Genomic DNA, 55366 nt, shown 5'->3' on the forward strand with positions numbered 1-55366 from the left:
GACTGGTCGATCTTCAGCTTGTCAACCTGGAAGCGCTGCAGGTAGGCCAGGTTGGAGTAGCCGGTACCAAAGTCGTCGATCGACAGCTTCACCCCCAGCTCCTTCAACTGGCGCAGCTGCTCGCAGTCCTGCAGCAGGATGGACTCGGTCAGCTCCAGTTCGAGCCCGGACGGTGACAGGCCGTAGCGCGTCAGCGCCGCCTGTACCACCTCGCCCAGGTTGCCTCGGCGAAACTGCACCGCAGACAGATTCACCGACATCACGAAACGCGGCAAACCGCCCGCCTGCCACAGCATGGCTTGGCGGCAGGCCTCGCCCAGCACCCATTCGCCGATCTCGACGATCAGGCCCGAGCGCTCGGCCGCACCGATGAAGCGATCCGGCCCCAGCAGGCCGAACTCGGGGTGGCGCCAGCGCAACAGTGCCTCGGCAGCCAGCAGCCTGCCGCTGCGCAGGTCGACGATCGGCTGGTAATGCAGCACGAATTCGTCGCGGCTAAGCGCCTGGCGCAGGTCCAGCTCCAGGGCCAGGCGCTCGCGGTTGTCGGCGTTCATCCGCTCATCGAAGAAACAGTAGGCATTGCGTCCAGCCGATTTGGCCTGGTACATGGCCATGTCGGCATGCCGGAGCAACGTATCGAAGTCCTCGCCATCCCCGGGGAACAGCGCGATGCCGATCGAGATGGACGTGACCAGCTGCATGCCCTTGAGGGTAAAGGGCTGCGCCAGACGGCGCTGCATCCTGCCCGCCAGCGAGGACACCATAGCCAGGTCATCGACATCGGCCAGCGCCACCAGGAACTCGTCGCCGCCCTGGCGACTCACCGTATCGATGTCGCTGAGCGTCTCGCGCAGGCGCCGCGCCACCTCCTGCAACAGCTCGTCGCCGGCGGCATGGCCGAGGGAATCGTTGATGGTCTTGAAGTTGTCCAGATCGAGAAACAGCAGCGCCACCTGGCGTCCGTCACGACGGGCATGGCCGATGGCCTGGTCCACGCGGTCGCGCAGCAGCAGGCGGTTGGGCAGGTTGGTCAGGGCGTCGTGCTGGGCCAGGTGGGTGAAGCTGGCCTCGGAATCCTTTACCCGCGCTATTTCCTGCTGCAGGCGCAGCAGCGTCTTGCGCAGATCGCTGGCCAGCAGCCAGACCGCGGCGGCGCACATCAGCAGGATGCTGCTGACATTGATCATGCGCCCGACGCCCATCGGCAGCGGTTCGAAGTGCTGCAGGCCGCTGAGTGCCGCGTAGGTCAACACCGCCACGGCCGCCAGCATGCTCAGCAGCAGGCCGAGAAACAGGCGCAGCGGCGCCACCATGCCCGCGACGATGAGGATGCCCGGGTACGCCAGCAGCGCGCCGCTGTACAGGCCCTGACTGAACCACAGGGAAATGGTCACCAGCGCCGTGAGAATGAATAGCACCAGGCGAATCGAGGCATCTACCAGGCCGCACTGGTTGAGCCGTCGACCGATCAGCACGGCCACCAGCGCCAGCCCGACCAGTGCGGTGTCCAGCCACAGATGGGCCAGCACCGTCTGTGTGCCGATCAACAGCAATACCAGGCACAACACGTTGGCGATCTGCATCAGGCGCCGGGCTTGCAGGCGGCGTTCGAGCAGGTTGCCCGTCAGGGGGTGCGCACGCGTCATAACGACTCCACTTCCATGATGCGACTGCTGCGGTGAGGGCGAACGCTAACGAATCTCTCTTGCCATGGGCAAGTAGAAATAAGTCGCATACTTGCCAGCGCCGCCCTAGCCGGCTAAAACGCCAGCCCCGACCACAGCACGACAATCATTGGCATGAACGGCGAACTGAAAATCGAAGACCTGGTACTCGGCAGCGGCAAGGCCGCCGTCAAGGGCGCGCTGATCACCACCCAGTACCGCGGCTGGCTGGAGGATGGTACTGAGTTCGACTCCTCCTACTCGCGCGGCAAGCCGTTCCAGTGCGTGATCGGCACGCGCCGGGTAATTCAGGGCTGGGACCAGGGCCTGATGGGCATGCAGGTCGGCGGCAAGCGCAAGCTCTGGGTGCCGGCGCACCTGGCTTATGGCGAGCGCCAGGTCGGCTCGATCCCGCCGAACTCCAATCTGGTGTTCGAGATCGAGCTGCTGGAAGTGCTGACCCGCGACGACTGATCCTCAGGCCGCAGCCAGACGCCGCCGACGTAGGCTCCAGCCCTGCTGCATGCCGGCCGCGGCCAGCAGGATGGCCGCCACGCCCAGCCACTGCAGCGGGCTGAGGCGATGACCGAAGGCCAGCCAGTCGACGAAGATCGCCGCGATCGGGTAGACGAACGACAGCGCCCCGGTCAGCGCCGTCGGCAGTTTCTGGATCGCGCTGTACAGCAGCATGTACATCACCCCGGTATGCAGGATGCCCAGGGCCGCCAGGCTGGCCCACGCCGGCGGCTGCTCGGGCAGCTGGTAACTGGCCAGCGGCGCCAGCATGAAGATGCCGGTGAGCAGCTGGATCAGCGCGATCAGGTGCGGCGGCGTGCCGGAGAGGCGTTTGACGATCAGCGCCGCCACCGCATAGAGCAGCGCCGCACCCAGGGCCAGGGCGATGCCCAGCAAGTAGTTCTCGCCCGAGGTGCCGCTATCGCCGTGGGCGCTGACGATGGCCAGCATGCCGAGGAAGGCCAGGCCCAGCCAGGCCAGCTTGGCCAGGGTGATGCGCTCGCCGAGGAACAGCGCAGCCAGGCCCACCAGCATGAACGGCTGCACGTTGTACACCGCCGTGCTGATGGCGATGGACGCCTTGGAGTAGGAGGCGAACAGCAGCAGCCAGTTACCAACGATGGCCACGCCGCTGACCAGCGCCAGGACCAGGACTCGCCGGCTCAGCAGCTCGCGGCCCAACAGGCCGAGCGCGGCGCACACTAGCAGCAACATGGCGCCGCCGATCACGCAGCGCCAGAACACCACGTCGATCACGGACTGGCCGGACACCAGGACGAACCAGCCGATGGTGCCGGAAATAAGCATCGCCGCGATCATTTCCAGCGAGCCGCGCTTGAGGGTCTTGTCCATGGTCGGAGTCTCCGGTCGGGGTGCGCTCATTATTCGGCTACCCGCACGCCCACCTCCAGGGCTAATCTAAGGCGAAACAGGAGCATCGCCTTTATTACGAAGGCGAACTCACTAAAAAACCTAACAGGCACGCCATGACCGACGAAATCGACCAGCTGCTACTCAACGCCCTGATGGAAGACTCGCGCCGCTCGCTCAAGGCGCTGGCGCAGATCAGCGGCCTGTCCTCGCCCAGCGTGGCCGAGCGCCTGCGTCGCCTAGAGGAGCGTGGTGTGATCAAGGGCTACACCGTGGAGGTGGACCCGCGCCATTTCGGCTACCAGCTGCAGGCCATCGTTCGCGTGCGCCCGCTGCCCGGCAAGCTGCAGGAGGTGGAGCGGCAGATCCAGTCGATCCCCGAGTTCACCGAGTGCGACAAGATCACCGGCGAGGACTGTTTCGTCGCCCGCCTGCACGTGCGCTCCATGGAGCAGCTCGATGAACTGCTGGACCGCATCAACGTCTATGCCGAGACCAACACCGCCATCGTCAAGAAAACCTCGGTGCCGCGCCGGCTGCCGCCGATGAGCTGAAGGAAGACTCATGCGACTCACCATCACCGCCCTGGCCCTGCTGCTGATTGGCCAGACGGCCCTGGCGCAGCCGAATAAGCTGCGCGCCACCGTCGATGCCGCCGTGCAGCCGGCCATCGAGCAGTACCGGATTCCCGGCCTGGCCGTGGCCATCGTGCACAAGGGCGAACGGCATTTCTTCAATTACGGCGTCGCCTCCCGCGAGAGCAGCCAGGCGGTGAACGAGCACAGCCTGTTCGAGCTGGGCTCGGTGAGCAAGCTGTTCACCGCCACCCTCGGCGCCTACGCCCAGGCCGAGGGCAAGTTGAGCCTGGACGACCCGGCCAGCCAGCACCTGCCGGCGCTGCGCGGCAGCGCCTTCGACCGCATCAGCCTGCTCGACCTGGCGACCTACACGCCCGGCGGCCTACCGCTGCAGTTCCCAGATGCCGTACGCAGCGAGCGGCAGATGCTCGACTACTACCGCGCCTGGCAACCCGCCTACGCCGCCGGCAGCCAGCGCCTGTACTCCAACCCCAGCATCGGCCTGTTCGGCCACCTGGCCGCCGCCAGCCTGGGCAAACCCTTCGACCAGTTGCTGGAGGGCCAACTGTTCCCGCAGCTGGGCATGACAGAGAGTCATGTGCACGTACCGCAGAGCAAGATGGCGCGCTATGCCTGGGGCTACCGCGACGACCAGGCGATCCGCGTACAGCCGGGCCCGCTGGATGCCGAGGCCTACGGGGTGAAGTCCACAGCCACCGACATGCTGCGCTTCGTCGAGGCCAACCTCGATCCGTCACAACTGCCGGTGCCGCTGCGCCAGGCCATCGCCACCACCCACCAGGGTTATTACCGGGTCGGCGACATGACCCAGGGCCTGGGCTGGGAGCGCTACGCCTACCCCATCACCCTGCAGCGTCTGCAGGCCGACAACTCGTCGCAGATGGCCCTTGAGCCACATGCGGTGGAGCGCTTCGCCACGCCGCAACCTGCCGAGGGTGACCTGCTGCTGAACAAGACCGGCTCGACTAATGGCTTCGGCGCCTACGTGGCGCTGGTGCCGGCCCGCGACACCGGCCTGGTGATCCTGGCCAACCGCAACTACCCGAATGCCGAGCGGGTACGCATTGCCCTGGAGATACTCGCCACGCTGGAGCCCTGAACCGCTGGCCCATTGCCGGGGCAAAGCCCGTATGATGGCGGACCGCATCTGCTTTCCGAGTTGCCATGCTGTCCGCCGTCAAACGCTACCAGGCACTGCTCTCCAGCACCCTGGCGCGCTACTTCCCCCGCACCACCGAATACCTGCGCGCCGAACGCGAAGCCGCGGCCAAGCTGCGCCAACCGCAACCGCGCGCCAAGCGCCCCGCTAGCAGCGGCAAGACCAAGGCCGGCGGGCGCAAGAAGAAGGCCAGCGACGGCCCTGCCCCTGCCCCTACCGGCATCTATTCCAGCGCCCGCCTGAAGATCAGTGACGCCCAGATCGCTGCCATGCGTGCCCGCGTCGCCGAGGCGGTGACAGCCGGGCTGATCGGCGCGCCGTCCGACGAGCAGTGGGCGATGATCCTCTGCCGCGCCCCACTGGCGCGCATCTTCGCCGGCGCCGGCTCGGGCAAGTCCACCACCCTGCTCCTGCGCGTGGTGTTCATGCTCTGCCACCTGCAGACCCCTACAAGCAGCCTCACGGTGATCTCCTTCACCAACGCCTCCTGCGCCGAGCTGCGCGGCCAGCTGCTGCGCCTGCTGGCCTTCTGGCAGTTCCCCTTCGACGAGGCCCATGCGCGCCAGTGCGTGCGCACCTTCCATTCGGCCATGGCGCAGCAGGCCAAGGTGCTGCTGGGCGCACCGAACTGGTTCGAGCAGCTCGGTAGCGGCGCCAGCGAGGAGCCCGACGCCCCCGCCGGTGGCCGCCTGCCGCCCGCGCAACAGCGCCTGCTACGCCAGGCTTATGATGAGCTCTACACCAGCGACGCCGCCTTCCGCCAGCGGGTGCATGAGCTGCTCGGTGTGGCCCTGCCCGAAGCCGTCGGCAAGCCGCCGCAGGAGGGCCTGCGCCTGGCCGGCGAACTGCGCGCCGCACCACTGTTCGAGGTGTTCTACCAGCAGGGCTGCTTCGCCGAGAGCCTCGGCCTGCGCCCGGACCGACTCGATGCGGCCACGCTGGACTGCGCGCCGCGCGAGCGCCTGTTTCTGCAGGCACTCGCCAGTTTCTGGGCGCGCTTGCAGGCGCTGTTGCAGGCGCAGGGCGTCACCACCTTCGATACCGCGTTCCGCCAGCTTGGCGAGTGCCTGACCGGCGCCGAGGAGCTGCCGGCGGAGGCTATCGAGCCGCTGCGCCATCTGCTGATCGACGAGTTCCAGGATATCTCGCCACAAATCGTCCACTGGCTGCAGGCCGTGCACCGCGCCCTGGCCGGCCGCGGCAAGGCGGTCAGCCTGATGGCTATCGGTGACGACTGGCAGTCGATCTACGGCTGGCGCGGCAGCTCGCCAGAGCTGTTCCTCGACTTCGACCGCCACTTCCCCAGCCGCGGCAAGGCCAAGAGCCAGGTGCTGATGTTGACCGCCAACTTCCGTAGCATCGAACCGATCCTGCGCGATGCCGAGGCGCTGCTGGCGGGCGTCGCCTGCAAACAGGCCAAGCGCAGCCAGGCGATCAAGGCCGCGCAGCCGGGCGATCACGGCGTGCGCAAAATCGAGAACTTCGACCTCAAGCGTCAGCTGCCCGAGCTGCTGCAGGAAATCACCGCGCAGTGTGCACACGTCGCTCAGCGCGGCAGCCGCGAGCGCAACCCGGTGCTACTGCTGGGTCGGCGCAACGACGCGCTGAAACAGGTGCAGGCCCAGCTGGACCCAAGCCTGCCGGTGCGCGCCTACAGCATCCACCGCGCCAAGGGTCTGCAGGGCGAGGTGGCGATCATCCTCGACGACGGTGGCAGCCCCGAGTCGCATCCGCTGCGCAACGCGCTCTATGCCCATTGCGGTCTGTTCCGCAACAGCTACGACCAGGCCATGTGCGACGAGAACCTGCGCCTGGCCTATGTGGCGGTCACCCGTGGCGTCAGCCGGGTAATCTGGTACAGCGGCAAACGCTAGAACTGCAGAAATGAAAAAGGCCGCCCGAGGGCGGCCTTTTTCATGCAGCGCAATCGCTTACTCGGCCAGGCGCCAGGTGGTGCCGCCCTTGCCGTCTTCCAGCACCACGCCCATGGCGGTGAGCTGGTCGCGGATGCGGTCGCTTTCGGCCCAGTTCTTGTCGGCACGGGCCTGCAGGCGCGCGGCGATCAGGGCTTCGACTTCGGCGGCATCGACCTTGCCGGCGGCGCCGGCCTGAAGGAAGGCCTCCGGCTCCAGCTGCAGCACGCCGAGCACGGCGGCCAGCTGCTTGAGCTGGGCGGCCAGGCCGGCGGCGGCCTGTTCATCCGACTCACGCAGGCGGTTGACCTCGCGGATCATCTCGAACAGCACGGCGCAGGCTTCCGGCGAGTTGAAGTCGTCGTCCATGGCCGCGCCGAAGCGCTCGACGAAGGCTTCGCCGCCAGCCGGCGCCACTTCCGGCAGGCCTTTCAGGCCGTTGTAGAAGCGCTCCAGAGCGCCCTTGGCTTCCTTCAGGCTGTCTTCGGAGTAGTTGATCGGGCTACGGTAGTGGCTGGACACCAGCAGGTAGCGCACCACTTCCGGGTGGTACTTCTCCAGCACCTCACGGATGGTGAAGAAGTTGCCCAGGCTCTTGGACATCTTCTCACCGTCCACGCGCACCGCGCCGGCGTGCATCCAGGCCTTGGCGTAGAGTTTGCCGGTGGCCGCCTCGCTCTGCGCGATCTCGTTCTCGTGGTGCGGGAATACCAGGTCCGGGCCGCCGCCGTGGATGTCGAAGGTTTCGCCCAGGCAGCAGGTGGACATCACCGAGCACTCGATGTGCCAGCCCGGCCGACCCTTGCCCCAGGGCGAGTCCCAGCTCGGCTCGTCCGGCTTGGCGCCTTTCCACAGGACGAAGTCCAGCGGGTCTTCCTTGATCTCGTCGACCTCGATGCGCGCGCCGATCTTCAGCTCGTCGATCTTGCGCCGCGACAGCTTGCCGTAGGTCTCGAACTTGGTGACGCGGTAGTACACGTCACCATTGCCCGGCGCGTAGGCAAAGCCCTTGTCGATCAGGGTCTGGATCATCTGGTGCATGCCGGCGATATGGCCGGTGGCGCGCGGCTCGATGTCCGGGCGCAGCACATTCAGGCGCGCCTCGTCCTCGTGCATGGCGGCGATCATGCGCTCCACCAGCGCTTCGAACGGCTCGCCGTTCTCGTTGGCGCGCTTGATGATCTTGTCGTCGATGTCGGTGATGTTGCGCACGTAGGTCACGTCATAGCCGCGCGCGCGCAGCCAGCGGGTGACCACGTCGAAGGCCACCATCACACGGGCATGGCCGATATGGCAGAAGTCGTACACGGTCATGCCGCACACGTACATGCGCACGCTGTTGCCTTCCAGCGGCTGGAAAATGTCCTTGGTCTTGCTCAGGGTGTTGTAAATGCTCAGAGCCATTTACTGCCCCCAGGTGTCGCGCAGGGTGACGGTACGGTTGAACACCGGCTTGCCCGGCTGGGTGTCCTTCAGGTCGGCGACGAAGTAACCCTCGCGCTCGAACTGGAAACGCTCTTCGGCAGCTGCGTTGGCCAGCGACGGCTCGACGCGGCAGCCGGTGAGGACCACCAGCGAGTCCGGGTTGATGTTGTCGAGGAAGCTGCCGCCCTCCTCGCTCTTCTCCGGGTTGGCGGAGCGGAACAGGCGGTCGTACAGGCGCACTTCGCATTCCACGCTCTCGGCGGCCGGCACCCAGTGGATCACGCCCTTGACCTTGCGGCCTTCCGGGTTCTTGCCCAGGGTGTTCTCGTCGTAGGAGCAGCGCAGCTCGACGATATTGCCTTGCGCGTCCTTCACGGCTTCATCCGCGCGGATCACGTAGCTGCCGCGCAGACGCACTTCGCCGCCCGGGATCAGGCGCTTGAAGCCGTCCGGCGGGGTTTCCTCGAAGTCGCTGGCGTCGATGTAGATCTCGCGGCTGAACGGCAGCACGCGCACGCCCATGTCCTGCTTCGGATGGCGCGGCAGTTCGAGGTTTTCGACCTGGCCTTGCGGGTAGTTGGTGATCACCACTTTCAGCGGCTTGAGCACGCACATGGCACGCGCGGCGTTGGCGTCCAGGTCCTCGCGGATGGCGAATTCCAGCATGCCGATATCGACCACGCCGCCGGCGCGGTTGACGCCGATCATGTCGCAGAAGGTGCGGATCGAGGCCGGGGTGTAGCCACGGCGGCGATAGCCGGACAGGGTCGACATGCGCGGGTCATCCCAGCCCTGTACGTGTTTCTCGTCGACCAGCTGCTTGAGCTTGCGCTTGCTGGTGACGGTGTAGTTCAGGTTGAGACGGGCGAACTCATACTGGCGCGGCTGCGCCGGCACCGACAGGTTGGCCAGGAACCACTCGTACAGCGGGCGGTGATCCTCGAACTCCAGGGTGCAGATGGAGTGGGTGATGCCTTCCAGGGCGTCCGACTGACCGTGGGTGAAGTCGTAGCTCGGGTAGATGCACCACTTGTCGCCGGTCTGGTGGTGATGGGCGTGGCGGATGCGGTAGAGGATCGGGTCGCGCAGGTTGATGTTCGGCGAGGCCATGTCGATCTTGGCGCGCAGCGAACGGGCACCGTCCGGGAACTCGCCGGCCTTCATGCGGGCGAACAGATCGAGGTTCTCTTCCACGGAGCGATCGCGGAACGGGCTGTTCTTGCCCGGCTCGGTCAGACTGCCGCGGTATTCGCGCATTTCCTCGGCGTTCAGATCGCAGACGAAGGCCTTGCCGGCCTTGATCAGCTCGATGGCCCAGTCATGCAGCTGGTCGAAGTAATTGGAGGCGTAGCGCTCCTCGCCGGCCCACTGGAAGCCCAGCCACTCGACGTCGGCTTTGATCGCGTCGATATATTCCTGGTCTTCCTTGGCCGGGTTGGTGTCGTCGAAACGCAGGTTGCACTCGCCGCCGAATTCCTGGGCCAGGCCGAAGTTGAGGCAGATGCTCTTGGCGTGGCCGATATGCAGGTAGCCGTTGGGCTCCGGCGGGAAGCGGGTGATGATCTTGCTGTGCTTGCCGCTGTCCAGGTCAGCCTGGACGATGGGACGCAGGAAGTTGGCGGCTTTTTCGACGGTGGGCTTGCTCATGGTGTCCTTAGATGCGGTGCGGCCTCCGCGCGGGAGGTAGGCCGGTCGAGACAAAGCCCGTATGATACTCAACCCGCTATATCCCTGACAGCCGCAAAGCGACCGGGAGTGGCCTTTTGGCGCGAACGCGCCGCCGCCCTGCCCGCCTTGCCCGAATTCGAGAGCGCATCTCCATGATCAAGCTGCACACCAACCACGGCGTCATCACCCTGGAACTGTTCGCCGACAAGGCCCCGGAAACCGCCGCCAACTTCGAGCAGTACGTGCGCGACGGCCACTACAACGGCACCGTGTTCCACCGCGTGATCAGCAACTTCATGATCCAGGGCGGTGGTTTCGAGCCGGGCATGAAGCAGAAGCCGACCCGCGCGCCGATCAAGAACGAAGCCAACAACGGCCTCTCCAACAAGGTCGGCACCGTCGCCATGGCCCGCACCATGGACCCGCACTCGGCCTCCGCGCAGTTCTTCATTAACGTCGCCGACAACGGCTTCCTCGACCACACCGCACCGACCATGCAGGGCTGGGGCTATGCAGTGTTCGGCCAGGTGACCGAGGGCATGGACGTGGTCGAGAAGATCAAGGGCGTGGCCACCACCATGAAGTCCGGCCATCAGGACGTACCGGTGGAAGACGTGATCATCGAGAAAGCCGAAGTCGTCTGACAGACCGCCAAAAACTACTGCGCTAGGCTACGCGTCGTTGCGGCCAGCTTCGGAATGCTCATTTACCCTTTGTAAACTGCGCTTCCTCAACTGTCCGCGCCTAGCCTAGCCGTCGCTCGCTACGTTTTTATCGGTCTGCTGAATGACATGATCCTGCTGATCTCCGATCTGCACCTGGAAGAGCAACGCCCGGACATCACCCGGGCGTTTCTGCATTTCCTGCAGACCCGCGCCCGCGGGGCCGAGGCCCTGTACATCCTTGGCGACTTCTTCGAGGTGTGGGTCGGCGATGACGGCATGTCGCCGTTCCAGCACGACATCGCCCGCGCCCTGCGCGAACTGAGCGATGCCGGTACGCGCCTCTACCTGATGCACGGCAACCGTGACTTCCTGATCGGCCGCGCCTTCTGCCGCGAAGCCGGCTGCACCCTGCTGAAAGACCCGAGCATCGTGCACTTCAATGGCGAGCCGGTGCTGCTGATGCACGGCGACAGCCTGTGCACCCTGGATGTCGGCTATATGAAGCTGCGTCGCCTGCTGCGCAACCCGCTCTCCTTGTTCATCCTGCGCAACCTGCCGCTCGGCACCCGCCACAAGCTGGCGCGCAAGCTGCGCAGCGAGAGCCGCGCGCAGACGCGCATGAAGGCCCGCGAGATCATCGACGTGACCCCGGAAGAGGTGCCACGAATCATGGCCGAGCATGGCGTGCGCACCCTGATCCACGGCCATACCCATCGCCCCGCCGAACATGCACTCGAAGTGAACGGCCAAAGCGCCCGACGCATCGTCCTCGGCGACTGGGACCAGCAGGGCTGGGCCCTGCAGATCGACGAAGAGGGTCTGCACCAGGCGCCCTTCGCCCTCGCCTGACAGATCGGCGAGAGCCAGCCCACATACCGGCACAGTGCCACTTGACGCCCTCTTCGCGGCTGCGCAGCATGCGCGCACCTTTCCCGCAGTCAAGGAACGATCATGGAAATCCCCAGCGGCACTCCCTCGAAACTCTCCCTGTTCAAGTACGTTGGTGTCCCGGCGCTGGTCGCCGCCATCGGCTTCGTCGGCTTCAACGGCGTGTTCTTCTATAACGAGGCAGGCTTCGTCACTCACGTGCGGACCATCTTCGGCGAAGAGAAGATCGTCGACGACGTGGGCTACGCCACCAAGTGGTTCGGCCGCGCCACGCCCTGGAAAAAGGCCCTCAGCGTGCAGTCGGTGCTCACCGAAGCCCTGGAGATCGACGACACCAGCGACAACGACAGCCTGGGCGCCACCATCGAGGCCTTCCCGATCGTGTTCCTCGGCAACGTCGACGCCAAGGTCGAATCCTCGGCGCGCTTCCGCCTGCCTGGCGGCGACCAGTTCCTCAAGATCGCCCAGGAATACCGCAACCCGGAAAACTTCATCAAGACCGCCCTGGTCCCGGCCATCAAGGAAACCCTGCAGGCCACCGCCTCGCTGATGAGCGCCGACGACTACTACGCCGGCGCGCGCAGCGAGTTCGCCGCCGAGTTCGAGAACCAGCTCAATGACGGCCTGTACCTGATCAAGCGCAAGGAAATCCGCGGCCCGCGCGGCCACCTGCCGAGCCAGACCGCGATCCTCCAGGCCGGCACCGAGCAGGGCAACTTCGGCGACAACAACGCCAGCCAGTTCATCACCGAAAAAGTGGTGGACGACAAGGGCATCCCGGTGCGCAAGCAGCAGCAGTTCCGCAAGTACGGCGTGGAAGTGGTCGAGGCGCGCATCACCAACGTCGACCCCAACCCGCAGTACAAGCAGCGCATGGTCAAGGTCCAGCAGGCCCTGGCCGAACTGGCCGTGGCCCGGCAGAACCGCCTGAAGGAAGAGGAAGAGAAGCTCCTGGTCACCGCCCGCGGTGAGAAGGAAGTCGAAGCCCGCCGCCAGGAAACCCTGCGCGACCAGATCGAACAGACCACCCAGGCCGAAACCGAGAAGCAGCTGGCCGTGATCAACGCCGAGCGCGAGAAGCAGCGTGCCGAGATCGAGAAGCAGACGGCCGAGCTGCTGCGTGACAAGGCCAGCATCACCGCCCAGGCCACCAAGATCACCGCCGACGCCGAGGCCTATGCGCGCAAGGCGGTGATCGAGGCGGACGGCGCCCTGCAACCCAAGCTGGATGCCCTGGTGCAGATCAACAAGGTGTGGGCCGAAGCCGCCTCCCAGGCGCCGGTGCCCGGCGTGATGATGGGCGGTTCCGGCAACGGCGCCAGCGCCAGCCGCCAGGACGAGATCGGCCAGCTGATGGGCATCCTTGCCACCAAGGCCGCCCGCGACCTGTCGCTGGACATGAAGGTCAAGGAATAAGCCCTTCCGAAGTCAGCGAACGCCCCGCCCATGCGGGGCGTTCTCGTTTTTGCGCCCGCCTGCACTTCCCTTGATACGGATCAAACTCGCCACGTCACCGACGCGTAGGCTGCAAGCAAGCCCGAGCCGTGCGATGGAGGTCGTCATGAGCAACATTCTTCTGGTGTGTTATTCACGCACCGGCAATACCCGCCTGGTGGCCGACGAACTGACCCAGCTCACCGGCTGGCCGCTGGCCCTGATCCGTGACAGCAAGCCGCGCGCCGGCGCCAGTGGCGACTGGCGCTGCATGCTCGATGCCTGGCTACGCAGCCGGCCCGACTACCTGTACGAAGGGCCGACGCTCGAACGCTTCGACCACATCGTGCTGCTCACCCCGGTGTGGATGAAAGGCCTGGCCGCGCCGCTGCGCAGCTTCCTGGCCGACCACGACCTGTCGTCCAAGCGCATCTCGGTGATCTGCACCCAGGGCGGGCGCGGGGGCTTCAACGCCGTGGAAGAAATCGCCACCCTGACCCGCCAGGTGCCCTCGCCCGTGCAGATTCTGCTGCAGAGCGAAGTACTCAGCGGGCTCTCGCCGCAACGCCTGGAAGACTTCGTGGTGCAGGTGCTGGCGTCCACCACCTACCAGCGCGATCGTCAGCGCCCGTCCTGGCTGTCGCCCGTCGCGTCCTGAGCCACGAACCGCAGGACCTTGAGCCCCGCGTCCGGGTCCCTATCAATGAACTCCGGCGGGTTGCCCAGGCGTTCGATGAACTGCAGCTGCGGGGCCTCGCGGGCCATCTCGGCGATGAGGAAAGCCGGTGTGACGGCCGGATCATTGCAGCAGGCCAGCACCTGCCCCGCCGGCGCCAGCAACTCCGGGAGCCGGCGCATGATCTTGGCGTAGTCGCGGGGCAGCACGAAGCTGCCCTTCTGGAAGCTCGGCGGGTCGACGATGATCAGATCGAAAGGCCCCTCACGGCGCAGCTTGCCCCAGGAGTTGAACAGGTCGTGGCCCAGGAAGCTCACCTGCGCCAGGTCGTGACCATTGAGCCGGTGGTTGTCTCGTCCGCGGCTCAGCGCCGGCCGCGACATGTCCAGATTGACCACCCGCGCAGCGCCACCGGCGATGGCCGCCACGGAAAAACCGCAGGTGTAGGCGAACAGGTTGAGCACCCGCAGCCCGGCCGCGCGCTCGCGCACCCAGCTGCGTCCCAGGCGCATGTCGAGGAACAGGCCGCTGTTCTGCTTGCGCGCGAAATCCAGCCGATAGCGCAGGCCGTCCTCGACGATCTCGCCGCCGTCGATGGGCTCTCCCCACAGGAACTCGGTCGTGCTGTCGGGCAGGTAGCGGTGCTGCAGAAGCAGGTGACCCGCGCCACTGTGCTGCCAGACCAGCTCCCTGGTCAGCGCCAGCAGCATCTGCCGCAACTCGGCCAGCTCCACCTCACCGGGCTGGCGGAACAGCGACACCAGCAGCACCCCCTGCAGCCAGTCGACCGTCACCTGCTCCAGCCCCGGCCATTGCCGGCCGCGCCCATGGAACAGGCGACGTGCCTCGTCTGGCGGGGCGGCGAGTGCCACACACAGATGTTGTTGCAGGATGGCGATGGCGGCGCTGTTCATGGTGCTCGTGTAGTGGGTTGGAAGGCCGGCATTCTAGGCCATAACCCCGGCGTCGAGACGGCCTGGATCAACGCGAGGGACGTGGCGAGCTGTTAATCTCGGACTATTTGAACAGGAGATTCGCATGCCTCACGACGGCAGCCTGCTGCAGGGCGCAGTGGTATTCCTCTGCGCCGCCGTATTGGCAGTACCTCTGGCCAAGCGCCTGCAACTGGGCGCAGTGCTCGGCTACCTGCTGGCCGGGGTACTGATCGGCCCCTCGGTCCTCGGCCTGATCGGCGACCCGGAAAGCGTCAGCCACCTGTCCGAGATGGGCGTGGTCCTGCTGCTGTTCATCATCGGTCTGGAACTGTCGCCCAAGCGCCTGTGGGTCATGCGCCAGGCGGTGTTCGGCGTGGGCCTGGCACAGGTACTGCTGACGGCTCTGGTGATCGGCACAGTGGCGCTGTTCGGCTTCCACCAGCCCCTTCCCGTGGCCATGGTGCTCGGGCTCGGCCTGGCGCTGTCCTCCACCGCCTTCGGCCTGCAGCTGCTGGCCGAACGCAAGGAGCTGACCAGCCCGCACGGCCGCATGGCCTTCGCCATCCTGCTGTTTCAGGACATCGCCGCCATCCCGCTGATCGCCCTGGTGCCGATGCTGGGCGAGGCCAGCCCGCATCCGCTGCCGGGCAACGAACTGCAGGGGCTGCTGGAAGTCTTCGGCAGCATCGCCCTGGTGGTGCTCGGCGGCCGCTACCTGCTGCGCCCGGTGTTTCGCATCGTCTCGCGCAGTGGCAGCCACGAGGTTTCCACCGCCACCGCGCTGCTGGTAGTGATTGGCACCGCCTGGCTGATGGAGCTGGCCGGCATCTCCATGGCCCTGGGCGCCTTCCTCGCCGGCATGCTGCTGGCCGACTCCGAATACCGCCACGAGCTGGAGTCGCACATCGAGCCATTCAAGGGCCTGCTGCTGGGCCTGTTCTTCATGAGCGTCGGCATGGTCGCCAACCTCCAGCTGCTGTGGCAGGAACCCCTGTTGGTGCTGGGCCTGACCCTGCTGCTGATCGGTCTCAAGCTGCCGGTACTGCTGCTGGTCGGGCGCCTGGCCGGCGGCCTGTCGCGCAGCAGCGCGATGCAGCTGGCGGTGCTGCTGGCGGCCGGCGGCGAATTCGCCTTCGTGGTGTTCCGCATGGCCCGCAGCGAACAGCTGCTCGACGCGCACATCCATGATCTGCTGGTGATTGCCATTACCCTGTCGATGGCCGTCACCCCGCTGTTGGTGATGCTCGTCGCCCACCTGTTCAAGAGCGCGCCGAGTGCACCGAGCGAGGTACCGCCGGAGCTGAAGACAGTGGACAGCCACACGCCGCGGGTGGTGCTGGCCGGCATGGGGCGCATGGGCCAGGTGATCGCCCGGGTCCTGCGCGCCCAGCACGTGCCCTTCGTCGCCCTGGACAACTCGGTGGATGCCGTGGAGATGTCGCGCAGCCTGGGGCAGATGCCGATCTTCTATGGCAACCCGCTGCGCCCGGAGATCCTGCGCGCCGCCCAGGTGGACAAGGCCGAGTGGTTCATCGTCGCCACCGATGATCCGGAGACCAACCTCAAGACCACCGAACTGGTGCGCAAGCTCTACCCCCATGTGAAGGTGATTGCCCGCGCGCGCAACCGCCAGCACGTGCACAAGCTGTGGGACCTCAACGCCCTGGCGGTGCGCGAGACCTTCCACTCCAGCCTCGAGATGAGCCATCAGGTGCTGCGCGGCCTCGGCCTCAGTGAAGAGCAGGCGGCAGCCCGCCTACGGCGCTTCAAACGCCATGACGAGGAAGTTCTGGAGGCCCAGCACCGGGTCTACGACAACCAGGCCGAAGTGCAGCAGACGGCACGCCAGGCCCGGAATGACCTGGAAAACCTGTTCAACAGCGATCAGATCGACGAGCGTCGCGACACCTGAATACTGCAGGCAAAAAAACGGCCCATCGCCAGAAGACGTGGGCCGTAAAGCACTAAAGGGTCGTACGTGGTGCGCCGCCGGCAGTCGATGAGGGAGTGACTGTGGCGACGCGGAACACGCGACCGGACGACCGGCCGATCGCGTGTAGGGTATTACAGGTGGGCGTCCTGGTATTCCTGCTCGGCTTCGTCGAAGCGCTTATGCATGGCGTTGGACGGTGCACTGCCGATGCGGCTGAAGATGACGATGGCCAGGGTGGCGAGGATGAAGCCCGGGATGATTTCGTACAGACCCAGACCGACCCAGTTCTTCCACACCACCACGGTCACGGCACCGACGATCATGCCGGCCAGCGCGCCGTTGCGGGTCATGCCCTTCCACAGCACGGAGAGGATCACCACCGGGCCGAAGGCGGCACCGAAGCCGGCCCAGGCGTAGGACACCAGGCCCAGCACGCGGTTTTCCGGATTGGAAGCCAGAGCGATGGCAATCACGGCCACCAGCAGCACCATGGCGCGACCGACCCAGACCAGCTCGGTCTGGCTGGCGCCTTTACGCAGGAAGGCCTTGTAGAAGTCCTCGGTCAGGGCGCTGGAGCACACCAGCAACTGGCAGCTCAGGGTGGACATCACCGCGGCCAGGATGGCGGACAGCAGGATGCCGGCGATCCAGGGGTTGAACAGGATCTTGGCCAGCTCGATGAACACGCGCTCCGGGTTCTCGCTGACCGGGCCGGCGAGGTCCGGATGGGCGGAGAAGTAGGCGATACCGAAGAAGCCCACGGCCACGGCACCCGCCAGGCAGAGGATCATCCAGGTCATGGAGATGCGACGGGCAGCCGGGATCGACTTGACCGAGTCGGCAGCCATGAAGCGCGCCAGAATGTGCGGCTGGCCGAAGTAGCCCAGGCCCCAGGCCATCAGCGAGATCACGCCGACGAAGGTGGCGCCCTTGAGCATGTCGAAGTTGGTGGCGTCTTTCAGCTCGATGGCCGCGAAGGTGGTGTCCATGCCGCCGGTGGCCACCATCACCATCACCGGGGTGAGGATCAGGGCGAAGATCATCAGGGTGGCCTGCACGGTGTCGGTCCAGCTCACCGCCAGGAAGCCACCGATGAAGGTGTAGGCGATGGTGGCGGCGGCGCCGGCCCACAGGGCGGTCTCGTAGCTCATGCCAAAGGTGCTTTCGAACAGGCGGGCACCGGCAACCACGCCGGAGGCGCAGTAGATGGTGAAGAACACCAGAATCACCAGGGCCGAGAAGATGCGCAGGATGCGGCTGTTGTCCTCGAAGCGGTTGGTGAAGTAGTCCGGCAGGGTCAGGGCATTGCCGTTGTGCTCGGTCTGCACGCGCAGACGGCCGGCAACGAACAGCCAGTTGAGGTAGGCACCGACGACCAGGCCGATGGCGATCCAGCTCTCGGAGATGCCAGCAACGAAGATGGCGCCCGGCAGGCCCATCAGCAGCCAGCCGCTCATGTCGGAGGCACCGGCGGACAGCGCGGTAACGAAGCTGCCGATGCTACGGCCGCCGAGAATGTAGTCGGACAGGTTCTTGGTACGCAGGTAGGCAATAAGGCCGATCAGGACCATCGCGGCGATATACACCACGAAGGTGATCAGCATGGGGGTACTGGCTGTCATGGGAGGATGCCCTCTCGCTTGTTGTTATGGTCGCGGGGTTGGCCGCGACGGGGTTGGCAAACACATCCGCTCGTGACGGACGCTCGAACACCCCGTCCATACGGCCAGGGCTATGAAGACTGACGCCCGGAGCCGGCGTCGCATCACGCCGCTCCTCTCCCGGAAACGGCCGCAGGTCGCACGCAGGCGACCTCTGCATTGGGTTTAGCCCAACGCCGAAGGCGCGCAAGCGCATGCCTCCGGTGACGGGATGCAGGACTCTAGTGACAGGGGGATGACGGCTTCTTGCAGAAAGCTCCGGACTTTTTGCGAAAAACTCCGGAGCGGGGAACTTTACGCTATCGCGGCAGGCTTGCCCTGCCGCGACGGTGCTACCGCGCGAGATCGATGCGGTACTTGCTAACCAGCTGGCTGTCCATCTGCTGGTGAAAGACAAAGCCCACGTAGTCGGCATCGTCCTTCTGGAGATCGACCTCGGCCCTGGAGCGGCCGATTTCCTGGCCATCCTTGTCGAAGGCCCCGGCCAGCAGGGTACCCTTGAACGGCTGGCCGGCAATCAGGTAGATAGTGAAGGTCTTGTCCGGATCGCCCATGCCGGCGGACTTGCCGGTGGTCACGCCGAGGCCGGCGGCGCTTGCCGCCTCGCTCAGCTCGGTCTGTACCTTCATCTGCTCGTCGACGCTGCTGCCGACGCCGGAGAGGAAGCCGGTCAGGCCATCGCCCACCGCCTTGCCGGCCTTTTCCGACATGCTCTGCTCGCTGTCGCCGCAACCGGCCAGAAGGACGGCGCTGAAAAGACCTGCCAGAAGACGCTTGCTGCTCATGGTTTCGCTCCCTGAAATTGGCTGAGATCGCGCCGCGCGGCGCACCGGGCAATCCAGCGAGACGGCGGGCGTCTGGCCAGCGCCACCGCGAGCGGATGTGCAGGAGTTGGCGCTAGCGCCCGATGATCTGCCCGCGCATGGCCGCCAGGCGCGCCAGCAGGCGGTTCTGCACCGGCACGGCGACACCCTCGGCGTCCATCGCGTCGATCAGGTCCTCGACCAGCGCGTTGAAGTCGCCGCGGTCGATATTCAGGCCCTTGTGGCTCTCCTCCATGCTGTCGCCGGTGTACACGCAGGGCCCACCGGCCTCGACGCAGATCTGTTCGATCAGCTTGTCGCGCAGGCGCTCGATGTCGACATCGGCGAAGTGATGGGTGATGCGCGGGTTGCGCGCCGCGTTGAGCAGCATGCCCTCGACGATGCGGGTGATCCCCGGCAGCTCGCCGAGGCCGCGGTACAGGCTGTCGTCCGTCGGCGGCGGTGGGCTGGCGGCGCAGGCGCCGAGCAGCAAGGCCAGGATGATCGACAATCCGCGCATGTTCAGAAACTCCCCTGCAGCGACAGGTAGACCCCGTCCTGGTTGTCCAGCCCGGCGATCTCGCCAAGCCGGGCGTAGGCCAGCACCACGGACAGGTGTTTGTTGGGGAAGTAGCCGACGAACAGGTCGGACCAGTCGCTTTCGCCGGCGAAACCGAGGTTGTCCGGCTTCTCGCGGTACTCCACACCCACCGCCCAGCGCGGGTTGAGCAGTACGGCGATGGAGCCTTCCTTGAGCAGCGAGTGCTCGTCGCGGCGATCGCCACCGAAGCCCAGCAGGCCCTGCTCGTTGGCCCGGCTGTAACGCAGGTTGCCGTTGAGCAGCAGGTTGTAGCCGAAGGCGGCACCGAGCAGCAGACGGCTGGCGGCGAGATAGGCCTCGCTGTCCTCGTCACGCTCGGCGCCGACCAGGCTGGGCACCAGGAAGTCCTTCTGCCGTTTGTGCTCGATACCCAGGGAAACCTGCGGCAGGCGGTCGTAGATCAGGTCGCCGAACAGGCGCACCTTGAGGCCGAGGATGTCCTGGCTGAGGCTGTTGTCCGGCAGGCTCAGATCGCGGGCCAGGGTGCCCAGGTCGAAACGCTGGCGGGCGTAGGACAGCTCCACGCGGTTGCCGTAGGACACCGCCAGGCCGCCGACGTCCAGGCGGTAGTCGCCGGTCTCCACCCGGGTCAGGAAGCTGGTGGCGCCCCACTCGCCCTCCTCGCCATAACCGGCCAGCACCGCCCAGGGCACGATACCGCCGCCGGCCGCGCCGTCGATGCTGGTGGCACCGCCGGTGGCCAGCAGACGTCCCTGCTCGGCGCCGGCCAGGGCCGGCAACAGGCCGCAGAGGAGAACGATCAGGCGTGTGCGCATGCTCAGAATACCTTTGCCAGTGGGGAGCCCTGCCATTGCCGCAGCCACTGCTCGAAGGCGGAGGCCGGCATCGGCTTGCCGATCAGATAGCCCTGGGCGGTATCGCAGCCCCAGCGCGCCAGCAGCTCCAGCATCGGGGCGAGTTCCACGCCCTCGGCCACCACCTTGAGGCCCAGGCTGTGGCTCATCTCGATGGTGGAGCGGACGATGACCGCATCCTCGCTGTGCTCGTCCAGCTCGCGGATGAACGACTGGTCGATCTTCAGCTCCTGCACCGGCATGCGCTTGAGCTGGGCCAGGGACGAGTAGCCGGTACCGAAGTCGTCCACCGACAGCTGGATGCCGCAGGCGCGCAGGCGCAGCAACACATCCAGGGCGCGTTGCTGATCGCGCATCATGGCGCTCTCGGTGATCTCGAACACCAGTTGCTCGGCGGCCACGCCCTGCTCCGCCAACTGTCGCTGGACCCGTTCGGCCAGCTGCAGATCGACCAGGTCCTCGGCGGAGATATTCAGCGACACCTGCATGACCAAGCCATGGCCGTTCCATTCGTGCAGTTGGCGCAGGGCCTCGCCGATCACCCAGGTGGTGAGCAGCTGGATGCTGCCGGTGCGCTCGGCCAGCGGAATGAATTCGCCGGGAGACACCATGCCGTAGTGTGGATGGTTCCAGCGCAGCAGGCATTCGGCCTCGTGCACCCGGCGCCCGGGGATATCCAGCTTGGGCTGGTAATAGAGGATCAGCTCGCCGCGCTCGGCGGCGTGGCGCAGATCGCGCACCAGCTTGATCTGCCGCTGGTGGGCGGCGTCGCGGCCCTCCTGATACAGCTCCAGGCGCCCGGACTGCTGGGCGGCGTCCTGCATGGCGATGGCGGCGCGGCGCAGCAGATCGTCCGGTCTGTTGCCATGGGTGGGATAGGCGGCGATGCCGATGCTGCAGTCCAGGGCCACGTCCAGGGTACCGACGCGCATCGGCTTGAGCAGCAGCTGGTACAGACGGTCCGCCGCGGCGATGGCGTTATCGCTGTCGCTGTTCTCCAGCATCAGCAGCATCTCGTCGTTGACCAGCCGCGCCAGGCTGTCGCCGGGGCGCAGGGTAGCCTGCAGGCGCCGGCTGAGCTGCTGCAGGGCCAGGTCGGCGCCATCGGCGCCACAGCTGTCGAGAATGGAGCGGAAGTTGCCCACGCCGATGTGCAGCAGCGCGGTGGGCCGCTCCGCGCTGATCGCGCTACCCAGCCGCTCCAGCGCCAGGGTGCGGTTGGGCAGGCCGGTCAGGGCATCGTGCAGGGCGTTGTGGGCCAGCTGCCGCTCCCGCTCGGCGATGCCCTCCTGCATGCTGGTGAAGGCCTGGGCCAGGCTGCCCAACTCGTCGCGGCGCTGCAGGGTAATCGGGGTGAAGTAGTCGCCGAGGCCGATGCGTCGCGCCACCCGCGCCAGCTCCTGCACCGGCTGCGCCAGGCTGCGCGCCAGCAGCAGCGCGCCGAGCAGCGAGCCGAAGAAGGCGGCCAGGGCGATCAGCAGAATGTCATGGTCCAGCGGGGCGAAGGCCTGCTCGGCCTGGTCCAGGGATTTGTGCAGCAGCGCCAGCACCTGGTAATCGCCGGCGCTGGCCAGGTTGCGCCATTCGCCTAGGTAGCGCTGGTCGCCGGCCTGCAGCAGGCGGCTGCCGCTGTCCTGTTTCTGCTGCAGGATTTCCTCGCGCAGGCGCTCATGCACGCTGGGAGGCAGGGTGCTGATCCAGCCGGTGGCCGCGCCGCGCTCAATCGATACCAGGGTCAGCTCCAGGTGGGTCAGCTCGCGCAACTCCAGGGCGAAGTTCTCGTCGATGTGGAAGCCCATCACCACCCGGGCGATCGGCAGCGGCGCGCTGACAGCAGAGGCCACCAGCAGGTAGACCTCGCCCTCCACCGGCAACAGGAACACATGGGCGCCCTGCCCGGCCTGCTCGGCCACCCGCCCGGCCAGGCGCTCGGCCGCCGCGGCGCCGATGCGCTGGTCGCTGCTGACCAGCAGGGCGCCGTCCAGGGCCAGCAGCAACACGGCGTCGGCATTGATGCGCGCGCCATGGTTGGCCAGCGCCGAGCGAATGGTGTCGCCGTCGCCGCTGGCCACCGCGTCCTTGAAGCCGAAGTCGGCCGCCAGCACCTGCACCGCATCGCGCAGCTGGCTGCCGCGCAGCTCGATCAGCTGCTCCAGCACCCGGCCACCGACGCCGAGGTCCTCGCGCAGCTGGCTCTGCACCGCCACGCCGGTGGCCGCCTTGACCGAGAAGTACAGCGCGCCCACCACCACCGACAGGAGGAGGATCAGGACCCCGGCGATGCGCGCCTGAAAGCTATGGCTGAACTTCACTCGCCGCCTTCCTGAAGGCCTCGCCAAAGGCACTGGGCTTGGGCGCAGCCGGGGCCACGGCAGCGCCAGCCAGCCGCAGCAGGAAACGCTGGCTCAACCCGGCCGCAGGCACCTCGAGGGTGCCGGCGCTCAGCGGCAGCATGTTCTCCAGCTGCGGGTGCCACAGGGTGACCTGGTAGCTGCCCGCCGGCAGGCCATCGAGGATCAGCCGGCCCTGCTCGTCGCTGACGGCAAACCAGGGATCGTCGGTGACATAGACGTAGCCGACCATCCAGTCGTGGATATTGCAGCCGAGCACCACCACGCCGGGCTTGTCGAACAGCACCGGCTCGCTCGGCGTGCCCTTGTACAGGCGCAGCTCGAAGCGTTTGGTCGGCGAGAAGGAATAGACGTGGTGGCGGATGTCGTCGCTGTTGGGGAACTTCACCGAAGTGCCGCTGCGCACGGCCAGCACGGTGGGCATGAACTGCTTGTCGCGCTGATCCATGATCGCCGGCTCGTTGCGCGCCGAAGCACCCACGCCCTTGAGGCTGAGCACGGCGTTGGCCAGCGGCTGGCCCTGGCCGTCCACCAGCTCGGCGGCGAGCCCGGCGGCCCCGGCCGGCAAGGCGAAACAGCCGAGGAGCAGAGCCAGGGCGTAAAGATGGAGCTTCATGGATGACTTCCACTGCCCGCCGGTGCGGGCGACAGTACTTCGGGAGTTTCTCGCAGCGTAGCCGACAGCCCGGCCAAATTCACCTCAGGACAGCACGCTGCGATCGAAAATGAACCCTCCGGCGGCCTGCGGCCGATGCTCCAGCAGGTTCTGCGGGCGGCCCATCTTCGGCTGGTTCTTCTCCCCGCTGTCCAGCACCCAGCCCTGCTGCTTCATCTTCTCCAGCCGCCCACGCAGGGTGGTGTGCTGCACCGCCTGGCCGAGGCAGGCCTGGAACGCGGTTAGCGCCTCGGTGACGGTGAAGCGCGGTGCCAGCAGGTACAGCGGCAGCGCGGTGTACAGCGCCTTGCCGGCAAGCCGCTCGGCTGCCTGGAGCACCAGCTGGGCATGGTCGAACGGCAGTGCCAGGCGCCCCTCCAGCACCTCGCTCAAGGTGACGAAGCGCAGATCAGCCCCCTGCAGTTCGACATCCGGCGCCAGCAAGGCCAGATAGAAGGTCGACAACGACCAGCCGCGCGGGTCACGGACCGCGTTGCCGACGGTGGCGACCTGCTCCAGATGCGCCGGGGCGATGCGCGCCTTGTCCTGCAGCGCGCGCGCGGCAGCAGCGTCGAGGCTGGCATCGGCGCAGCGACCGTTGACCAGCACGCCGGGCAATGCCCATTGCTCCGCGAACGGCGCCTGGCCGCGGCGGATCAGCAGCAACTCCAGCGCCCCCTCCTCGCCCAGACGCAGCGCCACGATATCCACCCCGGCCAGCACTTCGGCAGTACTCATGCCTTCTCCTGAGAATCTTCATACTTATTTCATCTTGACGAATAACTCACAGAATTTCACCCCTGGCAGAGAAAACCGCTTGCCAACTTATTTCATCAGATGGAATATGTAGCCATCTCCAGGGCAACGAGGAATGCCAAGATGAAAATCGCCAGCTTCGACGTCGACGCGCAAAAGGGCTTCACCCCGCTGTGCCCGGACGAGCTGCCGGTTCCCGGTGGCGATGCCATAGCCCCCGCGCTGAACCAGCTGGCCACGCGTGCCAGCCTGCGCCTGGGCAGCAAGGATGCGCACAGCCCTCAGGCCGCCTGGGTGGCGCCGAGCCATGCGGAGATGCTCAAGCCGCTGCCGCTGGCCAATGCCGACCTGTCCTGGGTCAGCCACTGCGTGCCTGGCACGCCGGGCTTCGAGCTGCTCGACGAGCTGCCCGCCCCGCTGGACTACGACTACTTCGTGTGGAAAGGCGTGGAACCGGACCTGCACCCCTACGGCGCCTGCTACCACGACCTGGCCGAGAAGCGCAGTACGGGCGTTATCGAGTTTCTCCGGCACAATGGCGTGAACCGCGTGCTGGTCGGCGGCCTGGCCCTGGACTACTGCGTGAAGACCACCGCCCTGCAGCTGCGCCGCGCCGGCTTCGCGGTGGACGTGTACCTGCCGGCCTGCCGGGCCATCGCCGAAGACACCGCCAACAGCGCCTGCGCCGAGATGCGCGCCGCCGGCATCGCCCTGCACGCCAGCCTGGATGAGCTGGATGCGGCACTGAACATGGATGGAGACAACTGAGATGGCCGAGAGCGTATTCGCCGAGCGTATCGTGCAGAACCTGCTGGACACCGACTTCTACAAGCTGACGATGATGCAGGCGGTGCTGCACAACTACCCCAACGCCGAGGTGGAGTGGGAGTTCCGCTGCCGCAACAGCGAGGACCTGACGCCCTACCTGGCCGAGATCCGCTACCAGATCGAGCGCCTGGCCGAGCTGGAGGCCACCGCCGACCAGCTGGCCTTCCTCGAGCGCATCCCGTTCATGAAGCCGGACTTCATCCGCTTCCTCGGCCTGTTCCGCTTCAACCCGCGCCACGTGCAGACCGGCATCGAGGACGGCCAGCTGTGCATCCGCCTGCGCGGCCCCTGGCTGCACGTGATCCTCTACGAGATCCCGCTGCTGGCGATCATCAGCGAGGTACGCAACCGCTATCGCTACCGCGAAGTGCTGCTGGAGCAGGCCAGCGAGCGCCTGTACCAGAAACTCGACTGGCTCAGGGCCGAGGCTTCGGCCAGCGAGCTGGAAGGCTTCCAGGTGGCCGACTTCGGCACCCGCCGGCGCTTCTCCTTCCGCGTGCAGGAGCAAATGGTGAAGATCATGAAGCGCGACTTCCCCGGGCGCTTCGTCGGCACCAGCAACGTGCATCTGGCGCGCGAGCTGGACCTCAAGCCGATCGGCACCATGGCCCACGAATGGCTGATGGCCCACCAGCAGCTCGGCCCGCGCCTGATCGACAGCCAGATCGCCGCGCTGGACTGCTGGGTGCGCGAATACCGCGGCCTGCTCGGCATCGCCCTGACCGACTGCATCACCATGGATGCCTTCCTGCGCGACTTCGATCTGTACTTCGCCAAGCTGTTCGACGGCCTGCGCCATGACTCCGGCGACCCGCTGCAGTGGGCGGAGAAGGCCATCGCCCACTACGAGAAGCTCGGCATCGACCCGATGAGCAAGACTCTGGTGTTCTCCGACGGCCTCGACTTCGAGAAGTCGCTGCAGCTCTACCGTGCACTTTGCGGGCGGATCAACGTAAGCTTCGGCATCGGCACCAAGCTGACCTGCGACATTCCCGGCGTCGAGCCGATGAACATCGTGATCAAGATGACCGCCTGCAACGGTCAGCCGGTGGCCAAGATTTCCGACGCACCGGGCAAGACCCAGTGCCGCGACGAGAACTTCGTCAGCTACCTGAAACATGTTTTCCGTGTCTGAGGACCCCGCCATGAGCAACCGCCAAGCCGAAATCGCCGCCGCACTCGACGTCGTGCCGCCCTTTGCCGACGAAGCCGCCCTGGTGGCGGAAGTCGAGCGGCGCAAGCGCTTCATCAAGAACTGCCTGCAAAACTCCGGCCTCAAGGTGCTGGTGCTGGGCATCAGCGGCGGCGTCGACTCCACCACCGCCGGGCGCCTGGCCCAGCTGTCGGTCGAGGAGCTGCGTGCCGAGACCGGAGATTCGGGCTATCGCTTTATCGCCGTGCGCCTGCCGCATGACACCCAGCACGACGAGCACGACGCCCAGGACTCGCTGAAATTCATCCGCGCCGACGAGAACGACACGGTCAACATCGCCAGCAGCGTGCGCGGCCTGGGCGAACAGGTCGCGCACCTGCAGAAGCTCAGCGAGGCACGCCGCGACTTCGTCAACGGCAATATCAAGGCGCGCATCCGCATGGTCGCCCAGTTCGCCATCGCCAACGCCAACAACGGCCTGGTGATCGGCACCGACCACGCCGCCGAGGCGGTCATGGGCTTCTTCACCAAGTTCGGCGACGGCGCCTGCGACCTGGCGCCGCTGTCCGGCCTGGTCAAGGGCCAGGTACGTGCCATCGCCCAGTACCTGGGGGCGCCGCAGCACCTGGTGATGAAAACGCCGACCGCCGACCTGGAAGAGCTGCGCCCCGGCAAGCCGGACGAGGAGGCCCACGGCGTCAGCTACGCCGAGATCGACGCCTTCCTGCACGGTCAGCCGGTCAGCGAGGCTGCCTACGCCACCATCGTGCGCACCTATGACAACACCCGGCACAAGCGCGAGCTGCCACTGGTGCCCTGAGGCCAGCAACGAAAAAGCCGGGCGATTGCCCGGCTTTTTTCTGTCCCGATGCCGTCAGGCCTTGGGCAGGGTCACACCGGTCTGGCCCTGGTACTTGCCGCCACGGTCGGCGTAGGACACTTCACAGGCCTCGTCGGACTGCAGGAACAGCATCTGCGCCACGCCCTCGTGGGCGTAGATCTTCGCCGGCAGGTTGGTGGTGTTGGAGAACTCCAGGGTCACGTGGCCTTCCCACTCCGGTTCCAGCGGGGTGACGTTGACGATGATGCCGCAGCGCGCGTAGGTGCTCTTGCCCAGGCAGATGGTCAGCACGTCACGCGGGATGCGGAAGTACTCGACGGTGCGGGCCAGGGCGAAGGAGTTCGGCGGAATGATGCAGACGTCGCTGTTGATGTCGACGAAGCTCTTCTCGTCGAAGTTCTTCGGGTCGACCACCGCCGAGTGGATATTGGTGAACACCTTGAATTCGGCGGCGCAGCGCACGTCGTAGCCATAGCTGGAGACGCCGTAGGAGATCACCCGGCTATCGTCGGCACCACGGATCTGGCGCTCGACGAAGGGCTCGATCATCCCGTGTTCCTGGGCCATGCGGCGAATCCACTTGTCCGATTTGATGCTCATGGCAGGCGTCCTGAAAGCAGTGGTTGAAAAATGATCGCGCATCTTACCGGTCACCAGGGCATCCAGCAAAGGGGCGAGGGCGAGTCGACGGGCAGCTCAGCCATCGTTAGGCTGTGCGCCTTTTCCAGTGCGCCACGGATGACCACATGTTCAGAAACCTGACACCCCTGCTCTACCTGAAGCTCAGATCGCGAAGCCTCAGCGGCCTACACCTGCCGTCCGGCATGGCCTTCGACGAACCGCCAGTCTTGGCACTGCAGACCGTCAAGGGCAAGCGCGAGGCCATTGCCGTTGGCCACGCTGCTGCAAAGCTGCAGGGGCAACCACAGGTGGAGATACTCAACGGCTTCGACCACCCGCGCTCACTGCTGGCAGACTTCACCGTTGCGGAGAAGACCCTGCAGCTGCTCGTGCGCCAGATTGCGGGGAAAACCTTCCTCAAACCGGAAGTGGTGCTGCACCCTCTAGAGCATCTGGAGGGTGGGTTGACGCAGATGGAACGGCGCGGCCTGTATGAGCTTTGCCGCTGCGCGGGCGCCAACAAGGTCCACCTCTGGATCGGTCGTGAGCTGACTGCCGAGGAACTACGCTCCCGGCAGTTCCCCAGTGAAGGCGGCTCGCTGCTGACGCCCTGAGGCCTCAGTCGTCGCTGATCTCGATGGTCGGCATGGCCGACGCACCCAGACCTGCCAGAGCGATACGCGCACCGACGCTGCGTGCCATCTCCTGGTAGATCATGGCGATCTGGCTCTCGGTATCGGCCACCACGGTCGGCTTGCCGCCGTCAGCCTGCATGCGGATGGCCATCGACAGCGGCAAGGATGCCAGCAGGTCAACACCGTACTGGGCCGCCAGCTTCTCGCCACCGCCTTCGCCGAACAGGTGCTCGGCATGGCCGCAATGGCTGCAGATGTGCACGGCCATGTTCTCCACCACGCCGAGCACCGGGATGTTGACCTTGCGAAACATCTCCACGCCCTTGCGCGCATCGAGCAGGGCCAGGTCCTGCGGGGTGGTGACGATCACCGCGCCGGCCACCGGCACCTTCTGCGCCAGGGTCAGCTGGATATCGCCGGTACCCGGCGGCATGTCGACGACCAGGTAGTCCAGGTCGTCCCAGGCGGTCTGGGTCACCAGCTGCAGCAGCGCGCCGGAAACCATCGGCCCGCGCCACACCACCGGGGTGTTGTCGTCGGTGAGGAAGGCCATGGACATCACCTGTACGCCGTGAGCCTCCTGCGGTATGAAGAATTTCTGGTCGCGCACCTTGGGCCGCGTCCCTTCCGGGATGCCGAACATGATGCCCTGGCTGGGACCGTAGATATCCGCATCGAGAATGCCGACGCGCGCGCCTTCGCGGGCCAGGGCCAGGGCCAGGTTGGCGGCGGTGGTGGACTTGCCCACCCCGCCCTTGCCGGAAGCCACGGCGATGATGTTCTTCACCCCGGCCAGCGCCGGTACCTGCTCCTGGGCCTTGTGCGCGGCGATGGCCACATCCACCTGCACCTTGGCCGACTCCACGCCATCCAGGCCTTCCAGGGCCATCTGCAGCATCTGCGCCCAGCCGTTCTTGAACAGCCCGGCGGCGTAGCCCAGCTCCAGACGCACGGCGACCTTGTCGCCCTGGATATCGACTTCGCGCAGGCAACCGGCGGAGACCGGGTCCTGATTCAGGTGGGGGTCGGTGAACTGACGCAGGCGGGCTTCGACCGCTTCGCGGGTGACGGCGCTCATGGGGCAACTCCGAAAGGCTGAGCAAAACAGGCGGGCATCTTACCGTAGGGTGGAAAACCACCGAAGGTCTTTTCCACCGCAAGCTCCGTCCGGAGGAAAACGCGGCGCGGTTTTCCTCCGTACACCCGGCCCCGCGGATGAAAAAAACCTTCCGCGCCTATATAGTGGCCGACTTCCCTCGTAACACCCGATGGCCCGATCACCATGTCCGAAGCCCGCAAGATTCTCGTCACCAGCGCCCTGCCCTATGCCAACGGCTCGATTCACCTCGGCCACATGCTCGAGTACATCCAGACCGACATGTGGGTGCGCTTCCAGAAGCTGCGCGGCAACCAGGCCGTGTACGTCTGCGCCGACGATGCCCACGGCTCGGCCATCATGCTGCGCGCCGAGAAGGAAGGCATCACGCCCGAGCAGCTGATCGACAACGTGCGCGCCGAGCACATGGCCGACTTCGCCGACTTCGGCGTGGCATTCGACAACTACCATTCGACCCACTCGGACGAGAACCGCGAGCTGTCCGCGTCGATCTACCTGGCGCTGCGCGACAAGGGCCATATCGCCACCCGCGCGGTGACCCAGTACTTCGACCCCGAGAAGGGCATGTTCCTCGCCGACCGCTTCATCAAGGGCACCTGCCCCAAGTGCGCGGCCGAGGACCAGTACGGCGACAACTGCGAGAAATGCGGTGCCACCTACGAGCCGACCGAGCTGAAGAACCCGCGCTCGGCCATCTCCGGCGCCGTGCCGGTGCTCAGGGAGTCCAAGCACTTCTTCTTCAAGCTGCCGGACTTCGAGGCCATGCTCAAGCAGTGGACCCGCAGCGGCGCCCTGCAGGAGGCGGTGGCCAACAAGATCGCCGAATGGCTGGACGGTGGCCTGCAGGAGTGGGACATTTCCCGCGACGCGCCCTACTTCGGCTTCGAGATCCCCGACGAGCCGGGCAAGTACTTCTACGTCTGGCTGGATGCGCCGATCGGCTACATGGCCAGCTTCAAGAACCTGTGCGCCAAGCGCCCGGAACTGGACTTCGACGCCTTCTGGGGCAAGGACTCCACCACCGAGCTGTACCACTTCATCGGCAAGGACATCGTCAACTTCCACGCCCTGTTCTGGCCGGCCATGCTCGAAGGTGCCGGCTACCGCAAGCCGACCGCGGTCAACGTGCACGGCTACCTGACCGTCAACGGCCAGAAGATGTCCAAGTCGCGCGGCACCTTTATCAAGGCGCGCACCTACCTGGACCACCTGAACCCGGAATACCTGCGCTACTACTACGCGTCCAAGCTGGGCCGCGGCGTCGATGACCTCGACCTGAACCTCGAGGACTTCGTGCAGAAGGTCAACTCCGACCTGGTCGGCAAGGTGGTCAACATCGCCAGCCGCTGCGCCGGCTTTATCCACAAGGGCAACAATGGGGTTCTCGTAGACGCCAACCCCGAGCCGGAGCTGTGGGCCGCCTTCCAGGCTGCTGCGCCTAGCATCGCCGAGGCCTATGAGGCGCGTGATTTCTCCCGCGCCATGCGCGAGATCATGGCACTGGCCGATCGTGCCAACGCCTGGATCGCTGACAAGGCGCCCTGGGCACTGAACAAGGTCGAGGGCAAGCAGGCCGAGGTGCAGGCAATCTGCGCCCTGGGCGTCAACCTGTTCCGCCAGCTGGTGATCCTGCTCAAACCCGTGCTGCCGAAGCTGGCCGCCGACGCCGAGGCCTTCCTCAACGTCGCCCCGCTGACCTGGCATGATCTGGCCACCCCGCTGGCCAACCACCAGCTGAACCCGTTCAACCCGCTGCTGACCCGTATCGAACCCGCGAAGATCGACGCCATGACCGAAGCCTCCAAGGAAGACCTCGCCGCCGAAGCCAGCAAGCCGCAGGGCAATGGCGAACTGACCAAGGACCCACTGGCCGCCGAGATCAACTTCGACGCCTTCGCCGCCGTCGATCTGCGCATCGCCCTGATCGAGAAGTGCGAGTTCGTCGAAGGTGCCGACAAGCTACTGCGCCTGTCGCTGGATATCGGCGACGAGAAGCGCAACGTGTTCTCCGGCATCAAGTCCGCCTACCCGGACCCGAGCAAGCTGGAAGGCCGCCTGACCCTGTACGTGGCCAACCTGGCCCCGCGCAAGATGAAGTTCGGCGTCAGCGAGGGCATGGTCCTGGCCGCCGGCCCCGGCGGCGAGGAAATCTACCTGCTCAGCCCGGACAGCGGCGCCAAGCCGGGTCAGCGCGTCAAGTAAGCTGAACTAGCCTTGTAACAGGCCTCGCGGCACTCGCCGCGGGCCTGGAGTCATGCGCATGACCGACTTTCTCCTCGCCCTGATCGGCGCAGCGCTGGTCAACAATCTGATTCTCGGCCTGCCGCTGGCCGCCGATGCCCTGCGCCATGCCCGCGCGCAGGCGCTGGGGCCGGCCGCTGCCTTGCTGATCCTGTTCGTCGCCCCCGGCGCCTGGCTGTTGCAGCGACTGCTGCAGGCGGTCGACCTGGCCTACCTGCACCTGTTGCTGTGCGTGCCGCTGCTGGCCGCGCTCGGCGGGCTGGTCCTGACCCTGCTGGCGCGCTGGCGCGCCGACCTGGCCCAGCCCCAGCTATGGCCATTGCTGCTGGGCAATGGCCTGGGCGCCGCCGTTCTGGCCCGCTCACTGGAGAGTTTCCCGGCCGCGCTGGCGCTGGGTGTCGGCGGCGGCCTGGGCTTCTGGCTGGTGCTGCAGCTGATGAGCGACCTGCTTGAGCGCATCGAACAGTGCGACGTACCGGCCGCCTTGCGTGGCACGCCGCTGCTGCTGATCGCCGCCGGCCTGATGAGCCTGGCCTTCCTCGGCTTCAATGGCCTGGGGGCGGCATGAGCGCACTGATCAGCATCCAGGCCATCGACGCCCTGCTGCCGCAGACGCAATGCGGCAAATGCGGGCACCCAGGCTGCAAGCCCTACGCTGAAGGCATCGCCAACGGCGAGGCAATCAACAAGTGTCCGCCCGGCGGCGAAGCCACCATCCACGCCCTGGCACAACTGCTCGACGTGCCGGAGCTGCCGCTGGAGCTGCCCGCCGTACCGCCGCAAATCGCCCTGATCCGCGAGGCCGAGTGCATCGGCTGCACCAAGTGCATCCAGGCCTGCCCGGTGGACGCCATCGTCGGCGCGGCCAAGCTGATGCATACGGTGATCAGTGTGGAATGCACCGGCTGTGAGCTGTGCGTGGCGCCCTGCCCGGTCGACTGCATCGACATTCTGCCGCTGGCCGACGCTGAGGCCGTGGCTCAGCGCCAGCGCGCTGACCAGTTCCGCCGCCGCCATGAGGCGCACCTCGCCCGTCTGGCGCGCGACGAAGCCAGGCGCAAAGCCGAGCGCGCGCCCCGTACAGCAGTGGCTCCAGCTGTCCCCGTCGCACAGCCAGCAGCAGCCACCGACGACCAGTACAAGCGCCTGAAGATCGAGGCAGCCATGGCCAAGGTGGTGCTGGCCAAGGCCGAGAAGCAGCTGGCCCAGCGCGGCAATGCCGAGCTGCAGCGCCAGGTGGAGGAGCTGCGCCTAGCCGCCGAGCGCGCCCAACAGGCTCTGGATCAAGCCACGCCGCCGGCGCCCGCAGCGCCCACTGCGGGCATCGCCGCGCTCAAGCAGGCCAAGATCCAGTTCGCCCTGCGCCGTGCCGAGCTGGACAAGGCCACACGCCAGGGCGCGGATGACGCTGCCTTGCAGGTGCTACGCGCCAATCTGGAGGCTGCCGCCCAAGCCCTGCATGCCGCCGAGGAGGCCAGCGGCAAGCCGCTACCGGACCTGGTGCGTACCGACAAGCAGCCAGTGGATCTCAGGCTGCGCGAACTGAAGACCGAACACGCCTACGCCCGCGCCGAGCTGCAGCGCCTGGAGCGGCACATGACGGCCAATGCCGCGGCGGTCGACCCGCAAGCCCTGCAGCAGGCCCGCCAGCGTCTGGCGGATGCCGAGCGACAGCTGCATGACCATCAGCAGCAGTGAACTGCGCTTCGACCCGCGCCCGAGCATGCAGCGGGTGCTGCTGGCCTGCCTGCCCGGCGCCCTGGCCCTGCTCTGGTTCAACGGCTGGGGCCTGCTGATCCAGCTGCTGCTGGCCATCGTCACCTGCATCGCATGTGACCTGCTGACCCGCCGCCTGCGCGGCCAGCCACTTACGCTGAAGCCGCACAGCCTGTTCGAGCAGCCGCTACTGGCCGAAGGCAGCGGCCTGATCAGCGCCCTGCTGCTGGCCCTGGCGCTGCCCAGCTATGCGCCCTGGTGGCTGACCGTGGCCAGCGCCGCCTTCGCCAGCCTGTTCGGCAAGGCGCTGTTCGGCGGCTTCGGCAACAACCCGTTCAACCCGGCCATGCTCGGCTACGCCTTCGCCCTGGTCGCCTTTCCCGCGCAGATGGTGCACTGGCCGGCGCCCGGCAGTGGCCACGACCTGCTCGCCGGGCTGCAGCAGATCTTAGGTTTCGGTTCCGGCCTGCCGGACGGCTGGAGCCAAGCCACGGCGCTCGACAGCCTGCGCCACAACGACCGCCTGACCATCGACGAGCTGTTCGCCAGCCACCCAGCCTTCGGCGGCATTGGCGGGCGTGGCGTCGAATGGGTCAACCTGGCCTTTCTCGCCGGCGGCCTGTTCCTGCTGCAACAGAGGGTGATCCGCTGGCAGGCGCCGGTCGGCATGCTCGGCGCCCTGTTCATCGTCAGCCTGCTGTGCTGGAACGGCTCGGGCTCGGACTCCAATGGCTCGCCACTGCTGCACCTGTTCAGCGGCGCGACCATGCTCGGCGCCTTCTTCATCGTCACCGAGCCGGTCAGCGGCCCGGACAGCCAGCGCGGGCGTCTGTACTTCGGCATCGGCGTCGGCCTGCTGACCTACGTCATCCGTACCTGGGGCGGCTATCCGGACGGCCTGGCCTTCGCCGTGCTACTGATGAACCTCTGCGTCACCCGCCTCGACCGCCAGGGAGCGCCGCGATGAAGCGCGCCGCCCTGCTCCTGTTGCTGATCGCCCTGCTCGGCGCCGGCCTGCTCGCCCTGCTGCAGCATTTCGCCGCACCGCGTATCGAGCAGCAGCGCCAGGCCGCGGCCGAACGCGCCTTGCTCGACCTGCTGCCCGCCGGCAGCTACGACAACCGCCCGCTGCAGCAGCCCATCGCCCTGGCGGCCGGCGGCCTACTGGGCAATGGCCGCGCCGAACAGGGTTACCAGGCCAGCCTGAACGGTCGGCCCAGCGCCGTGCTGCTGCCGGTGTCCGCCCGCGGCTATGAAGGACCGATCCAGTTGCTGGTGGCCATCACGCCGGATGGCCGCCTGCTCGCCAGCAAGGTCCTGCAGCAGCAGGAAACGCCGGGCCTGGCCGACCTCCTGGCCCTCGAGCGGGTCAGCTGGCTGCGCAGCCTCGATGGCAAGAGCCTGGCTGCAGACTGGAGCCTGCGCGCGGACGGCGGCCGCATCGACCAGATCGCCGGCGCCACCGTCACCTCGCGCGCGGTGACGGATGCCCTGCAGCGCGCCCTGCGCTTCTTCGATGCCGAACGCGAGCGACTGCTGGAGGTGCGACCATGAAGCGCGGCCTGCAGCTGCTTACCCTGGCGCCGCTGATCGGCTGTACCGACCTGCTGATCAAGGCACTCGGCATCGGCCTGGCCGGCCTGCTGCTGATCCCGCTGTGCGCCCTGCTGCTGGCGCCACTGCGCACTCGCCTCAGCGGCAACGGCCTGGCACTCGCCGCACTGCTGATTGGCGCCATCCTGGCCAGCTGCGCCGAGCTGATACTGCAACTGTTCAGCGCCGAGCTGGCCAAGGCGCTCGCACTGTTCCTGCCGTTATTAGTGCTGCCGTGTCTGGCCCAGGCGCTCGTCGAAGACACCAGCGCCAAGCGTGCTGCCCAGGCGGGCCTGCTGTTCGCCCTGACCGCCTTGGCAATGGGTGTGCTGCGCGAGGCCCTCGGCCACGGCAGCCTGTTCGCTCACGCCGACTGGCTGCTCGGCCCGTCCGCTACGGGCTGGCACTGGAATGCCAGCCTGCCGCTGCTGACGCACAGCGCCGGTGGCTTTATCCTGCTCGGCCTGATATTCGCCCTGCTCTGCCACTTCAACCAAGACGACGCCCGATGAACGCCGCCAAGCGCTTTGAGATCTTCCGCCGCCTGCACGAAGACAACCCCGAGCCCAAGACCGAACTGGCCTACAGCACGCCCTTCGAGCTGCTGGTGGCGGTGACCCTCTCCGCCCAGGCCACCGACGTCAGCGTCAACAAGGCCACGGCCAAGCTGTTTCCGGTGGCCAACACCCCGGAGGCGATCTACGCCCTGGGCGTCGAGGGCCTGTCCGAGTACATCAAGACCATCGGCCTGTACAACAGCAAGGCGAAGAACGTCATCGAGGCCTGCCGCCTGCTGATCGAGAAGCATGGCAGCGTGGTGCCGGACAACCGCGAGGACCTCGAAGCGCTGCCAGGGGTCGGCCGCAAGACCGCCAACGTGGTGCTCAACACCGCGTTCCGCCAGCCGGCCATGGCGGTCGACACGCACATCTTCCGGGTCAGCAACCGCACCGGCATCGCGCCCGGCAAGAACGTGCTGGAAGTGGAAAAGAAACTGCTCAAGTTCGTGCCCAAGGAGTTCCTGCTGGACGCCCACCACTGGCTCATCCTCCACGGCCGCTACGTCTGCCAGGCGCGCAAACCGCGCTGTGGTGCCTGTCGCATCGAGGATCTGTGCGAGTACAAGGGCAAGACTTCGGACGATTGACGAGCCTTTGAATCCCCCATGGCTCCGATTGAAAAAATCTTTTTTACCGGCCTCAGCTTTGTGGTTATAAGGTGCGCCATCAGCATTCCGAACGCTGGAGTGGGCCCTTATGAGCACTGACAAAGAAGAACTCGAACTCGAAGATGATTTCGTCGTCGAGGAAGTTGAAGACGCCGGCGAGCGCACCGTGGAAGTCGCCAAGACCAACCTGACCAAGCGCCGCATCATCGACAACCTGCTTGAGGAACGTCGCCTCAAAAAACAGCTGAGCGACTACGACTTCGACTTCTGATAGCCGAACAGAAAAAGCCCCGCAATGCGGGGCTTTTTCGTTGCAGCGCGACCTCAGTCGTTGCGCGAGGGCGACAGCAACTCGATCTTGTAGCCGTCCGGATCCTCGACGAAGGCCAGGATGCTGCTGCCATGCTTCATCGGGCCCGGTTCGCGGGTGATCTTGCCGCCGCGGGAGCGTATGTCCTCGCAGGCCTTGTAGACGTCTTCCACTTCCAGGGCGATGTGACCGTAACCGGTGCCGAGTTCGTACTGATCCACGCCCCAGTTGTAGGTCAGCTCGATCACGCTGTTCTCGGCCTCGTTGCCATAGCCGACGAAGGCCAGGGTGAACTGGCCGTCCGGGTAGTCCTTGCGGCGCAGCAGGGTCATGCCCAGCACTTCGGTGTAGAAGGCGATGGAGCGGTCCATGTCGCCGACGCGCAGCATGGTATGCAGCAGTCTCATCAGGTTTTCCTCTTCGTAAAAAACAGAACCCCGGCTCGTGGCCGGGGTTCGTCTGGCACGGGCGTTCAGCTTATCAGAACAGCTTGCGGCCCTTGCCGGCGGCGATGCGCATGCGCAGCGCGTTGAGCTTGATGAAGCCGGCCGCGTCCGCCTGGTTGTAGGCGCCGCCATCTTCCTCGAAGGTCGCGATGTTGGCGTCGAACAGCGAGTCGTCGGACTTGCGGCCGACCACGATGACGTTGCCCTTGTACAGCTTCAGGCGCACCACACCGTTCACGTTGGCCTGCGAGGCGTCGATCATCTGCTGCAGCATCAGACGCTCCGGGCTCCACCAGTAGCCGGTGTAGATCAGGCTGGCGTACTTGGGCATCAGCTCGTCTTTCAGGTGGGCCACTTCGCGGTCCAGGGTGATCGACTCGATGGCGCGGTGGGCGCGCAGCATGATGGTGCCGCCGGGGGTCTCGTAGCAGCCGCGCGACTTCATGCCGACGTAGCGGTTCTCGACGATGTCGAGGCGACCGATACCGTTGGCACCGCCGATGCGGTTCAGCTCGGCCAGCACCTGGGCCGGGGTCATGTCCTTGCCGTCAATGGCGACGATGTCACCCTTACGGTAGGTCAGCTCGATGTAGGTCGGGGCGTCCGGGGCCTTCTCCGGGGAGACGGTCCACTTCCACATGTCTTCTTCGTGCTCGGTCCAGGTGTCTTCCAGCACGCCGCCTTCATAGGAAATGTGCAGCAGGTTGGCGTCCATGGAGTACGGCGACTTCTTCTTGCCGTGGCGCTCGATCGGGATGGCATGCTTCTCGGCGTAGTCCATCAGCTTCTCGCGGGACAGCAGGTCCCACTCGCGCCACGGAGCGATCACCTTCACGCCCGGCTTCAGCGCGTAGGCGCCCAGCTCGAAACGCACCTGGTCGTTGCCCTTGCCGGTGGCGCCGTGGGAGATGGCGTCGGCGCCGGTCTCGTTGGCGATCTCGATCAGGCGCTTGGCGATCAGCGGACGGGCGATGGAGGTACCCAGCAGGTACTCGCCTTCGTAGATGGTGTTGGCGCGGAACATCGGGTAGACGAAGTCGCGGACGAATTCTTCGCGCAGGTCGTCGATGTAGATTTCCTTGACGCCCATGGCCTGGGCCTTGGCACGGGCCGGCTCGACCTCTTCGCCCTGGCCGAGGTCGGCGGTGAAGGTCACCACTTCGCAGTTATAGGTGTCTTGCAGCCACTTGAGGATCACCGAGGTATCCAGGCCACCGGAATAGGCCAGAACTACCTTCTTAACGTCCGCCATGCCAATCAACTCCACGGGTTGTACGGAAAACCGGGGATTCTACCGGCCGTGTGGAATGATTTACAGGGGCGCGACAGACTCTAGCGACAAAGCGACAGATTTATTTGCCGGCGCGACGTCAGGATTTCGCCGCCGGGGCCGCCGCGGGAGCAGGCTCACTGGCGGCCGGCGCAGCTTCGGGCGCAGGCGCAGCGGGGGCCGCAGCAGGTGCCGGCTCAGGCGTCACGACCGGCTCACGTGACAGCGTCAGGGTCACGCGGCGGTTCTGCGCACGGTTGGCTTCATTGCTGTTTTTGACCAGCGGATAGCGTTCACCATGGAAGCGCACGATGATCTGCTCGGCGGGAACCCCTCTGGAACGCAGGTACTCCTCCACCGCCAGGGCGCGACGCCTGGAGGTATCGCGGTTGGTCAGGCGATTGCCACTGCTGTCGGAGTGGCCGTCGAGCTGGAAACGATTGACGCTGGGGTCGGCCTTGATGAAGTCGAGAATGATGTCGAGCTTGGCCTGGGCCAGCGGCTCCAGCTGCGTGCCGTTCGGGAAGCCCAGCTGGGTCTGGCGGATCTGGTCGAAGTTCACCGGCAGCAGGCCCGCCGTGCACTTGAGGTAGTCGTTGTAGGCCTGATTGAAACGAATCGGCAGCAGACGCACTTCCAGGCTGTCGCCACCCTGCAGGGTGCGATGCCGCACCAGCGGGCTGCGCCCTTCCATCAGCCCGGTGAGCAGACGTCCGGCCTGCTCCTGGTTGCTGTTGAACGGTACCTGGCCGCTGCCAACCGCCAGCGCCCCCAGGTTGATGTCGCCACGCCCCGGCTGCCAGGGTGCCGCCGCTGCCAGCAGGGTCGCCGAACCCGATCCCAGCCAGCGCTCGCGCACCGTGAGGCGGAAAGTCGCCTGCTCGCCGGCGCGACGCACGAACTCGCCGCTGCCGAAGTCCGCGATGGGTTGGCTGAGGCGACACTCGAACTGATCACCCTCGACCTTCCACTCCACTTTCTCCATGCGCGTCTGGAAAGTGATGGCCGCAGCCGGCGTGCACCAGGGCAGGCAGGCGAGCAGGCTGAACAGGAAGGCAGGGGATCGGCGCAAGGTCGGCTCCGTCGGGAGAAACGGCTATCACAGTCCATATCGGCGGCGCCGGAACAAACTTGATAGGCGTAACGAAACGGCAGCAGGCCCATTGGCAAAACTGGTAGCATTCGCCCCACGTTTCACCTGCCGGGAACTCCCATGTCCGACCGCCTTACCCTGCTGCGCCCAGACGACTGGCATATCCATCTGCGCGATGGCGCCGTCCTGCAGCACACCGTCCGCGATGTCGCGCGGACCTTCGCCCGCGCCATCATCATGCCCAACCTGGTGCCGCCGGTGCGCAACGCCAATGAGGCCAGCGCCTATCGCGAGCGCATCCTCGCCGCCCGCCCGGCCGGCAGCCGCTTCGAGCCGCTGATGGTGCTCTACCTCACCGACAAGACCTCTGCCGACGACGTGCGCGCCGCCAAGGCCAGCGGCTTCGTGCATGCCGCCAAGCTGTACCCGGCCGGCGCCACCACCAACTCCGACTCCGGCGTGACCAGCATCGACAACATCTTCCCTGTGCTCGAAGCCATGGCCGAGGTCGGCCTGCCGCTGCTGGTGCATGGCGAGGTGACCCGCGCCGAAGTCGACGTGTTCGACCGTGAAAAGCGCTTCATCGATGAGCACCTGACCCGCGTGGTCGAGCGTTTCCCGACTCTGAAGGTGGTGTTCGAGCACATCACCACCGGCGACGCCGCTGCCTTCGTCAAGGCCGCGCCCGCCAACGTCGGCGCCACCATCACCGCCCATCACCTGCTGTACAACCGCAACCACATGCTGGTCGGCGGCATTCGCCCGCACTTCTATTGCCTGCCGATCCTCAAGCGCAACACCCACCAGGATGCCCTGCTGGATGCCGCCACCAGCGGCAACCCGAAGTTCTTCCTCGGCACCGACTCGGCACCGCACGCCAAGCACGTCAAGGAGGCCGCCTGCGGCTGCGCCGGCTGCTACACCGCGCACGCCGCCATCGAGCTGTACGCCGAGGCCTTCGAGCAGCGCAACGCGCTGGACAAGCTGGAAGGTTTCGCCAGCTGTCATGGCCCGGACTTCTACGGCCTGCCGCGCAATACCGACCGCATTACCCTGGTCCGCGAGGACTGGGTCGGCCCGACCGAGCTGCCGCTGGGCGAGCAGGTGGTGATCCCCCTGCGTGCCGGTGAGAAGCTGCGCTGGCGCCTGCAGGAGGGCCAGGCATGAGCGAGGAACATTTCGACGACGAACTCGACGGCAGCCTGCCGTCCGGCCCGCGCCACCCGATGGCCGCGCGTTTCCGCGGCTACCTGCCGGTGGTGGTGGATGTCGAGACCGGCGGCTTCAACTGCGCCACCGACGCCCTGCTGGAAATCGCCGCAACCACCATCGCCATGGATGAAGGCGGCTTCCTCTATCCGGACCACACGCACTTCTTCCGCGTCGAGCCCTTCGAGGGCGCCAACATCGAGCAGGCGGCGCTGGAGTTCACCGGCATCAAGCTGGATCACCCGCTGCGCCAGGCGGTGAGCGAGGAGCAGGCACTGACCGAGATCTTCCGTGGCCTGCGCAAGTCGATCAAGGCCAACGGCTGCAAGCGCGCCATCCTGGTCGGTCACAACAGCAGCTTCGACCTCGGCTTCCTGAATGCCGCGGTGGCCCGTTGCGACATCAAGCGCAATCCCTTCCACCCGTTCTCCAGCTTCGATACCGCCACGCTGGCCGGCCTCGCCTACGGCCAGACCGTACTGGCCAAGGCCTGCCAGGCGGCCGGCATTGACTTCGACGGCAAGGAAGCGCACTCCGCGCGCTACGACACCGAGAAAACCGCCGAGCTGTTCTGTGGCATCGTCAACCGCTGGAAGGAAATGGGCGGCTGGGACGATTTCGACCAGTAAGCTCCCTGCCCCGTGATGAAGAACCCGGCCCAGGCCGGGTTTTTTCTGCCCGCAAAACAGAGAGCACCTCAGCGCCCAAAGGGAAACTCACGCAGCTGTAAAATTAATTCGCCAATCTTTGACAAGCATTCTCATTAACATTAGTATCCTGCCAACAGTAACCCTACTCGATAGAGCCTGCAGCATGTACGTTTGCCTGTGCCACGGTGTGACAGACGGCCAAATCCGCGAAGCCATCTACGAAGGCTGCTGCAGCTATCGCGACGTGCGCGACAGCCTCGGCGTGGGTACCCAGTGCGGCAAGTGTGCCTGCCTCGCCAAGCAGGTGGTACGCGATACCCTCGGTGAACTGCAGAGCAGCCAGAGCGCCCTCGCCTGCCAGGCCAGCTTCGTCGCCGCCTGAGCGCCGAACACAAAAAAGCCGGACCCAGGTCCGGCTTTTTCATGCCCGCAGGAAACCTCAGCCTTGCGGCACACCGCTGTGGAAGCGGAACTCCTGATCCGGCGACTCGATCAGCTCACGCTCGGTAGCACGCACACGCTCGATGGCGCGCTCGACATCGCTCGCCTCGCCATACTGGTAGGCCAGCTTGAGATAACCCTGGAAATGGCGAGCCTCGGACTTGAGCAGGCCGCCGTAGAATTTGCCCAGCTCCTCGTCCAGGTGCGGCACCAGCGCCTCGAAACGCTCACAGCTGCGCGCCTCGATGAAGGCGCCCACCACCAGGGTATCGACCAGTTTCTGCGGCTCATGGTTACGCACCTGCTTGCGCAGCCCGGAGGCATAACGCGAAGCGGACACCGGGCGCGGCTCGATGCGGCGCTTCTTCATGATGCGCAGCACCTGCTCGTGGTGCACCAGCTCCTCGCGCGCCAGGCGCGACATGAAGTTGACCAGGTCGAGCGCCTGGTTGTACTTGGCGATCAGCGCCATGGCCGTGGAGGCCGCCTTGAACTCGTTGTTCTTGTGGTCGATCAACAGCGTCTGCTGATCGGCCAGCGCCGCCTCGACCCAGGCAGCGGGCGTCGGGCAGGCAAGAAAGTCATGGATGCTGAGTTCGGTATTCACGGCACGAATGTTGGCAGGCAGTAACGAGGCGGGCCATTATACGGATGAAGGCGCGCGGGGCCAGCGATGCCGTGATGCAGGTCAAGACGCCGCCAGCGGCCGCCTCTATAGTGGGCTGCATTCAAGCACCTCAAGCACAGGGAGACGCTCATGCAAGCCATACGCAGCATTCTGGTGGTGATGGACCCCCAGCACCCCGAGGGTCTGGCGCTCAAACGCGCCAAACTGATCGCCGGAGTGACCCAGTCGCATCTGCACCTGCTGGTCTGCGACAAGAAAGGCGAACACGCCGACTACCTCGCGCAGCAACAGGCTGCACTGCAGGAGGAAGGTTTCAGCGTCAGCATCCAGCAGGCCTGGCACGAAGGCCTGTACCAGACCATCATCTCCGTGCAGCAGGCCGAGGGCTGTGGCCTGGTGGTCAAGCAGCACGTACCGGACAACCCGCTGAAGAAGGCCCTGCTCACCCCCGAGGACTGGAAGCTGCTGCGCTACTGCCCGGGCCCGGTACTGATGGTCAAGACCGACACCCCCTGGACCGGCGGCGTGATCCTCGCGGCTGTCGATGTCGGCAACAGCGATGCCGAGCACCGTACCCTGCATTCGGGCATCGTCAGCCACGGCTACGACATTGCCAACCTGGCCAAGGGCACGCTGCACGTGATCAGCGCGCACCCCTCGCCCATGCTGTCGGCGGCCGACCCGACCTTCCAGCTCAAGGAAACCATCGAGGCGCGCTACCGTGCTCAATGCAAGGCCTTCCAGGCCGAATATGACGTCAGCGACGATCGCCTGCACGTCGAGGAAGGCCCGGCCGACGTACTGATTCCCTATACCGCGCAGAAGCTGTCCGCCGTGGTCACCGTGGTCGGCACCGTGGCGCGCACCGGCTTATCCGGCGCGTTGATCGGCAACACGGCGGAAGTGGTGCTCGATGCCCTGGAAAGCGATGTGCTGGTGCTCAAGCCGGACGAGATCATCGCCCACCTGGAAGAGCTGGTCGCCCAGCGCTGAGCCGCCCACACGAAAAAGCCGCCCTCGGGCGGCTTTTTTCATGGCGCCAGGTCAGACCCTGACTTCCATGCCCTCACGCAGGAAGCGCGGTGCGATGTAGCGCTCGTAATGGGCCTCGGAGAGCAGGAAGAACTCGCGATCGATGGCTTCGCGCAGCTCCGGCAGCGGCCAGTCGCGAAACTCCGGCAGCAGCACCAGCCCATAGGCGTCCAGGCGGCTGATCAGCCGCGAGGCGCGGGCAATCAGCTGATAGGCCCAGCAGTATTCCGACTGCTCGGGCACGAAGCGCACCTGACGCTGTTCCAGCTGCGCGCGCAGGCGCAGCGGATCGAACACCTCGACCTTGCCCTGCATCACCTGCACCAGCAACACCTCCAGGCGCCGCCACACAGCACGCTTCTCCTCGTCGCTGTAGGCATTCCAGTTCACCACTTCGTGGTGGAAACGCTTGCAGCCACGACACACCAGGTCGCCGTAGACGGTGGAACAGAGGCCGACGCAAGGCGTCTTGATGCGCTGACTGGACATGTGCTGCAGGTAGATACGCGATGAAACGGGCGGCCCATGATAGCGAGTCCACCCCGGAGGGTCACCATGACCAACCAGACCTTTGTCGACTTGCCAGACAAACGACAGGCAGTAGCCTTAGAGCCCGATTGGATCGGGGTTTGCGCTTAACTTTGGCGTCCTGTTCCAGTAGAATCGGACCGCCTTTTTAGGCATCGATGTCCGTCAGAAGCTGTTTTCAAAGCGTCACGAGCACAGTTATCCGCCAGGAACGATGTTGGCGCAGCAACGCTGCGCCAGCCCTCATCCCCCCTCGCTCCTGCGGCGTAAAACTTTGAAAGCAGCTTCTAGTATGAGGCTGTCGACACGTCGGCCAGTGCGCTCACAAAGCGCAGCGGCGCAATGTGCGACGGTTTTATGGATGAGCGTTGCGGGCCGCCGCGACCACTGATGAGGGTAATAACTGTGCTTGAAGCCTATCGCAAACACGTAGAAGAGCGCGCCGCTCTGGGGATCGTTCCTCAGCCGCTGAACGCCGAGCAAACTGCAGGCCTGGTCGAGCTGCTGAAGAATCCGCCGGCTGGCGAAGAAGCCTTCCTCGTTGACCTGATCACCAACCGTGTTCCGCCGGGTGTGGACGAAGCCGCCTACGTCAAGGCCGGTTTCCTCTCCGCTCTGGCCAAGGGCGAAGCCAGCTCCCCGCTGATCGACAAGAAGCGTGCCGTCGAACTGCTGGGCACCATGCAGGGCGGCTACAACATCGCCACCATGGTCGAGCTGCTGGACAGCGCCGAGCTGGCCGAAGTGGCCGCCGAGCAACTCAAGCACACCCTGCTGATGTTCGACGCCTTCCACGACGTCGCCGAGCGCGCCAAGAAGGGCAACGCCGCCGCCAAGGCCGTGATGCAGTCCTGGGCTGACGGCGAGTGGTTCACCAAGCGTCCGGCCGTACCGGAAAAAGTCACCCTGACCGTGTTCAAGGTCACCGGCGAAACCAACACCGACGACCTGTCGCCGGCTCCGGATGCCTGGTCCCGCCCGGACATCCCGCTGCACGCCCTGGCCATGCTGAAAATGGCCCGCGACGGCATCAACCCGGATCAGCCGGGTTCCGTTGGCCCGATCAAGCAGATGGAAGCGCTGAAAGCCAAAGGCTTCCCGGTTGCCTACGTTGGTGACGTGGTCGGTACCGGTTCCTCCCGTAAGTCCGCCACCAACTCGGTGCTGTGGTTCTTCGGCGACGACATCCCCTACGTGCCGAACAAGCGCGCCGGTGGTTTCTGCTTCGGCACCAAGATCGCCCCGATCTTCTACAACACCATGGAAGACGCCGGCGCCCTGCCGATCGAATTCGACTGCACCAACCTGGCCATGGGCGACGTCATCGACGTGTACCCGATCAAGGGCGAAGTGCGCCGTAACGGCAGCGACGAACTGGTCACCAGCTTCCAGCTGAAGACCGACGTACTGCTCGACGAAGTCCGCGCCGGCGGCCGTATCCCGCTGATCGTCGGCCGCGGCCTGACCGAGAAGGCGCGTGCCGAGCTGGGCCTGGCCCCGTCCACCCTGTTCAAGAAGCCGGAATCCCCGGTCGACAGCGGCAAGGGCTTCACCCTGGCGCAGAAGATGGTTGGCCGTGCCTGCGGTCTGCCGGAAGGCAAGGGCGTGCGTCCGGGCACCTACTGCGAACCGAAGATGACCACCGTCGGCTCCCAGGACACCACCGGCCCGATGACCCGCGACGAGCTGAAGGACCTGGCTTGCCTGGGCTTCTCCGCCGACCTGGTGATGCAGTCCTTCTGCCACACCGCGGCCTATCCGAAGCCGATCGACGTCAAGACCCACCACACCCTGCCGGACTTCATCATGACCCGCGGCGGCGTGTCCCTGCGTCCGGGCGACGGCATCATCCACAGCTGGCTGAACCGCATGCTGCTGCCGGACACCGTCGGCACCGGTGGTGACTCGCACACCCGCTTCCCGCTGGGTATCTCCTTCCCGGCCGGTTCCGGCCTGGTGGCCTTCGCCGCCGCCACCGGCGTGATGCCGCTGGACATGCCGGAATCCGTACTGGTGCGCTTCAAGGGCAAGCTGCAACCGGGCATCACCCTGCGTGACCTGGTCCATGCCATCCCCTACTACGCCATCCAGGCCGGCCTGCTGACCGTCGAGAAGAAAGGCAAGAAGAACATCTTCTCCGGCCGCATCCTCGAGATCGAAGGTCTGAACGAGCTGACCGTCGAGCAGGCTTTCGAGCTGTCCGACGCCTCCGCCGAGCGTTCCGCTGCCGGTTGCACCATCAAGCTGCCGGAAAGCGCCATCGCCGAGTACCTGAAGTCCAACATCACCATGCTGCGCTGGATGATCGGCGAGGGTTATGGCGATGCCCGTACCCTGGAGCGTCGCGCCCAGGCCATGGAAGCCTGGCTGGCCAACCCTCAACTGCTGGAAGCCGACAAGGACGCCGAGTACGCCGCCGTGATCGAGATCGATCTGGCCGACGTCAAGGAGCCGATCCTGTGCGCCCCGAACGATCCGGACGACGCCCGCCTGCTGTCCAGCGTGCAGGGTCGCAAGATCGATGAAGTGTTCATCGGTTCGTGCATGACCAACATCGGTCACTTCCGCGCTGCCGGCAAGCTGCTGGACAAGGTCAAGGGTGGTATCCCAACCCGCCTGTGGCTGGCTCCGCCGACCAAGATGGACCAGCACCAGCTGACCGAGGAAGGCTACTACGGCATCTACGGCAAGGCCGGCGCCCGCATGGAAATGCCGGGTTGCTCGCTGTGCATGGGTAACCAGGCACGCGTGCAGACCGGTGCCACCGTGGTCTCCACCTCTACCCGTAACTTCCCGAACCGCCTGGGCGACGCCACTGACGTCTTCCTGGCCTCGGCCGAGCTGGCCGCCGTTTCCTCGATCATCGGCAAGCTGCCGACCGTCGAGGAGTACATGGCCTACGCGAAGGATATCGACAGCATGGCTGCCGACATCTACCGCTACCTGAGCTTCGACCAGATCGCCGAGTACCGCGAAGCCGCGGCCAACGCGAAGATCCCGGTCATCCAGGCCTGAGCCTAGCCGAGTGAACAAGCCCCGCCCCGTGCGGGGCTTTTTCTTGATGCAAAGCAGCACCCGGCGGGCTCGCGCCCGGTTAGAGTGCCGCATAACCACACACTGGGAGTGAAACGATGAAACGCCATCTCTGTATCGCCGCGCTGTGTCTGCTGGGCCTTACCGGCTGCGCCAGCGAGTACATCATCACCACCAACGACGGGCAGATGCTCACCAGCTACGGCAAGCCGGAACTGGACAAAGATACCGGCATGCTCGAGTTCGAGGACAGCGAGGGTCGCAAGCAGCAGATCCCGCAGACCCAGGTCAGGCAGATGCTGGAACGCTGAGTTCGCAGCACCCTCCTAACCCCGCTTCGGCGGGGTTAGTTTTGTCTGGCACATCGTTTGCTTGGTCCACCGCAACAGGCTGACACCAACGGCGGTGACAGCGCTCAGACAATGGCGTCGTTTCCCGCGGGCACTGGCTGCACGCGTGAGCGACGCCTTTTTGTTCAACGGCGGAACAAACCACGATGACCGATACCAGCAATACCCGTAGCGATGCCCTGGCCTGGGTCGCCGGCAGCGATGCCCCGGAAAAGAGCGCACTGAATCTGGGCTTCATGGCCCTGACCGACTCCGCCTCGCTGATCGTCGCCGCCACGCAGGGCTTCGCCCAGCCCTACGGCCTGACCCTCAACCTGCAGCGCCAGGCCTCCTGGGCCGGCCTGCGCGACCGCCTGCTGAGCGGCGAGCTGGATGCCGCGCAGATGCTCTACGGCCAGGTCTACGGCATCGACCAGGGGCTCGGTGGCCCGGCCACGGAGATGGCCATCCTCATGGGCCTGTGCCAGAACGGCCAGGCCATCAACCTGTCGCAGCCGCTCAAACAGGCCGGCGTGACCAGTGCCGAGGCACTCGCCGCACGTGTGCGCCAAGGTGGTGCAAAGCTCACCTTCGCCCAGACCTTCCCTACCGGTACCCACGCCATGTGGCTGTACTACTGGCTGGCGGCCCAGGGCATCCATCCGCTGGAGGATGTCAGCACCGTGGTAGTGCCCCCTTCGCAGATGGTCGCCCACCTGCGCGCGGCCCGTATCGACGGCTTCTGCGCCGGTGGCCCCTGGGGCGCCCTGGCGGTCGAGGAGGACCAGGGCTTCACCCTGGCCACCAGCCAGGACATCTGGGCCGACCACCCGGAAAAGGTGCTCGGCGTGACCCGTGAATTCGCCGAGCAGTACCCCAACACCGCCCGCGCCCTGACCATGGCCGTGCTGGAAGCCAGCCGCTTCATCGACGAGAGCGAAGAGAACAAGCGCGGCACCGCGCAGCTGATCAGCGGCAGCGAATACGTCGACGCACCGCTTTCGGCGATTCAGCCGCGCTTCCTCGGCCAGTACGAGGACGGCCTGGGCCACGCCTGGCTGGACGCCCACCCGCTGCGCTTCTTCGCCGGCGGCGAGGTGAACATGCCGTGGCTGTCCGATGGCATCTGGTTCCTCACCCAGTTCCGCCGCTGGGGCCTGCTCAAGGACGATCCGGACTACCTCGGCATCGCCCGCCGCATCCATCGACTGGACCTCTACCGCAGCGCCGCCGAAGCCCTCGGCATCGCGGTGCCGGAGCAGCCGATGCGCACCTCCACCCTGCTCGACGGCAGCGTCTGGGACGGCAGCGACCCGGCCGGCTACGCCCGCTCCTTTGCCATCCATGCGCGCGCCGACGGTGCCGCCGCCATCGCCCTGTAACGGACCGAGATAACCGCCAGATGCTACGCATACTCCTGATCAACGATACGCCGAAGAAGGTCGGTCGCCTGAAGAGCGCGCTGGTCGAGGCCGGCTTCGAGGTGATCGACGAATCCGGCCTGACCATCGACCTGCCCGAGCGGGTCGAGGCGGTGCGCCCCGACGTGGTACTGATCGATACCGAATCGCCCGGTCGCGACGTGATGGAACAGGTGGTGCTGGTCAGCCGTGACCAGCCGCGCCCGATCGTCATGTTCACCGACGAGCACGACCCGCAGGTGATGCGCCAGGCCATTCAGTCCGGGGTCAGCGCCTACATCGTCGAAGGCATCCAGGCCGACCGCCTGCAGCCGATCCTCGACGTGGCCATGGCCCGTTTCGAGAGCGACCAAGCCCTGCGCGCCCAGCTGCAGGCCCGCGACGCCCAGCTGGCGGAACGCAAGCGCATCGAGCTGGCCAAGGGCCTGCTGATGAAGATGAAGAGCTGCAACGAGGAAGATGCCTATACCCTGATGCGCCGCCAGGCCATGAGCCGTCAGCAGAAGCTGATCCAGGTGGCCGAGCAGATCATCGCCATGCACGATATGCTCGGAAATTAGGTAGGTCTGTTTCCGAGGAAGTTTCATGCAAACAAGCAACATTGAGCGTTTCGATCAGGCCACAGGCTTGATCTTCGCCCAGCTGTACTCAGAGTTTCCGCGGCGAACGACTCTTACCTCTGGAGTCTTGGAGCCGATGATTAGAAGCATCGTCGCTGACTCCGACTGGCTTACAGAATTGAGCGCAAAAGAGAGCTTCTTTAGCAATACGATGGATTGGCTGCTTCAAGCCGGCTTCATATGGCATCACGAAAAGCAAAGTACATTTCCAACCCAATATCTTGGATGCGTGCTGACTACAAAGGCTCTGGAGGCTCTCAAAGCAACGCCCGCCTCCTTATCCGGAGAAAGTCTCGGCCAATCTCTTAAAGAAGCGGCAACCTCTGGTCTGCTCGACTCCCTGAAAGGGCTCACCAATGAGGTACTAAGCAAAGGAGTACATATGGCAGTTGGCGCGGCGCAATCTTGGACCTGACCCGCAAGATGCTACTGTGCCGCCCATAACCACAACTGTACTGGCCAACCTAAGCACCGGAGCATCACTGTTCCGCTCAACTACATAGAAGCCTGTATCTGCCGGCCCGCTGTGCCACTCGATTAGGGTAGAACCATCTTCCCCCTGCCGAGTACGCACCATGAACGAACGCCAGCTGCTAGCCGAGGCCGACCGCCGCGCCCTCGCCTATTTCGATAGCAGCGCCCAGCGCCGGGTATACCCCGATGCCCCGGCCATCGCTGCCCTTAGCGCCTTCGAGCAGCCCCTGCCCGAGTCTGGACAGGACGCCCAGGGGGTGCTGCAGCAGCTCGACGAAGTCGGCTCGCCGGCCACCGTGGCCAGCAACGGCCCGCGCTACTTCGGCTTCGTCATCGGCGCCACCCTCCCCGCCGCTGCGGCTGCCGAGCGCCTGGTGCTGGCCTGGGACCAGTGCGCTTCCTCATTCGACAACTCGCCGGTCGCCGACCGCCTGGAGAAGGTCGCCGGGCGCTGGGTCTGCGAAGCCCTCGGCCTGCCCCGCGAAAGTGCGGTCGGCTTCGGCACCAGCGCCACCGCCTGCACCCTGGCCTGCCTCTCCGCCGCCCGCCGCACGCTGCTGGCCCGCCTAGGCTGGGACTTCGATGCCGACGGCCTGATGGGCGCGCCGGAGATCCGCGTGGTGCTCTCGGAATCCGCGCACATCACGGTGAAGAAGGCCCTGCGCATTCTCGGCTTCGGCATGAACCGCCTGCACTACGCCGCGGTCGATGCCCACGGGCGCATCGATCCGGCGCGCCTGCCGGCGCTGGACGCGCGCACCCTGCTGATCCTGCAGGCCGGCGAAGTCAACACCGGCGAGTTCGACCACTTCGCCGAGCTGATCCCCAGGGCCCGCGAGGCCGGCGCCTGGGTACATGTCGACGGCGCCTTCGGCCTGTGGGCCAGAGCCTCCTCCTCGGCGCACCTGGCCGAGGGCGTGGAGCTGGCCGACAGCTGGACCAGCGACGGCCACAAGTGGCTGAACACCCCCTATGACAGCGCCATGGCAATCTGCCGCGACGCCGACGCCCTGGCCGCGGCGATGAACAGCGACGCCGCCTACGCCACGGCGAGCAAGGACGCGCAGAAGAATCTGACCCTGGAATTCTCCCGCCGCGCCCGCGGCGTGGCGATCTGGGCGGCGCTGGCCAGCCTCGGCCGCGACGGCCTGCGCGAGATGATCGACCGCCATATCCGCCAGGCCGGCGAGCTGGCCGAGGCGCTGCGCGCCGGTGGCTACCAGGTGCTCAACCGCGTAGTACTCAACCAGGTGCTGGTGCGCGGCGACTCGGATGAGCAGACCCTCGCCATCCGCGAGGCAGCCCAGGCATCGGGCGAGGTCTGGTTCGGTCCGACCGTCTGGCAGGGCCGCCCGGCGTTTCGCCTGAGCCTGTCGTCATGGCGCACCCGGGACGCGGACGTGCAGACCCTGGCCGATCTGCTGCTGCGCCTGAAGCGACAGCTCTGACGCAGCAACTCCCCTCTAACACTCGTGGAAGAGGGCTGAGGGAGAGGGTGTTGGCTCACAGCCCCTCTCCCCAGCCCTCTCCCGTAAACGGGAGAGGGAGCCAAAACGAGCCGCATGTACCCGACCCGCTGTGCAGACACGCCCCTGATTCCAACAACTGCTCCGTCCCATTGCCGCAGAACTGCTCTGGACAACGGCAGGCCCGCCACCTTATCTTCGCGCCAGGCCACACACAGGTGGCCTGCGTCGCTCGGACGGTTCCGGGCGCTTACGTACTTCGAGGACAGCATGGCTGACAATGCCAAGCGCCGCTTTGCGCGCATCGATCGTCTCCCCCCCTACGTTTTCAACATCACCGCCGAACTGAAGATGGCCGCCCGCCGCCGTGGCGAGGACATCATTGACTTCAGCATGGGCAATCCGGACGGCGCCACCCCGCCGCATATCGTCGAAAAGCTGGTGCAGGTCGCCCAGCGCGAAGACACCCACGGCTACTCCACCTCCCGCGGCATCCCGCGCCTGCGCCGCGCCATCTCGCGCTGGTACAAGGACCGCTATGACGTGGAGATCGACCCGGAAAGCGAAGCCATCGTCACCATCGGTTCCAAGGAAGGTCTGGCGCACCTGATGCTGGCCACCCTGGACCACGGCGACACCGTGCTGGTGCCCAACCCCAGCTACCCCATCCACATCTACGGCGCAGTGATCGCCGGCGCCCAGGTGCGCTCGGTGCCGCTGGTACCGGGTGTGGATTTCTTCGCCGAGCTGGAGCGGGCCATCCGCGAAGCCATTCCGAAACCGAAGATGATGATCCTCGGCTTTCCCTCCAATCCCACCGCGCAATGCGTGGAGCTGGACTTCTTCGAGCGCGTGGTGGCCCTGGCCAAGCAGTACGACGTGCTGGTGATCCACGACCTGGCCTACGCCGACATCGTCTACGACGGCTGGAAAGCCCCGTCGATCATGCAGGTGCCGGGCGCCAAGGACATCGCCGTGGAGTTCTTCACCCTGTCCAAGAGCTACAACATGGCCGGCTGGCGTATCGGCTTCATGGTCGGTAATCCGGAGCTGGTCAGCGCTCTGGCGCGGATCAAGAGCTACCACGACTATGGCACCTTCACCCCGCTGCAGGTGGCGGCCATCGCCGCCCTGGAAGGCGACCAGCAGTGCGTGCGCGATATTGCCGAGCAGTACCGGCAGCGCCGCAACATGCTGGTCAAGGGCCTGCACGAGGCCGGCTGGATGGTGGAGAAGCCCAAGGCCTCCATGTACATCTGGGCCAAGATCCCCGAGCCCTATGCCCATATGGGCTCGCTGGAGTTCGCCAAGAAGCTGCTGCTGGAGGCCAAGGTCTGCGTATCGCCGGGCCTGGGCTTCGGCGATTATGGCGACGACCATGTGCGCTTCGCCCTGATCGAGAACCAGGACCGTACCCGTCAGGCCATCCGCGGCATCAAGGCGATGTTCCGCGCCGATGGCCTGCTCGAGGCACCGCCCGCCAAGCCGAAACGCGCCACCGGCAAGGCCAAGCCTGCGGCGGTGTAAGAAGGCCAAGGCCCCGACCCGAGTCGGGGCCTTTTCATTTCAGCCCGAGTAATCCAGCGCCGTCCAGGCCCGTGACAGGTCGCTGGCAATGCTGCAGCCGGGCCGCTCCAGGGCCTCGCCGGCACCATGCGCCAAGCGTGTCACCTCACCCTCGCCACCGCGCTCGGTCAGCCACTGCAGGCGCCCGCAATTGGGCGTTTCGATCACGTAGCTGGCGGCGATGCTCGATTCCTGCCCCGGCAGCTTGACCACGTCGAGCACCCTGCCGGCCTCCTCGACCCGTTTGCCATCACGCACCAGTACGGCCCAAGCCGCGCCGCCCTCGATCACCAGGTAGGCACCGTTGGCCTTGGGTTGTTCCAGCTGCGGCTGGGCACAGCCCGCCAGCATGGCCAACAGCAGAAATGTCATCAGCTTGTGGTGCATATAAGCGACTCCTGTTCCGACTTCGGTTGCGATGCGCCGACGGCACTTGAGCTGTACTATTATCCAGTAGTGTTTATTTGTACAGTACTTTTCATTTACTCTTGTGCGGCCCTGGAACCCGAGGAGATCGACCATGCTGGACGTACTGCAGCTGAAGAACAAAGTGAACCAGATGCCGCTGGAGAGCATCCGCGCCACGGTCGACGAGCTGCGCCTGGAAGGCCTGGTCACCGGCAGCAAGACGCCCTTCAGGCGCGTGCATTTCAATACCTGCTTCGCCGAGATCGAAGCGCTGCTGCAGCGTGCCGGCTATCACCGCCAGGTCGACGTGGTCGGCTACCAGGGCCAGGCCTACGCGCTGTTCGATCCCGGCCGCTGGGAGGCGGTGGAAGTGTTGCGCTGGCTCAAGGAATACGTCGAGGAGGCGCAACGCCAGCGCGTCTGAAGCGCCAGCGTTCCGAACCAAAAGCGTTCACGCCCGTGCAGGCCAGGCTCCTGCACGGTGCAGATCCACCTCCCGCCCCTGCGCCTGCCAGCGCCGCCCCCAGCCTTCACGGCAGCGCCTAAGCCACTGATTCACAAGCTATCTGCAAGCCAGCGAGGCGCATGACAGGCCCTCCGTTGCCGCCGACCACAGAGGGCGCGGAAAAACTGGCAAGCCCCTTGCAAAAGCCCTGTCAGATTCCAGCGCAGCACACCAACGGCGGTGAGCCGCGGATCACGGACAACGGCGTCCGTCAGAACTCCCTCCCCCATCGGGCGTTCTGGCGTACGCCGTTTTTTATTGCCCATGACAAGGAACACCCCATGAGTGAGCGTGATTCGAAAAAACCGGTCGACAACAGCCGCCGCAATTTCCTCAAGCAGTCCATCGCCATCGCCGGCACCGTTGGCGGCATCGCCGCCCTCGGCCTGTCCGCCCCTGGCTTCCTGCGCAGCGCCGCCTACGCCGCCGGCTCCGATGCCCCGGAAAAAGCCGCGCTGAAGATCGGCTTCATTCCGCTGACCGACTGCGCCTCGGTGGTGGTCGCCGCCACCCAGGGCTTCGCCGCCAAGTACGGCCTGAGCATCACGCCGAGCAAGGAGGCCTCCTGGGCCGGTGTGCGCGACAAGCTCAACACCGGCGAGCTGGATGCCTCGCATGTGCTCTACGGCATGATGTACGGCTCCCAGCTGGGCGTCGCCGGCCCGCAGAAGGACATGGCGGTGCTCATGGGCCTGAACCAGAACGGCCAGGCCATCACCCTCTCCAAGCAGCTCAAGGAAGCCGGCGTCACCACCGGCGAGCAGCTTGCCGCGCATATCAAAAAGGGCGGCAACCCGCTGACCTTCGCCCAGACCTTCCCCACCGGCACGCACGCCATGTGGCTTTACTACTGGCTGGCCCACCACGGCATCAACCCCTTCACCGACGTCAAGACCATCACCGTGCCGCCGCCGCAGATGGTGGCCAACATGCGCGTTGGCAACATGGACGGCTTCTGCGTCGGCGAGCCCTGGGGCGCGCGGGCGATTCACGACAAGATCGGCTTTACCGCCGTCACCACCCAGCAGATCTGGGCCGACCACCCGGAGAAAGTGCTGGGCTGCTCGCGCGAGTTCGTCGAGCAGAACCCCAACACCGCACGCGCCCTGGTCATGGCCCTGCTCGACGCCAGCCGCTTCATCGAGGCCAGCGCGGAAAACAAGAAGGCCACTGCCAAGCTGATTTCCGGCAAGGCCTACGTCAACGCGCCGGCCGAAGTCATCGAACAGCGCTTCCTCGGCCACTACGAGGACGGCCTGGGCAACAGCTGGCAGGACCAACACGCCATGGCCTTCTGCAAGGACGGCAGCGTGAACTTCCCCTACCACTCCGATGGCATGTGGTTCCTCACCCAGTTCAAGCGCTGGGGCCTGCTCAAGGACGATCCGGACTACGCCGCCGTGGCCGCCCAGGTCAACCAGACCAAGCTCTACAGCGAGGCGGCCAACGCCCTCGGCCTGGCCGTACCGAGCAGCCCGCTGCGCGCCAGCACGCTGATCGACGGCAAGGTCTGGGACGGTTCCAACCCGGCCGCCTACGCCGCGTCCTTCGCGATCAAGGCCTGAGGAGGTAAGTGAGCATGAATGCCCCAGTCAACGCGCCACTGCCGGTGGTCAAAGCCGCCACGTCCAGCGTGCCTCCGCGTCCGGCATCGCCGGGCGCGGAGGCGCTCGCCGCCCTGTGCAAGGCGGCCATCCCGCCACTGCTCGGCATCGCCCTGTTCATCGGCCTATGGGCCCTGGTGGCGGCGCGCAGCGAAGGCCTACCGGGGCCGCTGTCGACCTGGCACTCGGCCATCGAGCTGTTCGCCGACCCGTTCTACGACAACGGCCCCAACGACATGGGTATCGGCTGGAACATCCTCAACTCGCTGGGCCGGGTCGGCGTCGGCTTCGGCCTGGCGGCGCTGATCGGCATTCCGCTGGGCTTTGCCATCGGCCGCTTCGCCTTCCTCGCCGGCATGCTCGCGCCGATCATCAGCCTGCTGCGCCCGGTGTCGCCACTGGCCTGGCTGCCGATCGGCCTGCTGGTGTTCGA

General features: G+C 65.9%; 55 protein-coding genes (2 of these 55 only partly in view). 35 read left to right on the forward strand and 20 right to left on the reverse strand.

The genetic code is table 11. From position 1 onward, the window contains the following. Nucleotides 1-1646, reverse strand: the 5' portion of a protein-coding gene (locus PA6_RS04040; protein ID WP_021699603.1) for a putative bifunctional diguanylate cyclase/phosphodiesterase. It extends 232 nt beyond the left edge of the window; the window shows 1646 of its 1878 coding nt (coding positions 1-1646); its start codon is at nt 1644-1646; its stop codon lies off the left edge, out of view. Nucleotides 1647-1799: 153 nt separating this feature from the next. On the opposite strand from PA6_RS04040, the gene PA6_RS04045 reads away from it, so the two are divergent. Beyond that, nucleotides 1800-2138 carry an FKBP-type peptidyl-prolyl cis-trans isomerase gene (locus PA6_RS04045; protein WP_021699604.1) on the forward strand — a complete coding sequence of 113 codons (339 nt, stop codon included), beginning with the start codon at nt 1800-1802 and terminating at the stop codon, nt 2136-2138. Nucleotides 2139-2141: 3 nt separating this feature from the next. Here PA6_RS04045 and PA6_RS04050 read toward each other — a convergent pair whose 3' ends face one another. Continuing rightward, nucleotides 2142-3032 carry a DMT family transporter gene (locus PA6_RS04050; RefSeq protein WP_021699605.1) on the reverse strand — a complete coding sequence of 297 codons (891 nt, stop codon included), beginning with the start codon at nt 3030-3032 and terminating at the stop codon, nt 2142-2144. 134 nt (nt 3033-3166) lie between these two features. On the opposite strand from PA6_RS04050, the gene PA6_RS04055 reads away from it, so the two are divergent. From PA6_RS04055 to PA6_RS04065, 3 genes are all read left to right on the forward strand, one after another. After that, the gene (locus PA6_RS04055) at nt 3167-3604 is read left to right on the forward strand and encodes an Lrp/AsnC family transcriptional regulator (RefSeq protein ID WP_021699606.1); all 438 of its coding nucleotides are present in this window, start codon (nt 3167-3169) and stop codon (nt 3602-3604) included. Between the two features lie 10 nt (nt 3605-3614). Then, complete coding sequence (gene ampC / locus PA6_RS04060) at nt 3615-4748, forward strand: class C beta-lactamase (RefSeq protein ID WP_021699607.1); 1134 nt, start codon at nt 3615-3617, stop codon at nt 4746-4748. A gap of 65 nt (nt 4749-4813) precedes the next feature. Further along, the gene (locus PA6_RS04065) at nt 4814-6682 is read left to right on the forward strand and encodes a DEAD/DEAH box helicase (RefSeq protein ID WP_021699608.1); all 1869 of its coding nucleotides are present in this window, start codon (nt 4814-4816) and stop codon (nt 6680-6682) included. Nucleotides 6683-6739: 57 nt separating this feature from the next. Here the strand turns inward: PA6_RS04065 and cysS are convergent, their stop codons facing one another. Continuing rightward, entirely contained in the window at nt 6740-8125 is a 1386-nt protein-coding gene (gene cysS / locus PA6_RS04070) for a cysteine--tRNA ligase (RefSeq protein ID WP_021699609.1), read from the reverse strand. Next, nucleotides 8126-9793 carry a glutamine--tRNA ligase/YqeY domain fusion protein gene (locus PA6_RS04075; RefSeq protein ID WP_021699610.1) on the reverse strand — a complete coding sequence of 556 codons (1668 nt, stop codon included), beginning with the start codon at nt 9791-9793 and terminating at the stop codon, nt 8126-8128. 173 nt (nt 9794-9966) lie between these two features. On the opposite strand from PA6_RS04075, the gene PA6_RS04080 reads away from it, so the two are divergent. The 4 genes from PA6_RS04080 (at nt 9967) to PA6_RS04095 (ending at nt 13459) form a co-directional block, all read left to right on the forward strand. Then, a complete protein-coding gene (locus tag PA6_RS04080) occupies nt 9967-10458 on the forward strand; it encodes a peptidylprolyl isomerase (RefSeq protein WP_021699611.1) in 492 nt (163 codons plus the stop codon). 147 nt (nt 10459-10605) lie between these two features. Beyond that, complete coding sequence (lpxH, locus tag PA6_RS04085) at nt 10606-11328, forward strand: UDP-2,3-diacylglucosamine diphosphatase (RefSeq protein WP_021699612.1); 723 nt, start codon at nt 10606-10608, stop codon at nt 11326-11328. A 102-nt stretch (nt 11329-11430) separates the two neighbouring features. Beyond that, entirely contained in the window at nt 11431-12783 is a 1353-nt protein-coding gene (locus PA6_RS04090; protein WP_021699613.1) for an SPFH domain-containing protein, read from the forward strand. Between the two features lie 145 nt (nt 12784-12928). Beyond that, entirely contained in the window at nt 12929-13459 is a 531-nt protein-coding gene (locus PA6_RS04095) for a flavodoxin family protein (protein ID WP_021699614.1), read from the forward strand. Here PA6_RS04095 and PA6_RS04100 read toward each other — a convergent pair. Beyond that, nucleotides 13423-14391 (reverse strand): class I SAM-dependent methyltransferase, encoded by a 969-nt coding sequence (locus tag PA6_RS04100; protein WP_021699615.1) that lies wholly within the window; start codon nt 14389-14391, stop codon nt 13423-13425. The genes PA6_RS04095 and PA6_RS04100 overlap by 37 nt on opposite strands. A gap of 124 nt (nt 14392-14515) precedes the next feature. On the opposite strand from PA6_RS04100, the gene PA6_RS04105 reads away from it, so the two are divergent. Continuing rightward, on the forward strand, nt 14516-16324 hold the full coding sequence (locus PA6_RS04105; RefSeq protein WP_021699616.1) for a monovalent cation:proton antiporter-2 (CPA2) family protein: 1809 nt from the start codon (nt 14516-14518) through the stop codon (nt 16322-16324). A 152-nt stretch (nt 16325-16476) separates the two neighbouring features. Here the strand turns inward: PA6_RS04105 and putP are convergent, their stop codons facing one another. The 7 genes from putP to PA6_RS04140 all read right to left on the reverse strand — a co-directional run bounded on the left by putP (nt 16477) and on the right by PA6_RS04140 (nt 23969). Further along, the gene (putP, locus tag PA6_RS04110; RefSeq protein WP_043216245.1) at nt 16477-17967 is read right to left on the reverse strand and encodes a sodium/proline symporter PutP; all 1491 of its coding nucleotides are present in this window, start codon (nt 17965-17967) and stop codon (nt 16477-16479) included. A gap of 371 nt (nt 17968-18338) precedes the next feature. Then, nucleotides 18339-18791, reverse strand: a complete 453-nt coding sequence (locus tag PA6_RS04115; RefSeq protein WP_021699618.1) for a hypothetical protein — start codon at nt 18789-18791, stop codon at nt 18339-18341. A 112-nt stretch (nt 18792-18903) separates the two neighbouring features. Beyond that, nucleotides 18904-19329: a group I truncated hemoglobin gene (locus tag PA6_RS04120; protein WP_021699619.1), complete on the reverse strand. Its 426-nt coding sequence runs from the start codon at nt 19327-19329 to the stop codon at nt 18904-18906. Between the two features lie 2 nt (nt 19330-19331). Beyond that, entirely contained in the window at nt 19332-20186 is an 855-nt protein-coding gene (locus PA6_RS04125) for a DUF3034 family protein (RefSeq protein WP_021699620.1), read from the reverse strand. 2 nt (nt 20187-20188) lie between these two features. Next, nucleotides 20189-22537 (reverse strand): putative bifunctional diguanylate cyclase/phosphodiesterase, encoded by a 2349-nt coding sequence (locus PA6_RS04130; protein WP_021699621.1) that lies wholly within the window; start codon nt 22535-22537, stop codon nt 20189-20191. Next, nucleotides 22521-23192 carry a methylamine utilization protein gene (locus tag PA6_RS04135; RefSeq protein ID WP_021699622.1) on the reverse strand — a complete coding sequence of 224 codons (672 nt, stop codon included), beginning with the start codon at nt 23190-23192 and terminating at the stop codon, nt 22521-22523. The genes PA6_RS04130 and PA6_RS04135 overlap by 17 nt, the downstream gene beginning before the upstream one ends. A gap of 84 nt (nt 23193-23276) precedes the next feature. Continuing rightward, the gene (locus PA6_RS04140; RefSeq protein WP_021699623.1) at nt 23277-23969 is read right to left on the reverse strand and encodes an NUDIX domain-containing protein; all 693 of its coding nucleotides are present in this window, start codon (nt 23967-23969) and stop codon (nt 23277-23279) included. A 99-nt stretch (nt 23970-24068) separates the two neighbouring features. On the opposite strand from PA6_RS04140, the gene PA6_RS04145 reads away from it, so the two are divergent. The 3 genes from PA6_RS04145 to nadE are packed head-to-tail and all read left to right on the forward strand — an operon-like array spanning nt 24069 to nt 26788. Beyond that, the gene (locus PA6_RS04145) at nt 24069-24755 is read left to right on the forward strand and encodes a nicotinamidase (protein WP_370453059.1); all 687 of its coding nucleotides are present in this window, start codon (nt 24069-24071) and stop codon (nt 24753-24755) included. Nucleotide 24756: 1 nt separating this feature from the next. Next, on the forward strand, nt 24757-25950 hold the full coding sequence (pncB, locus tag PA6_RS04150; protein WP_021699625.1) for a nicotinate phosphoribosyltransferase: 1194 nt from the start codon (nt 24757-24759) through the stop codon (nt 25948-25950). A gap of 10 nt (nt 25951-25960) precedes the next feature. After that, entirely contained in the window at nt 25961-26788 is an 828-nt protein-coding gene (nadE, locus tag PA6_RS04155; RefSeq protein WP_021699626.1) for an ammonia-dependent NAD(+) synthetase, read from the forward strand. Nucleotides 26789-26842: 54 nt separating this feature from the next. On the opposite strand, the gene dcd is transcribed toward nadE, so the two are convergent. After that, nucleotides 26843-27409, reverse strand: coding sequence for a dCTP deaminase (gene dcd, locus PA6_RS04160; protein WP_021699627.1), 567 nt, complete (start codon nt 27407-27409; stop codon nt 26843-26845). Nucleotides 27410-27555: 146 nt separating this feature from the next. On the opposite strand from dcd, the gene PA6_RS04165 reads away from it, so the two are divergent. After that, nucleotides 27556-28044, forward strand: coding sequence for a rod shape-determining protein (locus tag PA6_RS04165; RefSeq protein WP_021699628.1), 489 nt, complete (start codon nt 27556-27558; stop codon nt 28042-28044). A gap of 4 nt (nt 28045-28048) precedes the next feature. On the opposite strand, the gene apbC is transcribed toward PA6_RS04165, so the two are convergent. Next, the gene (apbC, locus tag PA6_RS04170; RefSeq protein WP_021699629.1) at nt 28049-29143 is read right to left on the reverse strand and encodes an iron-sulfur cluster carrier protein ApbC; all 1095 of its coding nucleotides are present in this window, start codon (nt 29141-29143) and stop codon (nt 28049-28051) included. Nucleotides 29144-29347: 204 nt separating this feature from the next. Here apbC and metG point away from each other — a divergent pair, with 204 nt between their 5' ends. From metG to PA6_RS04210, 8 genes are all read left to right on the forward strand, one after another. Continuing rightward, nucleotides 29348-31384 (forward strand): methionine--tRNA ligase, encoded by a 2037-nt coding sequence (gene metG, locus PA6_RS04175; RefSeq protein ID WP_021699630.1) that lies wholly within the window; start codon nt 29348-29350, stop codon nt 31382-31384. Between the two features lie 58 nt (nt 31385-31442). Next, nucleotides 31443-31991, forward strand: coding sequence for an Rnf-Nqr domain containing protein (locus PA6_RS04180; protein WP_021699631.1), 549 nt, complete (start codon nt 31443-31445; stop codon nt 31989-31991). Further along, nucleotides 31988-33121 carry an RnfABCDGE type electron transport complex subunit B gene (locus tag PA6_RS04185; protein WP_021699632.1) on the forward strand — a complete coding sequence of 378 codons (1134 nt, stop codon included), beginning with the start codon at nt 31988-31990 and terminating at the stop codon, nt 33119-33121. The genes PA6_RS04180 and PA6_RS04185 overlap by 4 nt, the downstream gene beginning before the upstream one ends. Then, nucleotides 33102-34106 carry an RnfABCDGE type electron transport complex subunit D gene (locus tag PA6_RS04190; protein WP_021699633.1) on the forward strand — a complete coding sequence of 335 codons (1005 nt, stop codon included), beginning with the start codon at nt 33102-33104 and terminating at the stop codon, nt 34104-34106. The genes PA6_RS04185 and PA6_RS04190 overlap by 20 nt, the downstream gene beginning before the upstream one ends. Continuing rightward, nucleotides 34103-34693: an RnfABCDGE type electron transport complex subunit G gene (locus PA6_RS04195; RefSeq protein WP_021699634.1), complete on the forward strand. Its 591-nt coding sequence runs from the start codon at nt 34103-34105 to the stop codon at nt 34691-34693. Before PA6_RS04190 ends, PA6_RS04195 begins: the two co-directional genes overlap by 4 nt. After that, a complete protein-coding gene (locus tag PA6_RS04200) occupies nt 34690-35244 on the forward strand; it encodes an Rnf-Nqr domain containing protein (RefSeq protein WP_021699635.1) in 555 nt (184 codons plus the stop codon). The genes PA6_RS04195 and PA6_RS04200 overlap by 4 nt, the downstream gene beginning before the upstream one ends. Beyond that, the gene (gene nth, locus PA6_RS04205; protein WP_021699636.1) at nt 35241-35879 is read left to right on the forward strand and encodes an endonuclease III; all 639 of its coding nucleotides are present in this window, start codon (nt 35241-35243) and stop codon (nt 35877-35879) included. Before PA6_RS04200 ends, nth begins: the two co-directional genes overlap by 4 nt. 109 nt (nt 35880-35988) lie before the next feature. Beyond that, a complete protein-coding gene (locus PA6_RS04210) occupies nt 35989-36171 on the forward strand; it encodes a PA3496 family putative envelope integrity protein (protein WP_021699637.1) in 183 nt (60 codons plus the stop codon). Between the two features lie 53 nt (nt 36172-36224). Here PA6_RS04210 and gloA read toward each other — a convergent pair whose 3' ends face one another. The 3 genes from gloA to PA6_RS04225 form a co-directional block, all read right to left on the reverse strand. Then, nucleotides 36225-36617: a lactoylglutathione lyase gene (gene gloA / locus PA6_RS04215; protein ID WP_021699638.1), complete on the reverse strand. Its 393-nt coding sequence runs from the start codon at nt 36615-36617 to the stop codon at nt 36225-36227. A gap of 73 nt (nt 36618-36690) precedes the next feature. Beyond that, a complete protein-coding gene (locus PA6_RS04220; protein ID WP_021699639.1) occupies nt 36691-37908 on the reverse strand; it encodes an argininosuccinate synthase in 1218 nt (405 codons plus the stop codon). A 118-nt stretch (nt 37909-38026) separates the two neighbouring features. Then, nucleotides 38027-38998, reverse strand: a complete 972-nt coding sequence (locus PA6_RS04225; protein ID WP_021699640.1) for a flagellar protein MotY — start codon at nt 38996-38998, stop codon at nt 38027-38029. Between the two features lie 141 nt (nt 38999-39139). On the opposite strand from PA6_RS04225, the gene pyrC reads away from it, so the two are divergent. The 3 genes from pyrC (at nt 39140) to PA6_RS04240 (ending at nt 41260) form a co-directional block, all read left to right on the forward strand. Next, the gene (pyrC, locus tag PA6_RS04230; RefSeq protein WP_021699641.1) at nt 39140-40186 is read left to right on the forward strand and encodes a dihydroorotase; all 1047 of its coding nucleotides are present in this window, start codon (nt 39140-39142) and stop codon (nt 40184-40186) included. Then, complete coding sequence (rnt, locus tag PA6_RS04235) at nt 40183-40857, forward strand: ribonuclease T (protein WP_021699642.1); 675 nt, start codon at nt 40183-40185, stop codon at nt 40855-40857. Before pyrC ends, rnt begins: the two co-directional genes overlap by 4 nt. A 184-nt stretch (nt 40858-41041) precedes the next feature. Next, on the forward strand, nt 41042-41260 hold the full coding sequence (locus tag PA6_RS04240) for a bacterioferritin-associated ferredoxin (RefSeq protein ID WP_021699643.1): 219 nt from the start codon (nt 41042-41044) through the stop codon (nt 41258-41260). Nucleotides 41261-41317: 57 nt separating this feature from the next. On the opposite strand, the gene miaE is transcribed toward PA6_RS04240, so the two are convergent. Further along, a complete protein-coding gene (gene miaE / locus PA6_RS04245; protein WP_021699644.1) occupies nt 41318-41926 on the reverse strand; it encodes a tRNA-(ms[2]io[6]A)-hydroxylase in 609 nt (202 codons plus the stop codon). Nucleotides 41927-42076: 150 nt separating this feature from the next. Between miaE and PA6_RS04250 the strand changes: the two genes are divergently transcribed. After that, nucleotides 42077-42940 carry a universal stress protein gene (locus PA6_RS04250; RefSeq protein ID WP_021699645.1) on the forward strand — a complete coding sequence of 288 codons (864 nt, stop codon included), beginning with the start codon at nt 42077-42079 and terminating at the stop codon, nt 42938-42940. Nucleotides 42941-42991: 51 nt separating this feature from the next. Here PA6_RS04250 and PA6_RS04255 read toward each other — a convergent pair whose 3' ends face one another. Next, nucleotides 42992-43468 carry a DUF1289 domain-containing protein gene (locus PA6_RS04255; RefSeq protein ID WP_021699646.1) on the reverse strand — a complete coding sequence of 159 codons (477 nt, stop codon included), beginning with the start codon at nt 43466-43468 and terminating at the stop codon, nt 42992-42994. Between the two features lie 444 nt (nt 43469-43912). Between PA6_RS04255 and acnB the strand changes: the two genes are divergently transcribed. The 7 genes from acnB (at nt 43913) to alaC (ending at nt 52377) form a co-directional block, all read left to right on the forward strand. Next, the gene (acnB, locus tag PA6_RS04260; protein WP_021699647.1) at nt 43913-46522 is read left to right on the forward strand and encodes a bifunctional aconitate hydratase 2/2-methylisocitrate dehydratase; all 2610 of its coding nucleotides are present in this window, start codon (nt 43913-43915) and stop codon (nt 46520-46522) included. Nucleotides 46523-46638: 116 nt separating this feature from the next. After that, nucleotides 46639-46851, forward strand: a complete 213-nt coding sequence (locus PA6_RS04265; RefSeq protein WP_021699648.1) for a YgdI/YgdR family lipoprotein — start codon at nt 46639-46641, stop codon at nt 46849-46851. Nucleotides 46852-47036: 185 nt separating this feature from the next. Further along, nucleotides 47037-48251: a CmpA/NrtA family ABC transporter substrate-binding protein gene (locus tag PA6_RS04270; RefSeq protein ID WP_021699649.1), complete on the forward strand. Its 1215-nt coding sequence runs from the start codon at nt 47037-47039 to the stop codon at nt 48249-48251. A gap of 20 nt (nt 48252-48271) precedes the next feature. Beyond that, complete coding sequence (locus tag PA6_RS04275) at nt 48272-48850, forward strand: ANTAR domain-containing response regulator (protein ID WP_021699650.1); 579 nt, start codon at nt 48272-48274, stop codon at nt 48848-48850. Between the two features lie 25 nt (nt 48851-48875). Next, nucleotides 48876-49325, forward strand: coding sequence for a hypothetical protein (locus tag PA6_RS04280; RefSeq protein ID WP_021699651.1), 450 nt, complete (start codon nt 48876-48878; stop codon nt 49323-49325). A gap of 160 nt (nt 49326-49485) precedes the next feature. Continuing rightward, nucleotides 49486-50832 carry a pyridoxal phosphate-dependent decarboxylase family protein gene (locus tag PA6_RS04285; RefSeq protein WP_021699652.1) on the forward strand — a complete coding sequence of 449 codons (1347 nt, stop codon included), beginning with the start codon at nt 49486-49488 and terminating at the stop codon, nt 50830-50832. A 288-nt stretch (nt 50833-51120) separates the two neighbouring features. Then, on the forward strand, nt 51121-52377 hold the full coding sequence (alaC, locus tag PA6_RS04290) for an alanine transaminase (protein WP_021699653.1): 1257 nt from the start codon (nt 51121-51123) through the stop codon (nt 52375-52377). A 39-nt stretch (nt 52378-52416) separates the two neighbouring features. Here the strand turns inward: alaC and PA6_RS04295 are convergent, their stop codons facing one another. Continuing rightward, nucleotides 52417-52803: a hypothetical protein gene (locus PA6_RS04295; RefSeq protein WP_021699654.1), complete on the reverse strand. Its 387-nt coding sequence runs from the start codon at nt 52801-52803 to the stop codon at nt 52417-52419. A 133-nt stretch (nt 52804-52936) separates the two neighbouring features. Between PA6_RS04295 and PA6_RS04300 the strand changes: the two genes are divergently transcribed. The 3 genes from PA6_RS04300 to ntrB form a co-directional block, all read left to right on the forward strand. Beyond that, the gene (locus PA6_RS04300) at nt 52937-53248 is read left to right on the forward strand and encodes a hypothetical protein (protein ID WP_021699655.1); all 312 of its coding nucleotides are present in this window, start codon (nt 52937-52939) and stop codon (nt 53246-53248) included. 362 nt (nt 53249-53610) lie between these two features. Next, nucleotides 53611-54894, forward strand: coding sequence for a CmpA/NrtA family ABC transporter substrate-binding protein (locus PA6_RS04305; protein WP_021699656.1), 1284 nt, complete (start codon nt 53611-53613; stop codon nt 54892-54894). Between the two features lie 14 nt (nt 54895-54908). Next, a protein-coding gene (gene ntrB, locus PA6_RS04310; protein WP_021699657.1) for a nitrate ABC transporter permease crosses the window boundary here: on the forward strand, nt 54909-55366 show its 5' portion. The gene runs 400 nt beyond the window's last position; 458 of the gene's 858 nt are visible here — the first part of the coding sequence; it begins with the start codon at nt 54909-54911; its stop codon lies beyond the right edge, outside the window.

Origin of the sequence: Aquipseudomonas alcaligenes NBRC 14159 (assembly GCF_000467105.1) — a bacterium.
GTDB classification, from domain to species: Bacteria; Pseudomonadota; Gammaproteobacteria; order Pseudomonadales; family Pseudomonadaceae; genus Aquipseudomonas; species Aquipseudomonas alcaligenes.

What these genes read in the sequence shown, in the direction of transcription:
- PA6_RS04045 (WP_021699604.1), top strand. Translation starts at nt 1,800, where the DNA reads ATGAACGGCGAACTGAAAATCGAAGACCTGGTACTCGGCAGCGGCAAG.
- PA6_RS04050 (WP_021699605.1), bottom strand. Translation starts at nt 3,032, where the DNA reads ATGGACAAGACCCTCAAGCGCGGCTCGCTGGAAATGATCGCGGCGATG.
- PA6_RS04055 (WP_021699606.1), top strand. Translation starts at nt 3,167, where the DNA reads ATGACCGACGAAATCGACCAGCTGCTACTCAACGCCCTGATGGAAGAC.
- ampC (WP_021699607.1), top strand. Translation starts at nt 3,615, where the DNA reads ATGCGACTCACCATCACCGCCCTGGCCCTGCTGCTGATTGGCCAGACG.
- PA6_RS04065 (WP_021699608.1), top strand. Translation starts at nt 4,814, where the DNA reads ATGCTGTCCGCCGTCAAACGCTACCAGGCACTGCTCTCCAGCACCCTG.
- cysS (WP_021699609.1), bottom strand. Translation starts at nt 8,125, where the DNA reads ATGGCTCTGAGCATTTACAACACCCTGAGCAAGACCAAGGACATTTTC.
- PA6_RS04075 (WP_021699610.1), bottom strand. Translation starts at nt 9,793, where the DNA reads ATGAGCAAGCCCACCGTCGAAAAAGCCGCCAACTTCCTGCGTCCCATC.
- PA6_RS04080 (WP_021699611.1), top strand. Translation starts at nt 9,967, where the DNA reads ATGATCAAGCTGCACACCAACCACGGCGTCATCACCCTGGAACTGTTC.
- lpxH (WP_021699612.1), top strand. Translation starts at nt 10,606, where the DNA reads ATGATCCTGCTGATCTCCGATCTGCACCTGGAAGAGCAACGCCCGGAC.
- PA6_RS04090 (WP_021699613.1), top strand. Translation starts at nt 11,431, where the DNA reads ATGGAAATCCCCAGCGGCACTCCCTCGAAACTCTCCCTGTTCAAGTAC.
- PA6_RS04095 (WP_021699614.1), top strand. Translation starts at nt 12,929, where the DNA reads ATGAGCAACATTCTTCTGGTGTGTTATTCACGCACCGGCAATACCCGC.
- PA6_RS04100 (WP_021699615.1), bottom strand. Translation starts at nt 14,391, where the DNA reads ATGAACAGCGCCGCCATCGCCATCCTGCAACAACATCTGTGTGTGGCA.
- PA6_RS04105 (WP_021699616.1), top strand. Translation starts at nt 14,516, where the DNA reads ATGCCTCACGACGGCAGCCTGCTGCAGGGCGCAGTGGTATTCCTCTGC.
- putP (WP_043216245.1), bottom strand. Translation starts at nt 17,967, where the DNA reads ATGACAGCCAGTACCCCCATGCTGATCACCTTCGTGGTGTATATCGCC.
- PA6_RS04115 (WP_021699618.1), bottom strand. Translation starts at nt 18,791, where the DNA reads ATGAGCAGCAAGCGTCTTCTGGCAGGTCTTTTCAGCGCCGTCCTTCTG.
- PA6_RS04120 (WP_021699619.1), bottom strand. Translation starts at nt 19,329, where the DNA reads ATGCGCGGATTGTCGATCATCCTGGCCTTGCTGCTCGGCGCCTGCGCC.
- PA6_RS04125 (WP_021699620.1), bottom strand. Translation starts at nt 20,186, where the DNA reads ATGCGCACACGCCTGATCGTTCTCCTCTGCGGCCTGTTGCCGGCCCTG.
- PA6_RS04135 (WP_021699622.1), bottom strand. Translation starts at nt 23,192, where the DNA reads ATGAAGCTCCATCTTTACGCCCTGGCTCTGCTCCTCGGCTGTTTCGCC.
- PA6_RS04140 (WP_021699623.1), bottom strand. Translation starts at nt 23,969, where the DNA reads ATGAGTACTGCCGAAGTGCTGGCCGGGGTGGATATCGTGGCGCTGCGT.
- PA6_RS04145 (WP_370453059.1), top strand. Translation starts at nt 24,069, where the DNA reads ATGGAATATGTAGCCATCTCCAGGGCAACGAGGAATGCCAAGATGAAA.
- pncB (WP_021699625.1), top strand. Translation starts at nt 24,757, where the DNA reads ATGGCCGAGAGCGTATTCGCCGAGCGTATCGTGCAGAACCTGCTGGAC.
- nadE (WP_021699626.1), top strand. Translation starts at nt 25,961, where the DNA reads ATGAGCAACCGCCAAGCCGAAATCGCCGCCGCACTCGACGTCGTGCCG.
- dcd (WP_021699627.1), bottom strand. Translation starts at nt 27,409, where the DNA reads ATGAGCATCAAATCGGACAAGTGGATTCGCCGCATGGCCCAGGAACAC.
- PA6_RS04165 (WP_021699628.1), top strand. Translation starts at nt 27,556, where the DNA reads ATGTTCAGAAACCTGACACCCCTGCTCTACCTGAAGCTCAGATCGCGA.
- apbC (WP_021699629.1), bottom strand. Translation starts at nt 29,143, where the DNA reads ATGAGCGCCGTCACCCGCGAAGCGGTCGAAGCCCGCCTGCGTCAGTTC.
- metG (WP_021699630.1), top strand. Translation starts at nt 29,348, where the DNA reads ATGTCCGAAGCCCGCAAGATTCTCGTCACCAGCGCCCTGCCCTATGCC.
- PA6_RS04180 (WP_021699631.1), top strand. Translation starts at nt 31,443, where the DNA reads ATGACCGACTTTCTCCTCGCCCTGATCGGCGCAGCGCTGGTCAACAAT.
- PA6_RS04185 (WP_021699632.1), top strand. Translation starts at nt 31,988, where the DNA reads ATGAGCGCACTGATCAGCATCCAGGCCATCGACGCCCTGCTGCCGCAG.
- PA6_RS04190 (WP_021699633.1), top strand. Translation starts at nt 33,102, where the DNA reads ATGACCATCAGCAGCAGTGAACTGCGCTTCGACCCGCGCCCGAGCATG.
- PA6_RS04195 (WP_021699634.1), top strand. Translation starts at nt 34,103, where the DNA reads ATGAAGCGCGCCGCCCTGCTCCTGTTGCTGATCGCCCTGCTCGGCGCC.
- PA6_RS04200 (WP_021699635.1), top strand. Translation starts at nt 34,690, where the DNA reads ATGAAGCGCGGCCTGCAGCTGCTTACCCTGGCGCCGCTGATCGGCTGT.
- nth (WP_021699636.1), top strand. Translation starts at nt 35,241, where the DNA reads ATGAACGCCGCCAAGCGCTTTGAGATCTTCCGCCGCCTGCACGAAGAC.
- PA6_RS04210 (WP_021699637.1), top strand. Translation starts at nt 35,989, where the DNA reads ATGAGCACTGACAAAGAAGAACTCGAACTCGAAGATGATTTCGTCGTC.
- gloA (WP_021699638.1), bottom strand. Translation starts at nt 36,617, where the DNA reads ATGAGACTGCTGCATACCATGCTGCGCGTCGGCGACATGGACCGCTCC.
- PA6_RS04220 (WP_021699639.1), bottom strand. Translation starts at nt 37,908, where the DNA reads ATGGCGGACGTTAAGAAGGTAGTTCTGGCCTATTCCGGTGGCCTGGAT.
- pyrC (WP_021699641.1), top strand. Translation starts at nt 39,140, where the DNA reads ATGTCCGACCGCCTTACCCTGCTGCGCCCAGACGACTGGCATATCCAT.
- rnt (WP_021699642.1), top strand. Translation starts at nt 40,183, where the DNA reads ATGAGCGAGGAACATTTCGACGACGAACTCGACGGCAGCCTGCCGTCC.
- PA6_RS04240 (WP_021699643.1), top strand. Translation starts at nt 41,042, where the DNA reads ATGTACGTTTGCCTGTGCCACGGTGTGACAGACGGCCAAATCCGCGAA.
- PA6_RS04250 (WP_021699645.1), top strand. Translation starts at nt 42,077, where the DNA reads ATGCAAGCCATACGCAGCATTCTGGTGGTGATGGACCCCCAGCACCCC.
- PA6_RS04255 (WP_021699646.1), bottom strand. Translation starts at nt 43,468, where the DNA reads ATGTCCAGTCAGCGCATCAAGACGCCTTGCGTCGGCCTCTGTTCCACC.
- PA6_RS04265 (WP_021699648.1), top strand. Translation starts at nt 46,639, where the DNA reads ATGAAACGCCATCTCTGTATCGCCGCGCTGTGTCTGCTGGGCCTTACC.
- PA6_RS04270 (WP_021699649.1), top strand. Translation starts at nt 47,037, where the DNA reads ATGACCGATACCAGCAATACCCGTAGCGATGCCCTGGCCTGGGTCGCC.
- PA6_RS04275 (WP_021699650.1), top strand. Translation starts at nt 48,272, where the DNA reads ATGCTACGCATACTCCTGATCAACGATACGCCGAAGAAGGTCGGTCGC.
- PA6_RS04280 (WP_021699651.1), top strand. Translation starts at nt 48,876, where the DNA reads ATGCAAACAAGCAACATTGAGCGTTTCGATCAGGCCACAGGCTTGATC.
- PA6_RS04285 (WP_021699652.1), top strand. Translation starts at nt 49,486, where the DNA reads ATGAACGAACGCCAGCTGCTAGCCGAGGCCGACCGCCGCGCCCTCGCC.
- alaC (WP_021699653.1), top strand. Translation starts at nt 51,121, where the DNA reads ATGGCTGACAATGCCAAGCGCCGCTTTGCGCGCATCGATCGTCTCCCC.
- PA6_RS04295 (WP_021699654.1), bottom strand. Translation starts at nt 52,803, where the DNA reads ATGCACCACAAGCTGATGACATTTCTGCTGTTGGCCATGCTGGCGGGC.
- PA6_RS04300 (WP_021699655.1), top strand. Translation starts at nt 52,937, where the DNA reads ATGCTGGACGTACTGCAGCTGAAGAACAAAGTGAACCAGATGCCGCTG.
- PA6_RS04305 (WP_021699656.1), top strand. Translation starts at nt 53,611, where the DNA reads ATGAGTGAGCGTGATTCGAAAAAACCGGTCGACAACAGCCGCCGCAAT.